Annotated in this window: 51 protein-coding genes, 1 tRNA gene and 1 riboswitch (1 of these 53 cut by a window edge); of the genes, 25 read left to right on the forward strand and 27 right to left on the reverse strand. The window is 76.8% G+C overall.

Annotation, left to right across the window (positions count from 1 at the left end):
- Positions 1-126: 126 nt before the first annotated feature.
- Entirely contained in the window at positions 127-510 is a 384-nt protein-coding gene (locus ACFY07_RS17545; RefSeq protein WP_308189004.1) for a cold-shock protein, read from the reverse strand.
- 264 nt (positions 511-774) lie between these two features.
- On the opposite strand from ACFY07_RS17545, the gene ACFY07_RS17550 reads away from it, so the two are divergent.
- A complete protein-coding gene (locus ACFY07_RS17550; protein WP_390869466.1) occupies positions 775-1,005 on the forward strand; it encodes a hypothetical protein in 231 nt (76 codons plus the stop codon).
- Between the two features lie 40 nt (positions 1,006-1,045).
- Here ACFY07_RS17550 and ACFY07_RS17555 read toward each other — a convergent pair whose 3' ends face one another.
- Complete coding sequence (locus tag ACFY07_RS17555; RefSeq protein ID WP_230747013.1) at positions 1,046-1,690, reverse strand: HAD family hydrolase; 645 nt, start codon at positions 1,688-1,690, stop codon at positions 1,046-1,048.
- A gap of 192 nt (positions 1,691-1,882) precedes the next feature.
- Between ACFY07_RS17555 and ACFY07_RS17560 the strand changes: the two genes are divergently transcribed.
- Positions 1,883-2,728: a class I SAM-dependent methyltransferase gene (locus ACFY07_RS17560; RefSeq protein ID WP_390869467.1), complete on the forward strand. Its 846-nt coding sequence runs from the start codon at positions 1,883-1,885 to the stop codon at positions 2,726-2,728.
- Between the two features lie 22 nt (positions 2,729-2,750).
- Here the strand turns inward: ACFY07_RS17560 and ACFY07_RS17565 are convergent, their stop codons facing one another.
- Positions 2,751-3,986: a hypothetical protein gene (locus ACFY07_RS17565; protein WP_390869468.1), complete on the reverse strand. Its 1,236-nt coding sequence runs from the start codon at positions 3,984-3,986 to the stop codon at positions 2,751-2,753.
- 386 nt (positions 3,987-4,372) lie between these two features.
- On the opposite strand from ACFY07_RS17565, the gene ACFY07_RS17570 reads away from it, so the two are divergent.
- Complete coding sequence (locus tag ACFY07_RS17570; RefSeq protein WP_390869469.1) at positions 4,373-6,898, forward strand: helicase-associated domain-containing protein; 2,526 nt, start codon at positions 4,373-4,375, stop codon at positions 6,896-6,898.
- A 193-nt stretch (positions 6,899-7,091) separates the two neighbouring features.
- On the forward strand, positions 7,092-8,756 hold the full coding sequence (locus ACFY07_RS17575) for a DNA repair helicase XPB (RefSeq protein ID WP_374228249.1): 1,665 nt from the start codon (positions 7,092-7,094) through the stop codon (positions 8,754-8,756).
- A gap of 60 nt (positions 8,757-8,816) precedes the next feature.
- Here ACFY07_RS17575 and ACFY07_RS17580 read toward each other — a convergent pair whose 3' ends face one another.
- The 3 genes from ACFY07_RS17580 to ACFY07_RS17590 all read right to left on the reverse strand — a co-directional run bounded on the left by ACFY07_RS17580 (position 8,817) and on the right by ACFY07_RS17590 (position 10,734).
- Entirely contained in the window at positions 8,817-9,611 is a 795-nt protein-coding gene (locus ACFY07_RS17580; RefSeq protein ID WP_390869470.1) for a DUF4232 domain-containing protein, read from the reverse strand.
- Positions 9,612-9,651: 40 nt separating this feature from the next.
- Complete coding sequence (locus ACFY07_RS17585; protein ID WP_390869471.1) at positions 9,652-10,404, reverse strand: VanZ family protein; 753 nt, start codon at positions 10,402-10,404, stop codon at positions 9,652-9,654.
- A 123-nt stretch (positions 10,405-10,527) separates the two neighbouring features.
- Positions 10,528-10,734 (reverse strand): hypothetical protein, encoded by a 207-nt coding sequence (locus ACFY07_RS17590; RefSeq protein ID WP_230747004.1) that lies wholly within the window; start codon positions 10,732-10,734, stop codon positions 10,528-10,530.
- Between the two features lie 532 nt (positions 10,735-11,266).
- On the opposite strand from ACFY07_RS17590, the gene ACFY07_RS17595 reads away from it, so the two are divergent.
- Complete coding sequence (locus ACFY07_RS17595) at positions 11,267-13,486, forward strand: HelD family protein (protein WP_390869627.1); 2,220 nt, start codon at positions 11,267-11,269, stop codon at positions 13,484-13,486.
- Between the two features lie 124 nt (positions 13,487-13,610).
- Here the strand turns inward: ACFY07_RS17595 and ACFY07_RS17600 are convergent, their stop codons facing one another.
- A complete protein-coding gene (locus ACFY07_RS17600; RefSeq protein WP_390869472.1) occupies positions 13,611-14,303 on the reverse strand; it encodes a copper homeostasis protein CutC in 693 nt (230 codons plus the stop codon).
- A 78-nt stretch (positions 14,304-14,381) separates the two neighbouring features.
- Between ACFY07_RS17600 and ACFY07_RS17605 the strand changes: the two genes are divergently transcribed.
- Positions 14,382-15,023, forward strand: coding sequence for a hypothetical protein (locus tag ACFY07_RS17605; protein ID WP_390869473.1), 642 nt, complete (start codon positions 14,382-14,384; stop codon positions 15,021-15,023).
- Positions 15,024-15,090: 67 nt separating this feature from the next.
- Here the strand turns inward: ACFY07_RS17605 and ACFY07_RS17610 are convergent, their stop codons facing one another.
- A complete protein-coding gene (locus ACFY07_RS17610; protein ID WP_390869474.1) occupies positions 15,091-15,576 on the reverse strand; it encodes a MarR family winged helix-turn-helix transcriptional regulator in 486 nt (161 codons plus the stop codon).
- Between the two features lie 88 nt (positions 15,577-15,664).
- Between ACFY07_RS17610 and ACFY07_RS17615 the strand changes: the two genes are divergently transcribed.
- Positions 15,665-16,504 carry an alpha/beta fold hydrolase gene (locus ACFY07_RS17615; protein ID WP_390869475.1) on the forward strand — a complete coding sequence of 280 codons (840 nt, stop codon included), beginning with the start codon at positions 15,665-15,667 and terminating at the stop codon, positions 16,502-16,504.
- A 7-nt stretch (positions 16,505-16,511) separates the two neighbouring features.
- Here the strand turns inward: ACFY07_RS17615 and ACFY07_RS17620 are convergent, their stop codons facing one another.
- The 7 genes from ACFY07_RS17620 to thrC form a co-directional block, all read right to left on the reverse strand.
- Positions 16,512-16,853 carry a DUF4031 domain-containing protein gene (locus tag ACFY07_RS17620; protein WP_390869476.1) on the reverse strand — a complete coding sequence of 114 codons (342 nt, stop codon included), beginning with the start codon at positions 16,851-16,853 and terminating at the stop codon, positions 16,512-16,514.
- Positions 16,850-17,197 (reverse strand): hypothetical protein, encoded by a 348-nt coding sequence (locus ACFY07_RS17625; protein WP_390869629.1) that lies wholly within the window; start codon positions 17,195-17,197, stop codon positions 16,850-16,852. The genes ACFY07_RS17620 and ACFY07_RS17625 overlap by 4 nt, the downstream gene beginning before the upstream one ends.
- 259 nt (positions 17,198-17,456) lie before the next feature.
- Positions 17,457-18,833, reverse strand: coding sequence for an NADP-dependent succinic semialdehyde dehydrogenase (locus ACFY07_RS17630; protein WP_390869477.1), 1,377 nt, complete (start codon positions 18,831-18,833; stop codon positions 17,457-17,459).
- Between the two features lie 233 nt (positions 18,834-19,066).
- Entirely contained in the window at positions 19,067-20,689 is a 1,623-nt protein-coding gene (gene groL, locus ACFY07_RS17635) for a chaperonin GroEL (RefSeq protein WP_390869478.1), read from the reverse strand.
- A gap of 460 nt (positions 20,690-21,149) precedes the next feature.
- The gene (locus ACFY07_RS17640) at positions 21,150-21,353 is read right to left on the reverse strand and encodes a cold-shock protein (protein WP_009339379.1); all 204 of its coding nucleotides are present in this window, start codon (positions 21,351-21,353) and stop codon (positions 21,150-21,152) included.
- A gap of 721 nt (positions 21,354-22,074) precedes the next feature.
- On the reverse strand, positions 22,075-22,353 hold the full coding sequence (locus ACFY07_RS17645; protein ID WP_390869479.1) for a MoaD/ThiS family protein: 279 nt from the start codon (positions 22,351-22,353) through the stop codon (positions 22,075-22,077).
- Positions 22,350-23,654, reverse strand: coding sequence for a threonine synthase (gene thrC, locus ACFY07_RS17650; protein ID WP_390869480.1), 1,305 nt, complete (start codon positions 23,652-23,654; stop codon positions 22,350-22,352). The genes ACFY07_RS17645 and thrC overlap by 4 nt, the downstream gene beginning before the upstream one ends.
- Before the next feature lie 16 nt (positions 23,655-23,670).
- Positions 23,671-23,808, reverse strand: a riboswitch (SAM riboswitch).
- A 167-nt stretch (positions 23,809-23,975) separates the two neighbouring features.
- Here thrC and ACFY07_RS17655 point away from each other — a divergent pair.
- Complete coding sequence (locus tag ACFY07_RS17655) at positions 23,976-24,989, forward strand: glucosyl-3-phosphoglycerate synthase (protein WP_390869481.1); 1,014 nt, start codon at positions 23,976-23,978, stop codon at positions 24,987-24,989.
- A gap of 41 nt (positions 24,990-25,030) precedes the next feature.
- Positions 25,031-26,524 carry a trehalose-6-phosphate synthase gene (locus ACFY07_RS17660; RefSeq protein ID WP_390869482.1) on the forward strand — a complete coding sequence of 498 codons (1,494 nt, stop codon included), beginning with the start codon at positions 25,031-25,033 and terminating at the stop codon, positions 26,522-26,524.
- Positions 26,525-26,579: 55 nt separating this feature from the next.
- Here ACFY07_RS17660 and otsB read toward each other — a convergent pair whose 3' ends face one another.
- On the reverse strand, positions 26,580-27,434 hold the full coding sequence (gene otsB, locus ACFY07_RS17665) for a trehalose-phosphatase (RefSeq protein ID WP_390869483.1): 855 nt from the start codon (positions 27,432-27,434) through the stop codon (positions 26,580-26,582).
- Positions 27,435-27,577: 143 nt separating this feature from the next.
- Entirely contained in the window at positions 27,578-27,811 is a 234-nt protein-coding gene (locus ACFY07_RS17670; RefSeq protein ID WP_230746981.1) for a DUF3263 domain-containing protein, read from the reverse strand.
- A gap of 117 nt (positions 27,812-27,928) precedes the next feature.
- On the opposite strand from ACFY07_RS17670, the gene ACFY07_RS17675 reads away from it, so the two are divergent.
- The 3 genes from ACFY07_RS17675 to nagA all read left to right on the forward strand — a co-directional run bounded on the left by ACFY07_RS17675 (position 27,929) and on the right by nagA (position 30,817).
- The gene (locus tag ACFY07_RS17675) at positions 27,929-28,288 is read left to right on the forward strand and encodes a cupin domain-containing protein (RefSeq protein ID WP_390869484.1); all 360 of its coding nucleotides are present in this window, start codon (positions 27,929-27,931) and stop codon (positions 28,286-28,288) included.
- A 325-nt stretch (positions 28,289-28,613) separates the two neighbouring features.
- The gene (locus tag ACFY07_RS17680) at positions 28,614-29,621 is read left to right on the forward strand and encodes an ROK family protein (RefSeq protein WP_390869485.1); all 1,008 of its coding nucleotides are present in this window, start codon (positions 28,614-28,616) and stop codon (positions 29,619-29,621) included.
- Positions 29,618-30,817 carry an N-acetylglucosamine-6-phosphate deacetylase gene (nagA, locus tag ACFY07_RS17685; RefSeq protein WP_390869486.1) on the forward strand — a complete coding sequence of 400 codons (1,200 nt, stop codon included), beginning with the start codon at positions 29,618-29,620 and terminating at the stop codon, positions 30,815-30,817. Before ACFY07_RS17680 ends, nagA begins: the two co-directional genes overlap by 4 nt.
- Positions 30,818-30,868: 51 nt before the next feature.
- Here the strand turns inward: nagA and ACFY07_RS17690 are convergent, their stop codons facing one another.
- A complete protein-coding gene (locus ACFY07_RS17690) occupies positions 30,869-31,798 on the reverse strand; it encodes a carbohydrate-binding protein (RefSeq protein ID WP_390869487.1) in 930 nt (309 codons plus the stop codon).
- Between the two features lie 441 nt (positions 31,799-32,239).
- On the reverse strand, positions 32,240-34,033 hold the full coding sequence (locus tag ACFY07_RS17695) for a diguanylate cyclase domain-containing protein (RefSeq protein ID WP_390869488.1): 1,794 nt from the start codon (positions 34,031-34,033) through the stop codon (positions 32,240-32,242).
- A gap of 570 nt (positions 34,034-34,603) precedes the next feature.
- On the opposite strand from ACFY07_RS17695, the gene ACFY07_RS17700 reads away from it, so the two are divergent.
- Positions 34,604-35,152: a flavin reductase family protein gene (locus ACFY07_RS17700; protein ID WP_230747032.1), complete on the forward strand. Its 549-nt coding sequence runs from the start codon at positions 34,604-34,606 to the stop codon at positions 35,150-35,152.
- A gap of 37 nt (positions 35,153-35,189) precedes the next feature.
- Here the strand turns inward: ACFY07_RS17700 and arfB are convergent, their stop codons facing one another.
- On the reverse strand, positions 35,190-35,627 hold the full coding sequence (gene arfB, locus ACFY07_RS17705) for an alternative ribosome rescue aminoacyl-tRNA hydrolase ArfB (protein ID WP_390869489.1): 438 nt from the start codon (positions 35,625-35,627) through the stop codon (positions 35,190-35,192).
- A 219-nt stretch (positions 35,628-35,846) separates the two neighbouring features.
- Here arfB and ACFY07_RS17710 point away from each other — a divergent pair, with 219 nt between their 5' ends.
- The gene (locus ACFY07_RS17710; RefSeq protein WP_230746973.1) at positions 35,847-36,332 is read left to right on the forward strand and encodes a hypothetical protein; all 486 of its coding nucleotides are present in this window, start codon (positions 35,847-35,849) and stop codon (positions 36,330-36,332) included.
- Between the two features lie 149 nt (positions 36,333-36,481).
- Positions 36,482-37,057: a TerD family protein gene (locus tag ACFY07_RS17715; RefSeq protein ID WP_390869490.1), complete on the forward strand. Its 576-nt coding sequence runs from the start codon at positions 36,482-36,484 to the stop codon at positions 37,055-37,057.
- A gap of 353 nt (positions 37,058-37,410) precedes the next feature.
- On the opposite strand, the gene ACFY07_RS17720 is transcribed toward ACFY07_RS17715, so the two are convergent.
- The 3 genes from ACFY07_RS17720 to ACFY07_RS17730 form a co-directional block, all read right to left on the reverse strand.
- The gene (locus ACFY07_RS17720; RefSeq protein ID WP_390869491.1) at positions 37,411-38,094 is read right to left on the reverse strand and encodes a hypothetical protein; all 684 of its coding nucleotides are present in this window, start codon (positions 38,092-38,094) and stop codon (positions 37,411-37,413) included.
- Positions 38,095-38,364: 270 nt separating this feature from the next.
- Positions 38,365-39,405 (reverse strand): family 2 encapsulin nanocompartment cargo protein polyprenyl transferase, encoded by a 1,041-nt coding sequence (locus ACFY07_RS17725; protein ID WP_390869492.1) that lies wholly within the window; start codon positions 39,403-39,405, stop codon positions 38,365-38,367.
- Between the two features lie 137 nt (positions 39,406-39,542).
- Positions 39,543-40,952: a family 2B encapsulin nanocompartment shell protein gene (locus ACFY07_RS17730; protein ID WP_390869493.1), complete on the reverse strand. Its 1,410-nt coding sequence runs from the start codon at positions 40,950-40,952 to the stop codon at positions 39,543-39,545.
- A gap of 247 nt (positions 40,953-41,199) precedes the next feature.
- Between ACFY07_RS17730 and ACFY07_RS17735 the strand changes: the two genes are divergently transcribed.
- From ACFY07_RS17735 to ACFY07_RS17755, 5 genes are all read left to right on the forward strand, one after another.
- Complete coding sequence (locus ACFY07_RS17735) at positions 41,200-41,940, forward strand: RNA polymerase sigma factor (protein WP_390869494.1); 741 nt, start codon at positions 41,200-41,202, stop codon at positions 41,938-41,940.
- Positions 41,937-42,848, forward strand: coding sequence for a hypothetical protein (locus tag ACFY07_RS17740; RefSeq protein ID WP_390869495.1), 912 nt, complete (start codon positions 41,937-41,939; stop codon positions 42,846-42,848). The genes ACFY07_RS17735 and ACFY07_RS17740 overlap by 4 nt, the downstream gene beginning before the upstream one ends.
- A gap of 238 nt (positions 42,849-43,086) precedes the next feature.
- The gene (locus ACFY07_RS17745) at positions 43,087-43,623 is read left to right on the forward strand and encodes a hypothetical protein (RefSeq protein WP_390869496.1); all 537 of its coding nucleotides are present in this window, start codon (positions 43,087-43,089) and stop codon (positions 43,621-43,623) included.
- Positions 43,624-43,749: 126 nt separating this feature from the next.
- Positions 43,750-46,437, forward strand: a complete 2,688-nt coding sequence (locus ACFY07_RS17750; protein WP_390869497.1) for a polysaccharide deacetylase family protein — start codon at positions 43,750-43,752, stop codon at positions 46,435-46,437.
- A gap of 123 nt (positions 46,438-46,560) precedes the next feature.
- Positions 46,561-47,586 carry a GNAT family N-acetyltransferase gene (locus ACFY07_RS17755; RefSeq protein WP_390869498.1) on the forward strand — a complete coding sequence of 342 codons (1,026 nt, stop codon included), beginning with the start codon at positions 46,561-46,563 and terminating at the stop codon, positions 47,584-47,586.
- 18 nt (positions 47,587-47,604) lie between these two features.
- Here ACFY07_RS17755 and ACFY07_RS17760 read toward each other — a convergent pair whose 3' ends face one another.
- Positions 47,605-48,471: an alpha/beta hydrolase gene (locus ACFY07_RS17760; protein WP_390869499.1), complete on the reverse strand. Its 867-nt coding sequence runs from the start codon at positions 48,469-48,471 to the stop codon at positions 47,605-47,607.
- Between ACFY07_RS17760 and ACFY07_RS17765 the strand changes: the two genes are divergently transcribed.
- Positions 48,458-49,156, forward strand: coding sequence for an HTTM domain-containing protein (locus ACFY07_RS17765; protein ID WP_390869500.1), 699 nt, complete (start codon positions 48,458-48,460; stop codon positions 49,154-49,156). The genes ACFY07_RS17760 and ACFY07_RS17765 overlap by 14 nt on opposite strands.
- Positions 49,146-50,159, forward strand: a complete 1,014-nt coding sequence (locus ACFY07_RS17770) for a GNAT family N-acetyltransferase (RefSeq protein ID WP_390869501.1) — start codon at positions 49,146-49,148, stop codon at positions 50,157-50,159. The genes ACFY07_RS17765 and ACFY07_RS17770 overlap by 11 nt, the downstream gene beginning before the upstream one ends.
- 551 nt (positions 50,160-50,710) lie before the next feature.
- Here ACFY07_RS17770 and ACFY07_RS17775 read toward each other — a convergent pair.
- Positions 50,711-50,784 (reverse strand) — tRNA-Thr (locus ACFY07_RS17775).
- 293 nt (positions 50,785-51,077) lie between these two features.
- Here ACFY07_RS17775 and ACFY07_RS17780 point away from each other — a divergent pair.
- From ACFY07_RS17780 to ACFY07_RS17790, 3 genes are all read left to right on the forward strand, one after another.
- Entirely contained in the window at positions 51,078-52,187 is a 1,110-nt protein-coding gene (locus ACFY07_RS17780) for an ABC transporter ATP-binding protein (protein ID WP_390869502.1), read from the forward strand.
- Between the two features lie 258 nt (positions 52,188-52,445).
- Positions 52,446-52,895: a hypothetical protein gene (locus tag ACFY07_RS17785; protein WP_390869504.1), complete on the forward strand. Its 450-nt coding sequence runs from the start codon at positions 52,446-52,448 to the stop codon at positions 52,893-52,895.
- A 285-nt stretch (positions 52,896-53,180) separates the two neighbouring features.
- A complete protein-coding gene (locus ACFY07_RS17790) occupies positions 53,181-53,945 on the forward strand; it encodes an NDP-sugar synthase (protein WP_390869506.1) in 765 nt (254 codons plus the stop codon).
- Positions 53,946-54,118: 173 nt separating this feature from the next.
- On the opposite strand, the gene ACFY07_RS17795 is transcribed toward ACFY07_RS17790, so the two are convergent.
- Positions 54,119-55,888 carry a DoxX family membrane protein gene (locus tag ACFY07_RS17795; RefSeq protein ID WP_390869507.1) on the reverse strand — a complete coding sequence of 590 codons (1,770 nt, stop codon included), beginning with the start codon at positions 55,886-55,888 and terminating at the stop codon, positions 54,119-54,121.
- A gap of 144 nt (positions 55,889-56,032) precedes the next feature.
- Positions 56,033-56,365, reverse strand: the 3' end of a protein-coding gene (rlmB, locus tag ACFY07_RS17800; RefSeq protein WP_390869509.1) for a 23S rRNA (guanosine(2251)-2'-O)-methyltransferase RlmB. It continues 657 nt past the right edge of the window; the window shows 333 of its 990 coding nt (coding positions 658-990); the start codon falls outside the window, past its right edge; it ends in the stop codon at positions 56,033-56,035.

Genomic DNA, 56,365 nt, shown 5'->3' on the forward strand with positions numbered 1-56,365 from the left:
GCGGGGGGGGGGGGGGGGGGGGGGGGGGGGGGGGGGGGGGGGGGGGGGGGGGGGCCCGGGGGGGGGGGGGGGGGGGGGGGGCCGGGGGGGGGGGGCCCGGGCGGGCCCCCCGCGGGCGCACGGGCCTCAGACGTCGAACTGGTCGGCCACCGCCCGCAGCAGGGTCGCCAGCTTCTGCCCCGTCGGCCGGTTCGGGTAGCGGCCGTGCTGCAGGCCGGGGAGCACCGCGTCCAGGGTGGAGATGAGGTCCTGCACGATGGGCGCCATCTCGTCCGGCCTGCGGCGCTGTGCGGCGGCGACCGACGGCGGGGTGTCGAGGAGCGCCACCGACAGCGCCTGGTCTCCGCGGTGCCCGGCGACGACGCCGAACTCGACGCGCTGGCCCGGCGTCAGCGTGGTCACTCCGGCCGGGAGCGCCTTGGAGTGCACGAAGACGTCGCCGCCGTCGTCACGGGAGAGGAAGCCGAAGCCCTTCTCGCTGTTGAACCACTTGACCTTGCCGGTGGGCACGGGAGACCTCGTCCTGGTGTGTGGGAGCGGTGGGTGGGGGTGGTGCGTGAAAGGGGGGCGCGGTGCCGGGGGCGGCGCGCGGCAGGGGCCGGGCCGCCCGGCCGGTCAGCGGGGGCCCGCCGGGGCGGGCGGCGCACCGGGCCGCCGCACGGCTCCCGCGCGGGCGCGTCCCGACGGCGACGGCGTCCTGCTCGTGGGACTCACCCCCCGGTCCTGGTGCGGGGTCCGGATCGACCCCGTGCGCAACCTGCATACCCTGGTGGGGTGAGCACCGAAACCAGCAACCCCGGCGACGCGCTCGTCCGCGCGGGGGCCGTCGTCTTCATCGTCGGCGCCGTGGCCACCGTCGTCACGTTCGTCCCGCTCTTCCTCGACCTCGCCCGGCTGCCGTCGGCCGCCTACTGGCTCAGCATGCTGATGCCCGTCGGCTTCCTGGTGGCCCTGGCGGGGCTGCTGCGGTCCGCGCGCGCCCAGCGGCGGCACACCGCCGGCTGACGGCGCCCCGGATCCCCGGCCGGGCCGGGCCGGGGACCGCTCAGCGCGGCGACGGCGCCCCCGCGAGGTGGCCGTCCAACCAGGCGGGGAAGGCCGTCAGGTCCTCCAGCACCGCGTCCGCGCCCGCCTCGCGCAGCGCCTCCGCGCCGTAGGGGCCGGTGGCGACCGCGACGGCCAGGGCGCCGGCGGCGCGGGCGCCGGTGATGTCGCCGAGGTGGTCGCCCACGTACACGGAGGCGGCCTCGGCGCGCAGCGCCTCGCCCTTCTGCTGCGCCCAGACCGAGCCGGCCAGGGCGTCCACCGCCAGGCCGACGTGGTCGAGGTGGCGCTGCGCGTTGGGCCCGTGCTTGCCGGTGACCACGACGACGCGGCCGCCGTGCGCGCGCACGGCGGCGACGGCCTCGGCGGCGCCGGGCAGCGGGACGCAGGCGGGGACGGCGATGTCGACGTACAGCTCCCGGTAGCGGTCGGCGACCTCGGGGATGCGGTGCTCGGGGAACCAGTGCGCCAGCTCCACCTCCAGCGGCGGCCCGAGCCGGGTGACCGCGAGGGCGCTGTCGATCCGCACCCCGGTCTCGGCCGCGACGGCGTCGTAGGTCGCCCTGATGCCGGGGCGGGTGTCGAGCAGGGTCATGTCGAGGTCGAAGCCCACGGTCAGCGGGGCGCCGGACGTCACAGCAGCCATGGCCGCCACCCTACGGGCCCCGGGTGACGGGCCGGTGACGCGGCCGCGGACGGCGGGGGCGGGAGGCCCGGGGCGGGCCCGCCCGGGCGGACGGCGGGGGCGGGGTGCGCGGACGGCGCGGCGTCCGCGCACCGGCGGTCCGCCGCCGTCCGGACCCTTGTGGGCCGTGGCGGACCGCCCCACCATGGCAGGATGCCGAGCACCCGTGAGCAGTCGCCCGCCGAGCGGCGCAAGGCCTGGATCGCCCGCTCCTTCGACCTCGCCTCGGACAGCTACGACGAGGCCAACGGCCCCTTCTTCAACCCGGTCGGGGAACGCCTGGTGGACCTGGCCGGCCTGCGCCCCGGCGACCGGGTCCTGGACGTGGGCTGCGGCCGCGGCGCCGTCCTCTTCGCCGCCGTCGCGGCCGTCGGCCCGGACGGGTACGTCGCCGGGGTGGACCTGTCGCCCGCCATGGTCCGCCGCACCGCCGCCCAAGCCGCCGGGGCCGGACTGCGGAACGTCTCGGTCCGGGTGGGCGACGCGGAGGACCCGGGCTTCCCCGACGGCTCCTTCGAGGCCGTCCTCTCCTCCTTCTCCCTCGTCCTCACCCCGGACCCGGCCGCAGCGCTGGCCCGCGCCCGGCGCCTGCTGGCACCGGACGGCCGCTTCGGCACGACGTCCTTCGGGCCGGACCCGGAGCCGGCCTGGCGGGAGGCCGTGCGGGTGCTGCGGGGCTTCGCCGACCCGGAGGCCGCCGGGGCGTACGCGCGGCCGTTCAACGCCCTCGCCGACGACCCGGAGGGGATGCTCGCCGCGGCCGGGTTCGCCGGGGTCCGCACCGTGGAGGGCACCACGGCGACGGAGTTCGCCGACCTGGACGCCTGGTGGCGGTCCGCCTGGGCCGACGGCCACCGGGGCGTCCTGGAGACCATCCCGCCGGACCGCCGCGAGGAGGCGCGGCGCGCCGCCTGCGCCGTCGTCGCACCGCTGGCCGGGCCCGACGGTCGCCTCGTGCGGCGCACCGCCGTCCGCTGGACCACCGCCCGGCGCGGCTGACCGGCAGCGGCCGGCTGCCGGCTCACTCCGGCGACCGCGACCCCCCGCGCAGGGCCAGCCAGCCCGTGAAGACGGCCGACCCGGCGGCCGCGCCGCGCAGGACCACCGGGACCAGTGCCCGTGCGGCCTGCCGGAACTCCTCGTCGTCGGCCAACGGACCGCCCCAGCGGCCAGCCGCCCGGCCCCAGAGCCACACCCCGGCGCAGACCACCGCGAGGGCGGGGACGCCGAGGGCGGCGAACCGGCGGGCCGCCCGGCCCGTGCGGCGCGAGGCGTAGGCGGCGAGCCAGCCCAGCAGCATGAGGAGCGGCCGCCCGGCCACCGCCCCCGCGGCCAGCAGCAGCGCCGCCAGCGACTCCAGGAGCGGCGGGCGTCCGGCCAGGGGGCGGGCCGCCGGGGCCCCGCCGCGCCGCAGGCGCACCCGCCGTCTCCCCAGGGGGACCGCCGCGGCAGGCTCCGCAGGATCCGCGGCGGGATGCTCCCCGGCGGGCGGCCCGGCGGGGGCCGCGACGGCGGGCGGCGGCTCGGACTCGAAGCGGATCTCGAAGCCGTCCCAGCCGGGGAAGTCCTCGGCGGTGGGCATGTGCGCGGGCGGGACCGGACCCTGTTCGGCCTGCGGCACCGCGGCCGCCGCCTCCCCCGGGACCCGCCACCACTCCGGGTCCCGGGCGGCGGGCACCCCCGGGGTCCGCCCGTCCTGCGGCGGTGCGCCCGGCGGCGGTCCGGCGGCGTCGGCGGAGCCGCCCTTCCCGGAGCCGCCCCTTCCCCGGCCGGTCTTCCCGGCGCCCCACGGCCCGGCGCCCCACGGCCCCGCACCCCGCAGCCCCGCACCCCGTGAACCCGCACCCCGCGACCGGGCATCCTGCGACCCGGCATCCTGCGGTCCCGCGCTCCGGGGCACCGCCGGACCCCCGCCGGACCCAGCCGACGGCCCGTCGGGGGCCGCGGGTCCGGCCGGGGCGGCGCGCGGCGCGGGGACCGGCCGCACCCCGGAGGCCGCTCCCGCGTCCGGGCCGCCGGTCCCGGTGCCGCCCCGGCCCGCGGCGGCCCGGCGGACCACCTCGTCGGGCGGCCCGATCCGCTCCAGCAGCCGCCGGACGGCGGCCGGGGTGTCCCGGGCCGCCGCCCGGCGCCCGTCGATGTCGGCGCGCAGTCCGGCCACCAGCCGGGCGCGCTCGGCGGCCGGCAGGGAGGACCGGGCGAGGTCGGAGACCCGGCCCAGATAGTCGTAGACCAGCTTGTCGCTCTCGACGCCCATCCGCGCCCTCCCGCCCCTCGCCGACCCCTGCGAGGGGACCGTACCCGCGCACGTCCGCCCCGACGACGCCGCCGCGCCCCGGAACCGGCCGCCGCACCCGACCGGGCGGCCTCCGGGCGCGGACCGGCCGCCGCCCGCCCGTCGGCGGCCGCCGCGCCGTCCGCACCCCGCCCCGCGCCGTCCCCGGCCCGCCCCGTCACCGCCCCGTCACCGCCCCGGTCCCCGTCCCGCCCCCTCCCCGGCCCGCCGGACGAAGCCGCGGCCGACGGCTCGGGGGCCGACCCGTCGGGGCCGACCGGCAGGGGCGGACCGGCACCCGGCGGCGGGACGGCCCGGAGCCGCCGCCGGGCTCCTGCCGTGCACCGGGCCCGACTAACCTGGGTCGGATGACCGAGCAGACCGCAGGGCGGACCGCCGCCGCGCCCCGCACCCTCGCCGAGGAACTCCGCGCCCGCGGGGACGACGCCCTGGCCGCCCTGCTGCGCGCCCGCCCCGACCTGCTCAACCCGGTGCCGAGCGACCTGGCGCAGCTCGCCGGCCGCATCTCCACCCGCGCCTCCTCCCTCCGCGCCCTCGAACGCCTCGACCGCTTCACCCTCCAGACCGCCGAGGCCCTGGCCGCCGCCCCCGACGGCTGCGACCGCCGCACCCTGCGCGCCCTGCTCACCGGCACACCCGGTGTGCCGCCGCCCCCGGGCGCCGACCCGGTGGACACCGCCGCGGTGGACGCCGCCCTGCCCGGCGCCCTCGCCCTGCTGCGGGACCGGGCCCTGCTGTGGGGCCCCGACACCTCCCTGCACCTGGTCCGCACCGTCCGGGAGATCCTCGCGCCGACCGCCGCGCGGCCCGGGCCGACCGGCCTGGGCCCCACCCTCGCCGAGGCCACGGCGGGCATGTCCCCCGGCCGCCTCCAGGAGCTCCTGGCCGACGCCGGGCTGCCCGCCACCCACGACCCGGTCTCCGCCGTCGCCGCCCTCACCGACCTGCTGACGGACCGGGAGCGGGCCGGCGCCCTGGTCGGCGGCGCGCCCGAGGCCGCCCGCGCGGTGCTGGACCGCCTGGCCTGGGGCCCGCCGACGGGCACCGTCCCCGACGCCGGGCGGCCCGTCCGCGCCGAGGAGGCCCGCAGTCCCGTCGAGTGGCTGCTCGCCCGCGGCCTGCTGCTGCCCGCGGGCCCCCGCACGGTCGTCCTCCCCCGCGAGGCGGCCCTGCACCTGCGGGCGGGCCGCAGCCACCGCACCGTGGAGGCCGCCCCGCCCGGGGTCGGGCCGACCCGCGTCCACGAGCCGCAGGGCGTCGACGCGGCCGCGGCGGGACAGGCGTTCACCGCCGTCCGCACCGCCGAGGAACTGCTCGACCTGTGGGCGCTCACCCCGCCGCCCGTGCTGCGGGCGGGCGGCCTCGGCGTCCGGGACCTGCGGCGGGCCGCGGCCGCCCTCGACGTCCCGGAGGCCACGGCGGCCTTCTGGATCGAACTCTGCTTCGGCGCGGGCCTGCTGGCGTCCGACGGGGAGGCCGACGAGGTGTGGGCGCCCACGCCCGCGTACGACACCTGGCTGCAGCAGCCCGTGGCCAGGCGCTGGGCGCTGCTCGCCCGGACCTGGCTGGCCGCCACCCGCGTGCCCGGCCTGGTCGGCACGCGCGACGCCAAGGGCAGGGCCCTCGTCGCGCTCGGCCCCGACCTCGACCGCACCCTCGCCCCCGGCACCCGCCGGGCCGTGCTGGAGCAGCTCGCCGCCCTCGCCCCGGGGACGGCGGCCGGGGCGGACGCCCTGCTGCCCGCCCTGCGCTGGCACCGCCCGCTGCGCGGCGGCCCCGCCACCGGCGAGGGCCGCGACCTGCGCGACGACCTCACCGCCCGGACCCTCGCCGAGGCCGAACTGCTGGGCGTCACCGGCCGCGGCGCCCTCGCCTCCCCCGGCCGCGCCCTGCTCGCCGGGGCCGACCCGGTGCCGCTGCTGGAGCCGCTGCTGCCCCGGCCGCTGGACCACGTCATCCTGCAGCCCGACCTCACCGCGATCGCCCCGGGCCCGCTGCTCACCCCGCTCTCCCAGGAGCTGGCGCTCGCCGCCGACGTCGAGTCCAAGGGCGGCGCCACCGTCTACCGGTTCACCCCGGACTCCGTGCGCCGCGCCCTGGACGCCGGGCGCACCGCCGCCGACCTGCACGACTTCCTCGCCCGGCACTCCCGCACCCCGGTGCCGCAGCCGCTCTCCTACCTCGTCGACGACGTGGCCCGCCGCCACGGCCGGCTCCGGGTCGGCGCCGCCTCCGCCTACCTGCGGTGCGACGACGACTCCCTGCTCGCCGAGATCCTGGCCGACCGCCGCTCCGAGCGGCTGCGGCTGCGCCGCCTGGCCCCCACGGTGCTCGCCGCCCAGGCGGGTCCGGAGGCCGTGCTGGAGCGGCTGCGGGCGATGGGGTACGCCCCGGCGGCGGAGTCGCCCGACGGCGACATCGTCGTCGTCCGCCCCGACGCCCGCCGCACGCCGCCGCGCAGCGCCCCGGCGCCCGTCCCGGACGGGCCCCCGGCGCCGGACGACGTGCTGCTGGACGCGGCGGTGCGGGCCGTCCGCGCGGGCGACCGGGCCTCCACCGCGGCCCGCCGCGCCGTGGTCGCCGGACCGGCCGCCGCCGCGGACGGCACCCGGCTCCCCCGGACCGCGGCCGCCGAGACCCTGGCCGCGCTGCAGACCGCCGTGCTGCTGGGCGAGCGGGTCTGGATCGGGTACGTCAACGCCGAGGGCTCGGCCGGGCAGTACGTCGTCGCCCCGGTGAAGGTCGAGGGCGGCCGGGTGACCGCCTACGACCACGCCCGCGACGAGCTGCGGACCTTCTCCCTGCACCGCATCACCGGCGTCGCCGACCTGGACGAGGCCGGCGGGGACGGGCCGGACGGGGACGGCGCCTGAGCCGGTCCGGGGCCGCCCCCGCGGCCGGACGGGCTCCCGCGGGCCGGCCGCGGCCGGGGACGGCCCCTCGGCCGGCGTGGCCTCCCCCGGGTGCCCTGCCGGGACCGCCCGGTCCGGCGGCCGGTCCCGGCAGGGCACCCGGATGCGCGACACTGGAGGGTCCGCCCCGCCGCTCCCCCGGAAAGGACCCCGCGTGAACGACGGACCGCTGATCGTCCAGAGCGACAAGACCCTGCTCCTGGAGGTCGAGCACCCGAAGGCCGACGACTGCCGACGGGCCATCGCGCCCTTCGCCGAGCTGGAGCGGGCGCCGGAGCACGTCCACACCTACCGGGTGACGCCCCTCGGCCTGTGGAACGCGCGCGCCGCCGGGCACGACGCCGAGCAGGTCGTGGACGCCCTGGTGACGTACTCCCGGTACCCGGTGCCGCACGCCCTGCTGGTGGACGTGGCCGAGACCATGGCGCGGTACGGGCGCCTCCAGCTGCAGAAGCACCCCTCCCACGGGCTGGTGCTCTCCACCACCGACCGGCCGGTGCTGGAGGAGGTGCTGCGGTCGAAGAAGGTCGCGCCGCTGGTGGGCGTCCGGGTCGACCCGGACACGGTGGCGGTCCACCCGTCCGAGCGCGGCCAGATCAAGCAGGTGCTGCTCAAGCTCGGCTGGCCCGCCGAGGACCTGGCCGGGTACGTGGACGGCGAGGCGCACCCGATCGCGCTGGAGCAGGACGGCTGGCACCTGCGCCCCTACCAGCGGCAGGCGGTGGAGGGCTTCTGGCACGGCGGATCGGGCGTCGTGGTGCTGCCCTGCGGCGCCGGCAAGACCCTGGTCGGGGCGGCGGCGATGGCCGAGGCGAAGGCGACGACGCTGATCCTGGTCACCAACACGGTCTCCGCCCGGCAGTGGAAGCACGAGCTGGTGCGGCGGACGACCCTCACCGAGGACGAGATCGGCGAGTACAGCGGCGCCCGCAAGGAGATCCGCCCGGTCACCATCGCGACCTACCAGGTGATGACCACGCGGCGGAAGGGCGTCTACCCGCACCTGGAGGTCTTCGACTCCCGCGACTGGGGCCTGATCGTCTACGACGAGGTGCACCTGCTGCCCGCGCCGATCTTCCGCTTCACCGCCGACCTGCAGGCCCGCCGCCGGCTCGGCCTGACGGCGACGCTGGTGCGGGAGGACGGCCGGGAGGGCGACGTGTTCTCGCTGATCGGCCCGAAGCGCTTCGACGCGCCGTGGAAGGAGATCGAGGCGCAGGGCTACATCGCGCCCGCCGACTGCTGCGAGGTCCGGGTCACCCTCACCGAGTCCGAGCGGCTGGCGTACGCGACGGCCGAGCCGGACGAGCGCTACCGGTTCTGCGCCACCACCGCGACCAAGCGGCGGGTGGTGGAGGCGCTGGTGGAGCAGCACCGGGGCGACCAGACGCTGGTCATCGGCCAGTACATCGACCAGCTGGACGAGCTGGGCGAGGCGCTGGGCGCCCCGGTGATCAAGGGCGAGACGACCAACCTCCAGCGGGAGAAGCTCTTCGACGCCTTCCGCGAGGGCGAGATCTCGGTGCTGGTGGTGTCCAAGGTCGCCAACTTCTCCATCGACCTGCCGGAGGCCGCGGTCGCCATCCAGGTGTCGGGGACCTTCGGCTCCCGGCAGGAGGAGGCGCAGCGGCTGGGGCGGGTGCTGCGGCCGAAGGCGGACGGCCGGGCGGCGCACTTCTACTCGGTGGTGGCGCGGGACACCGTGGACCAGGACTTCGCCGCGCACCGGCAGCGGTTCCTGGCCGAGCAGGGCTACGCCTACCGGATCACCGACGCCGACGACGTGCTGCGCGGCGCGGGGGACGACCCGGTGCGCTGACCGGCGGACGGCGCCGCCCCGGCCCCGGGTCCTCCGGGGCCGGGGCGGCGGCGGTGCGGGTCAGCCGGCGAGCGGCTCGAAGGGGCTGACGGCGATCTCGGGGCCGCAGACGTCGAGCGTGCCGTTGTCGACGCCGCCGCGCACCCGGACCTTCAGCACCGCGGTCTCGTCGGGGAGGATCACGGAGGCGTAGGCGGACTGCACGCCGCAGACCTTGCGGGCGGACGCGCTGCCCTCGCCGTTGACGTTGCCGTAGGCGAGCCGGGCCACGGCCTTCGCGCCGGGGGCGAGCCGGACGGCGGTGGCGGGGCTGTCCTGGCGGCGGGCGGTCAGGGGGGAGCTCTTGCCCTGGTCGTCGCGGACCTCCACGCCGGGGAAGCCTTTGAGGGTGCAGGTGCGGCCGGAGGTGTTGACCACCTGGACGGCGGCCGTGGCGGGCTCCTGCTCGCTCGCGTCGCTCGCGGGACCGGTCACGGAGACGGCGAGGTCGGCCGTGCGGCAGCGGGTGCCGGCGGCGGTCCCCGAGCCGGTGCCGCCGGTGGACGCGGCCCCCGTGCCCTCGCCCTGGCCGGGGGCGCCGGCCGGGGTGGCCGCGGCGGCGCCGCCGCCCGTGCCGCTGCCCGTGCCGCCGGCCGGGGCGGCGGCCGTGGTGGAGCCCCCGGCGGAGGCGGCGGAGCCGGAGGCGGTGTCGTTGCAGGCGGTCAGGCCGAGGCCCGCGACGAGGGCTGCGGCGGCGAAGGCGGTGGTGCGGACGAGTCGCACAGGATCCCCCCGGGGGATGGTGGTGGTGAGGTCGACGTGCCTCACCACGCAGCCCCGGGGGGCCTGGTTGCGGACCGGGCGCAGGTCCTTCACATGGCCCTTCTCACAGGACCGGTCCGCAACCGGGGCCTGCTCAGACGGCGTCCGGTTCCGCCTTGCGGCGCTGCCACCAGTGGCGGCGCGGCGGGTGGACGACGCGGGAGATGCGGCGTCCCAGCAGCAGGTACCCGATCAGGGAGCCGGCCGTGTTGAGGATGACGTCGTCGATGTCGAACGACCGGCCCTGGACGACGGCGCCCTGGACGAGCTCGACCAGCAGCATGACCGCAGCGGTGGCCAGCAGGATCCGCAGCAGGCCCCGGGTCCTCGGCACCAGCACCGGCATCAGCACGCCGAAGGGGACGCCCAGGACGATGTTGCCGCCGATCTGCTTGACGGCGTCGCGCACCGAGGGCTGGTGCAGGTAGAGCCGGAGCGACTCGCCGGGGTGGAGGTTGCTGTGGGAGATCGGCACCGAGGCGGGCGACGGGGTGAGGGTGAGCCGGGCCAGGACGGCGGCGAAGGCCACCATCGCGGCGAAGGCCACCAGCATGATCAGGGCCTGCAGCAGGGAGGCGACGGGCGAGCGGGGGGCGGTCCGGCGCGCGGCCGGGTCCGCGGCGGACGCCGGGGGGACGGTCCTCTGCGGCGCGGTCCTCCGCCACAGGGTCCTGCGGGCCGGGGCCTGCGGGGCCGGGGCCGGGGTCCCGGGCGGGGCGGCCTTCGGCGGGACCGCCGCGGCGGCCGGGCGCAGCCTCCCCCGCAGCGCTCCGGCGGCCCGGGCGAACCGGCCCCCGGCGGCGCCGCCGCTGCTCCCCGCGGTGGCGGTGTCCCTGATCGTCGACACGGTCGTCTCCCCCTCCTGGTTCGGCGCAGTGCGCTCCTGCGGGACGCGTATACCCCCTGCGGTGGCGGCTACGCGGCCGAGCTGGGGTGATGCACCGTCAGGACGGGGTGCGGCGGAACGGTTTCAGCGGTCGACGCCGTCCCTCCCGAGGACGGCCACCCGGACCGCGGTGCCGACGAGGATGCCCGCCCGGCGGACCGCGGTCATCAGCGGGTGGCCGTGGTGCCCGGGGGCGGGGCTGCTGCCGTGGGGGTGCGGCGGCTCCTGCTGCGGGGGGACCCGCGGCGGCGGGCCTGTCGGAGGACGTGGGGTGAGGTCTGCGGAGCTCATGCCTCCACGGTAGGTCGCGCCTCCCGCCCGCGGTATCGGCCGCGGGTCGGCTCCCGGCGGGCGCGGGCCCGCCCGCGGGCGTACGGCGTGTCCTCCTCAGGGGGGGGCGTCCGACCCCGGGACGACCCCGAGGGGGCGCGCCACCCGCCTGGACGCGGGTGTTCGCCGGGCGGACGCGGAGGGTCTACGATGGCGCGCCTGCCCGCCTCCCGAACCGTGGTGCCCGCTCGCCGGGCAGCCGTGGGAGGAAGCCCTCCGGTCGGCAACCGGTCGGCATCCTTCACAGTGTTCCGTTACGAGACCGCCGCGGCGCCGGGCCGGCCCCCTTTCCCGGCCCCGGGTCCGCCGCGGCCGGGAAGGCCTCGCCGTGCCCTCGCACGCCTCCACCACGTCCGGCGCGTCCCCGGACGCCTCCTCCGCCGCACCCGTCATCGCAGCCCCGGGGGCGCCCGCACCGGCCGCCGCGCCGCCGGGCCCGCCCGCCGCCGACGCCGCCGACGCCGGCGGCTCCCCCGGCGGGCCGGACGACCCGCTGGAGCGCGAACGCGCCCACCTGCACGCCTCCCGCGCCGCGCTGCGCGCCATGCGGGAGGACGTCGAGTCGCTGGACCTCGCCGACGTCGCCGGCACCTGGGTCTCCGCCGAGGTGCTGCGCACCCAGATCCGCAACCGCGTCGCCGCGCTCGCCGACCTCGCCCACACCCCGCTCTTCTTCGGCCGCCTCGACTACCTGCACCGGATCGGCGGCGAGGAGGCCGAGGGCGCGGGCGGGGACCGCTTCTACATCGGCCGCCGCCACGTCCACGACGGCAGCGGCGACCCCATGGTGATCGACTGGCGCGCGCCCGTCTCGCAGCCGTTCTACCGGGCCAGCCGCACCGAGCCGATGGACGTCGGGCGGCGCCGCCGCTTCGGCTGCACCGGCGGCGAGCTCACCGCCTACGAGGACGAGCACCTGAGCGACCCCGCCGAGGCGGAGACCGCGAGCGCGCTGCTGGCCGCCGAGATCGAACGGCCCCGCGTCGGCCCGATGCGGGACATCGTCGCCACCATCCAGCCGGAGCAGGACGAGATCGTCCGTGCCGGGGTCTCCGGCTCGGTCTGCGTGCAGGGCGCGCCCGGCACCGGGAAGACCGCGGTCGGCCTGCACCGGGTGGCGTACCTGCTGTACGCGCACCGCGACCGGCTGGCCCGCACCGGTGCGCTGGTGATCGGCCCCAACCGGTCGTTCCTGCAGTACATCGAGCAGGTGCTGCCGGCGCTCGGCGAGGTCGGCGTGGCACAGGCGACGGTGGAGGAGCTGGTGGCGCACGTCCCGGTGCGGGGCACCGAGCCGGCGGAGTCGGCGCGGGTGAAGGGCGACGCGCGCATGGCGGAGGTGCTGCGGCGCGCCGTGCGCTCCGGCGTGCGGACGCCCGACGAGCCGTGCGTGGTGGTGCGCGGCTCGCGGCGGTGGCGCGTGCCCGCGTACGAGCTGCAGGAGATCGTGGAGGAGCTGCTCTCCCGCGACATCCGCCACGGCGCGGCGCGCGAGGCGCTGCCGCAGCGGATCGCCCACGCCGTGCTGGTGAAGATGGAGAACGGCGGGGAGGCCCCCGACGACCGGGTGCAGGACGCGGTGGCCCGCTCCCAGGCGGTGAAGGCGACCGTGAAGGCCGTCTGGCCGCCGGTGGACCCGGTGCGGCTGGTGCACCGGCTGCTGAGCGACGCGGGCTTCCTGGCGGCGTGCGCGGACGGCGTGCTCACGGCGGAGGAGCAGCGGGCGGTGCTGTGGGCGAGGCCGGGCCGGTCGGTGCGGACGGCGCCGTGGACGGCGGCCGACGCGGTGCTCGTCGACGAGGCGGCCGACCTGGTGCAGCGCACCCCGTCGCTGGGGCACGTGGTGCTCGACGAGGCGCAGGACCTCTCCCCCATGCAGTACCGGGCGGTCGGGCGGCGCTGCACCACCGGTTCGGCGACGGTGCTGGGCGACATCGCGCAGGGCACCACCCCGTGGGCCACGGCGTCGTGGGCGGAGGCGCTGCGCCACCTGGGCAAGCCGGAGGCCCGGGTGGAGGAGCTGACGCGGGGCTTCCGCGTGCCGCGCGAGGTGATCGCGTACGCGTCGCGGCTGCTGCCGTCGATCGCGCCGGGGCTGGCGCCGGCGTCGTCGGTCCGCGAGGCGGCGGGGGCGCTGGAGGTGCGGCGGGTGCCGCCGCCGGAGGCGGCGGGGGCGGCGCAGGAGGCAGCCGGGGCGGCGCAGGAGGCAGCCGGGGCGGCGGGGGCGGGGGACGCGGCGGCCCTGGACCGGGCGGCAGGGCTGGACGGGACGGCAGGGCTGGACGGGGCGGCAGGGCTGGACGGGGCGGCAGGGCTGGACGGGCCGGACGGCGGCCCCGGACCGGACGGCCACCCGGCCTTGGACGGGGCGGTGCTGGCGGCCTGCAGGGAGGCGCTGGAGCGGGAGGGCTCGGTCGGCCTGATCGCCGCCGACGCCCGCGTCCCGGTGCTGGCGGAGGCGCTGCGCGCGGCGGGGACGCCGTTCCTGGAACCGGGCGAGGAGACCAGTGCGGAGGTGCGGCTCACGCTCGTCCCGGCGTCGCTGGCCAAGGGCCTGGAGTACGACCACGTGGTGCTGGACGAGCCCGCGGCGGTGGTGGCGGGCGAGCCGGACGGGCGCACCGGCCTGCGGCGGCTGTACGTGCTGCTCACCCGGGCCGTGTCGGGGCTGACGGTGGTGCACTCCCGGCCGCTGCCGGAGCAGTTGGGCTGAGGAGGCCGCCCGCCGGGTCCGGCCGGGGCTCTCCCGGCCGGACCCGGTCCGGGCCGGGGGCCCGGTCCGGACCGGGTGCGGTTCGGACGGGGCCCGGGGCGGACGGGCCCCGGGGCGGGCCGGGTCAGACGGGGGCCGGTACGGGTGCGTCGACGAGGTCGCGCCAGGCCCGCACCAGGCCGGTGTCGACCGGGGAGTCCCAGCCGGCCGTGCGGACGGCGCCGCCGACGTGGAAGGCGTCCAGCCCGGCCGCGCGCAGGGCGGGGACGTGCCCGGTCCGCAGTCCGCCGCCGACGAGGAGCTGCTGCCGCCCGGCGGTGCCGGCCTCGGCGGCCAGCACGTCGAGGCCTGCGGCCACCCCGTCCGGGGAGCCCGCGGTGAGGAGGGTGTCCAGGCCGGGCAGCGCGGCGACGGCCGCCCGGGCGGCCTCGCGGTCGGCGGCGTGGTCCAGGGCGCGGTGGAAGGTCCAGCGGCAGCCGGGGACGGCGTCGAGCACCGCCCGCACGGCCGGGAGGTCGACCTCGCCGGCGGGGGTGAGGAAGCCGAGGACGAACTCCTCGGCGCCCTCGGACCGCAGCCGTGCGGCGCGGTCCCGCAGCCCGTCCAGGTCGCCCGGCGCGAAGCCGTCCCGCAGGCGCAGCATGACCCGCAGCGGCACGGCGACGGCCTCCCGGATCCGGCAGAAGTCCTCCACCGGCAGGGTCAGCCCGTCGGCGTGCATATCGGTGACCAGCTCAAGGCGGTCGGCGCCGCCGGCCGCGGCTGCGGCGGCGTCCGCCGGCGAGGTGGCGATCACCTCGAATATTGGTCTAGACATGTGGGCACCCTCCCACACCGGCGCCCTCCACCGCGAGCCCCGCGCCGGGCACCGCCGCGGCCGCACCACAATGGGTCCATGCCGACCGGACCCCACGCCTCCCTGCTGGCCCGCTGGAACGCCCTCCTCACTCGCTGCGGCTCCGCCGCCGACCCGGCCCCGTACGGGGAGGAGCTGCTGCGGCGCTGGTCCGAACCGCAGCGCCGCTACCACACCACCGCCCACCTGGCGGCGGTCCTGGAGCAGGTGGACGCCCTCGCGGAGCACGCCGCCGACGCGGACACGGTGCGGCTCGCGGCCTGGTTCCACGACGCGGTGCACCGGCCCGACCGCTCGGAGAACGAGGAGCGCAGCGCCGCCCTCGCGGAGCGGGCGCTGACCGAGGCGGGACTGGACCGCCGCCAGGTCTCGGAGACCGCGCGGCTGGTGCGGCTCACCGCCGGCCACGACCCCGCCCCCGGCGACCGCGACGGCGAGGTGCTCTGCGACGCCGACCTCGCGGTGCTGGCCGGCGGCCCGGAGGCGTACGCGGCCTACGCCGCCGCCGTCCGCGAGGAGTACGGCTTCGTGCCCGAGGACGCCTTCCGGGCGGGCCGGGCGGCGGTGCTGCGGCAGCTGCTGGGGCTCCCAGCGCTGTACCGGACGGCGGCCGCCCGCGACCGCTGGGAGGAGCGGGCCCGGCACAACCTGGCGACCGAGCTGGAGCTGCTGGGGGACTGAGCCGGCGGGGACCGGGCGGGCGGGGGACCGGGCCGGCGGGGCGGACGGAGGGCGGGGGCGGCGAACCTCAGCAGTCCGGGTGGGCGTCGACGTCGACGTCGTCGAAGAGGTCGAGCAGGCGGGAGAGGACCTTCACGCAGGCCGCGACCTCGGCGTCGGTGAGGCCGGCCGCCCGGCGCAGCAGGGCGTGCTCGTGGTCGACCACGGCGGTGATGGCCGCCCGTCCGGCGTCGGTGAGCCGGATGAGCGGGGACCGCCGGTGGGCGGGGTTCGGCACGGCCTCGACGAGGCCGTGCGCCGCGGCGTCGTTCACCATGCGCTGCACGAACTGGCGGCTGATGGACTGGGCGCGGCCCATCTGCGGGACGGTCAGGGGCCCGTGCTCGCGGAGCAGGTCCAGGACGGCGCGGACGCCCACGGAGACCCCGGGGGCCGTCGCGTCCTGCTCGATCCTGCGCTGCACCCTGCGGTACAGCGGTCCCACCAGCGCGAACACGTCCATGAGCCGGGGCGCCAAGTCGTCGGGGGCGAGGGGCGGGTCGGTGTCGGTCACCCGCCCATCATGACACCTGGGTTGCCAATATCCGGGAAAGATGACACCTGGGTTGTCATCATCCGCCATTCATGACACCTTGGTTGTCATGACTGACGCTTCCGACGTGTTCTCGTTCGACTCCGGGGACGGCCCCCTCGCCTACCGCGACACCGGCACCGGCACCGGCGGGCCGGTGGTGGTCCTGCTGCACAGCGGCTTCGTGGACGGCACCACCTGGGACGACGTGGTGCCCCTCCTCGCCCGGGACCACCGGGTGGTGGTGCCGGACGCCCGCGGGCACGGCGCGTCCGCCAACGCGAGCGGACCGTTCCGCCAGACCGACGACCTCGCCGCACTGCTGCGGCACCTCGGCACCGGGCCCGCCGTCCTCGTCGGCGTGTCGATGGGGGCGATGATCGCGGTGGAGACCGTCCTGGAGCACCCGGAGCTGGTGCGGGCGCTCGTCGTCAGCGGCGCCGGCACCGGGGCCGAACCCGAGCAGCGCGACCCCTGGGGCGAGGACCTCCGGAACGAGCAGTTCCGCGCGCTGGCGGAGGGCGACGCGGCCGGCTGGCTCGACGGGTTCGTCCGCTGGGCGGCCGGCCCGCACCGGGCGGTCGGCGAGGTCGACCCCGACGTGCTGCGGCGGATCCGGGAGTCGGCCGTGCGGACCCTCTCCAAGCACACCCCCGACGAGCCGAACCACACGGTCGCCGTCGACGGCACCGTGACGCGCGTCAAGGGGATCGCCGTGCCCGTCCTGGCCGTCCACGGCGGCCTCGACGTCCCCGACTACATCCGCCAGGCCGACGACCTCGTCCACGCGGTGGCCGACGGCCGCGCCGTGACCTTCGAGGACGCCGGGCACTACGTCCACATGGAGCGGCCGGACGCCTTCGCCCGGACCGTCGCGGAGTTCGTGGCCGGCCTGCCGGAGACGGGCTGACCCTCCGTCACCCCGCCGGGCCCGACGAGGGGACGGGCACGGGCGCCGGGGTGGGGGCCGGCACGGGCGTCGGGGCGGCCCCTTCGGCCGCTCCGCCGCCCTTGCGGCGGCGGAGCCCGGCCGCGGTGAGGCGGGCCACCAGCTCCCTGCTGCCGACCGGCACCGCGCCCAGCCGCACCGCGTCGGCGTAGAGGTGCTCGGGGACGTCGTAGTGGTCGCGCTCGAAACCGCGCCGGGGGACGCCGAGCCGCGCGGCGAAGGCGTGCAGCTCGGCGTACGAGACGTCGCTGACCAGGTGCGACCAGAGGCGCCCGTGGCCGGGCCAGGCAGGGGGGTCGACCAGGATCACGCGGCGCCCAGCCCGCCGACGGGGGCGACCACGGCGCCCTCCTTGCCGCACACCCAGTGCGGGTCGGGGCCGAGCTCGGGCTCGACGGCCAGGGCGTGCGGGTCGCCCTCGGCGGCGTGGACCGTGCAGAGCGGCCACCGGCCGTACGCCTCCAGCAGGGCGTCCTGGACGTCCTGGGCGACGAGGCCGAGGAGGAAGGCGGCGCCGTCCGGCCACTGCTCGGCCCACCAGCGGCGGTGGGCCACCGCGTCCTCGACCAGCGAGACCACGGTGGCGTCGCAGACGTCGCGGGCGGTGAGGTCGGCGAGGATGGAGGCGCGCGCGGCGTGCAGCGCCGCCTCCAGGTCGGGGCCGGCGGGGTTCTCGGACGGCTGGGGGTTCTCGGACGGCTGGGGGTTCTCGGACGGCTGGGGGTTCTCGGACGGCTGGGGGCTCTCGGGGCCGGGCTCGGCGGACATGCGTCCCATTGTCCCCCGCCGCACCGACAGCCGGGCCGCACCGCCGGCGGCCCGCACCGCCGGCGGGGCGGGCGGGGCGGGCGGGGGGAAGCCGGAGGGCCGGGCCGCGCACGGGGGTGGCGGCCCGGCCCTCCGGCCCCCGCCCTCAGCCCGCCCAGACCGTCTTGGCGTTGCAGAACTCCCGGATGCCGAGCGCCGCCAGCTCCCGGCCGTAGCCCGAGCGCCGGATCCCGCCGAACGGCAGCTGCGGGTACGAGGCCACCATGCCGTTGACGAAGACGGCGCCCGCCTCCAGCTCGGCGGTGAACAGCTCCTGCTCGGCCGGGTCCTGCGTCCAGGCCGCGGACCCCAGGCCGAAGGAGGTGGCGTTGGCCACCGCCACCGCCTCCTCGGCGGAGCCGACCCGGTAGAGCGAGGCGACCGGGCCGAAGACCTCCTCCTGGGCGATGCGCATCTCGGGCGTGATGTCGGCGAGGACGGTCGGCGGGTAGAACCAGCCCGGCCCGTCGGGCCGCTCCCCGCCGCAGAGCACGGTGGCGCCCGCCTCGACGGCGTCGGCGACCAGCTCCTCCACGTCGGCGCGGCCCTGCTCGGTGGCGAGCGGCCCCACCTCGGTCTTCTCGTCCATGGGGTCGCCGACCCGCAGGTCCCGCATCCGCGCGGTGAAGCGCTCGGCGAAGGCGTCGTAGACGTCCCGGTGGACGATGAAGCGCTTGGCGGCGATGCAGGACTGGCCGTTGTTCTGGGTGCGGCCGGTGACCGCGGCGGCGACGGCGGCGTCGAGGTCGGCGGAGGGCATCACGACGAAGGGGTCGCTGCCGCCGAGCTCCAGCACGGTCTTCTTGATCTCGTCGCCCGCGACGGCGGCGACCGCCCGCCCGGCGGGCTCGCTGCCGGTGAGGGTGGCGGCGGCGACCCGGGGGTCGCGCAGCACCGCCTCGACCTCCTTCGACCCGATCAGCAGGGTCTGGAAGCAGCCCTCGGCGAAGCCGGCCCGCAGGAAGAGGTCCTCCAGGTAGAGGGCGGTCTGCGGCACGTTGGAGGCGTGCTTGAGCAGGCCGGTGTTGCCCGCCATGAGGGCGGGGGCGGCGAACCGGACCACCTGCCAGAGCGGGAAGTTCCACGGCATCACGGCGAGGACGACGCCGAGCGGCTGCCAGCGGGTCTCCGCCCGCGAGGCCTTGACGGCGGACGGGTCCGCCAGCGGCTCCGGCGCGAGGAAGCCCTCGGCGTGGTCGGCGTAGAAGCGCATGGCGGTGGCGCACTTGGCGGCCTCCGCGCGGGCCTGTGCGAGCGGCTTGCCCATCTCGGCGGTCATGGTGCGGGCGATCGCGTCCTGCTCGGCCTCCAGCAGGTCGGCGGCCCGGCGCATCCGCTCGGCGCGGTCGGCGAAGGAGGTGCGCCGGTGGGCGAGGAAGGCGTGGTGGGCGCGGGCGATCCGCTCCTCGACGCCCGGACCGCCCAGCGGCTCGAAGGTCCTGAGGGTCTCCCCCGTCGCGGGGTTCACCGATGCGATGGCCATGGCGGTCCGTCCTCCTCGGGAGGTGCGTGCGCAGTGCGGGGCGCCCGGCGGGCGCCCCGGGCGGCGCGCGGGCGCCGCCCGGGGCCTCCTTCCCGCTGTGTGCGGGGTGAAGCGCGGGCGTCGCCCGGCCGGCGGCCCCGGGGCGGCCCGGGCCGGGGAACGCCGGAGGGCGGCTCCCCGGTGTCGGGGAGCCGCCCTCCGGTACGGCTCTGGAGCCTCTGGTCCGCGGGGGATCAGAAGTCCATGTCACCGCCCGGCATGCCGCCGCCGGCCGGCGCGGCGGCCTTCTCCGGCTTGTCGGCGATGACGGCCTCGGTGGTGAGGAAGAGCGCGGCGATGGAGGCCGCGTTCTGCAGGGCGGAGCGGGTGACCTTGGCCGGGTCGATGATGCCCTCGGCGACCAGGTCGACGTACTCGCCCGTGGCGGCGTTCAGGCCGTGGCCGGCGGGGAGGTTGCGCACCTTCTCCACCACGACGCCGCCCTCGAGGCCGGCGTTGACCGAGATCTGCTTGATCGGGGCCTCGAGCGCGACCTTGACGATGTTGGCGCCGGTGGCCTCGTCGCCCTCCAGCTCGAGCTTCTCGAACGCCACACCGGCCTGGAGCAGGGCCACGCCACCGCCGGCGACGATGCCCTCCTCGACGGCGGCCTTGGCGTTGCGCACCGCGTCCTCGATGCGGTGCTTGCGCTCCTTGAGCTCCACCTCGGTGGCCGCGCCGGCCTTGATGACGGCGACGCCGCCGGCCAGCTTGGCGAGGCGCTCCTGGAGCTTCTCGCGGTCGTAGTCCGAGTCGGAGTTCTCGATCTCGGCGCGGATCTGGTTCACGCGGCCCTGGATCTGGTCCGCGTCGCCGGCACCGTCGACGATGGTGGTCTCGTCCTTGGTGATGACGACCTTGCGGGCGCGGCCGAGGAGCTCCAGACCGGCGTTCTCCAGCTTGAGGCCGACCTCCTCGGAGATGACCTGGCCGCCGGTGAGGATGGCGATGTCGCCCAGCATGGCCTTGCGGCGGTCGCCGAAGCCCGGGGCCTTGACGGCGACGGACTTGAAGGTGCCGCGGATCTTGTTGACGACCAGGGTCGACAGGGCCTCGCCCTCGACGTCCTCGGCGATGATCAGCAGCGGCTTGCCGCTCTGCATGACCTTCTCGAGGATGGGGAGGAGGTCCTTGACCGAGCCGATCTTGGAGTTGGCGATCAGGATGTAGGGGTCGTCGAAGGACGCCTCCATCCGCTCCAGGTCGGTGGCGAAGTAGGCGGAGATGTAGCCCTTGTCGAAGCGCATGCCCTCGGTGAGCTCGAGCTCCAGGCCGAAGGTGTTGCTCTCCTCGACGGTGATGACGCCTTCCTTGCCGACCTTGTCCATCGCCTCGGCGATGAGCTCGCCGATCTGGGTGTCGGCGGCGGAGATCGACGCGGTGGAGGCGATCTGCTCGCGGGTCTCCACGTCCTTGGCCTGCTCGAGCAGCTGGGCGGAGACGGCCTCGACGGCCTTCTCGATGCCGCGCTTGAGGGCCATCGGGTTGGCGCCGGCGGCGACGTTGCGCAGGCCCTCGCGGACGAGCGCCTGGGCGAGCACGGTGGCGGTGGTGGTGCCGTCGCCCGCGACGTCGTCGGTCTTCTTGGCGACCTCCTTGACGAGCTCCGCGCCGATCTTCTCGTAGGGGTCCTCGAGCTCGATCTCCTTGGCGATGGAGACACCGTCGTTGGTGATCGTGGGGGCGCCCCACTTCTTCTCAAGAACGACGTTGCGGCCCTTGGGGCCCAGCGTGACCTTGACGGCGTCGGCGAGCTGGTTCATGCCGCGCTCGAGGCCGCGGCGCGCTTCCTCGTCGAACGCGATGATCTTGGCCATGTGGGATGGTCCTCCATGGGGATCCCCCCGGCCTGGGTCGGGGGAAGGGGTGGCATGCTCCGGACCGCGCAGGCGCCCGCGACGGACGGTCCCCTGGCCGCGTGGGTCCTTTCCCCACCGCCCCGGAGGCCTCACCGACCCGGTCCGCTGTCACTCTCAACCTCAGAGTGCTAACGCAATGATTAGCACTCACCCGCCCCGAGTGCAAGCGACTGGCGGCACTCCGCGGACACGCCCCGGACGGCGGCGGGGCGGCGGCGGGGCGGCGGCGGCGGGAGCGGGGCGGGACGCACCGGGAGCGGGCGCGGAGGCCGGGCCGCGTCCGGGCACGGCTGCGGGCCCGCACCCGAGGCGATCGGGTGCGGGCCCGCAGAGGACCGTGTGGAGCACTCGCCGGGCACGTCGGTCCGGGCGCTTCTCCGGTCGGTGGCCGTGGTCGGCGGCGAGACCGTCCGGCTGGTCAGCCGGCCAGGCGGACCATGTCCGCCTGCGGGCCCTTCTGGCCCTGAGAGATCTCGAACTCGACCCGCTGGCCCTCCTCGAGGGTGCGGTAGCCGTCCATCTGGATCGCGCTGTAGTGGACGAACACGTCCGCACCACCGTCGACCGCGATGAAGCCGTACCCCTTCTCCGCGTTGAACCACTTGACGGTGCCCTGAGCCATTCCAAACTCCCCTAGTACTGGCCCTTTCACGGACCCGCACTCCGCGGACCCGGGACGACCGACCACCGCAGCCCCCCGAAGCAGAGCCTGAGCGGGTGAACGTGTCGACCGCGGCTGAATGTATCCGCATCGACGCCCTGTGCAACAGGTCAAATGGACGAGAAATCGGAAGGGGCGGTGTCGGATATTCCCGTCCAAATACCGCAGCGCATGGCAATACGGGCCGGACATGGCGGACCTTCGCGACATTTCGCACCGCAAAAACAGACGCGTCCATGACGCACGGGCATCACGCGGCGCCTCACCGTCTCAGGAGACGGACATACGGGGGGCGTTGCGCGGTGCGGCGGTGAAGGTTTGGAACGCGGGACGGCGGTACAGAAAGGGGTGGGGCCGTTCTCCTGTGCCGTGGAACGGACCGCCGTCGACCGGAGCAACTGTACCGCGCTTCCGGCATTCAAACCTGCGCGCCGCACATCATCCTCACAGCCCTTTTTCCGCTTGCGACGACGTCGAATACGGAGTTGTCCGGTGCGCGGCCGACCGATGCGGCGCCGCCCGGTGCGGAAACCGCGGCCGTCCGGCCCGGGGGCGCGCGGGCCCGGGGGCGCGCGGGCACGGGGGCGCGCGGGCACGGGGGCGCGCGGGCACGGAGAAGGCCGGGGGCCGGGCGGACCACCCGTGGTGGTCCGCCCGGCCCCCGGCCCCGCGCCGCGCCGGCTCAGCAGCCGCCGGCGACGGCCGGGATGATGGAGACCCCGGCGCCGTCCGGCGTGGCGGTGCCCAGCCCGTCGGCGAACCGCACGTCGTCGTCGTTGACGTAGACGTTCACGAAGCGGCGCAGCTTCCCGGCGTCGTCCAGCAGGCGGGCCCGGATGCCGGTGTGGCTGGCCTCCAGGTCCTCGACGACCTCGGCGAGGGTCGCGCCCTCGGCCGTGACCTCGGCGGCGCCGCCGGTGTAGGTGCGCAGGATGGTCGGGATGCGGACGTTGACGCTCATGCGAGGCCGGCCTCTCGGAAGGAAGCAAGGGTGGGTCGGATGGTCGCGGTCGGGCCGCTGCCGGCGACCGCGTCGAGGGTCTTGAGGCCGTCGCCGGTGTTGAGCACCACGGTCTCGGCGGCGGGGTCGAGGACGCCCTGCTCCAGCAGCTTGCGCAGCACGCCGACGGTGACGCCGCCGGCGGTCTCGGCGAAGACGCCCTCGGTGCGGGCGAGCAGGCGGATGGCGTCGACCACCTCGGCGTCGGAGACGTCCTCGACGGCTCCGCCGGTGCGGCGGGCGATGTCCAGCACGTAGGGGCCGTCCGCGGGGTTGCCGATCGCCAGCGACTTGGCGATGGTGTCGGGCCGCACGGGGCGGACCACGTCGTGCCCGGCCTTGTACGCGGCGGCGACGGGCGAGCAGCCGGTGGCCTGGGCGGCGAAGATCCGGTACGGCCGGTCCTCGACGAGGCCGAGGGCGATCAGCTCCCTCAGCCCCTTGTCGATCTTGGTGAGCTGGGAGCCGGACGCCACCGGGACGACGAGCTGGTCCGGGATCCGCCAGCCGAGCTGCTCGCAGATCTCGTACGCCAGGGTCTTGGAGCCCTCGGCGTAGTACGGGCGCAGGTTGACGTTGACGAAGCCCCAGCCCTCGCCGGCCGGGTCGCCGATCAGCTCCGAGCAGAAGCGGTTGACGTCGTCGTACGAGCCCTCGATGGCCACCAGCTCGCCGCCGTAGACGGCGGCCATCACGACCTTGCCCGCCTCCAGGTCGTGCGGGATGAAGACGCAGGACCGCAGGCCCGCCCGGGCCGCGGCGGCGCCCACCGCGCCGGCGAGGTTGCCGGTGGAGGAGCAGGAGAGGGTGGTGAAGCCGAAGGCGCGGGCCGCCTCGACGGCGATCGCGACCACCCGGTCCTTGAAGGAGTGGGTGGGGTTGCCGGAGTCGTCCTTGACGTGGAGGCCGCCGGTGATCCCCAGCTCGGCGGCCAGGTTGTCGGCCCGGACGAGCCGGGTCCAGCCCGGGTGCAGGCCCGGGTGGGAGGCGGCGTCGGCGGGGACGGGCAGCAGCGGGGCGTAGCGCCAGATGCTGGTGGGGCCGGACTCGATCCGCCGGCGCAGTTCCTCGGGATCGCCGCCGGGCAGGTCGTAGGCGACCTCCAGCGGCCCGAAACACTCGGGGCAGGCGAAGCTCGGGCCGAGCGGCGCGCGGGCGCCGCACTCGCGGCAGGACAGCGCGACGGCGGGGCCGAGGTCGACGGCGGGGCCGGGACCGGCGGTGGGGGCGGGTGCCGCGGATGCGGCGGTCTGCACAGCCATGGTGGCGAGGCCTCTCTCCTCATCTTCCCCGCGGCGCGTCTCGCCGCGGGACGGAATTGGCACCCTGTCCACCGGGGCCCCGCGCATGGTGCGAAGCCGGTGGAGGGTTGCCGGGACTTCACCGGGCCGTTCCCTCAGTCCCTCTGGATGAGCTGTGTGGCACCCGTGGCGGGCGCGTTTGTCCGCGGCCGACCCCGGCGTGCGAGGGTCGTACCGCTTGTTCAAGACTGTAACGGACGGTCCCGCCGTGGACAGGGGGCGTCCGCCACGCGAGACGGACCGCCGGGCCGTCACCGGACCGGAGCGACGAGAGGGACACGAGTGCTCGACGAGGTGGAGGACTGGCTTCGCCGCCGGTCCTGGTCCGCCGCCGACCGGCCGCTGGGCACGCTGCTGGCGGCCAAGGAGGCGGCCGGCCCCGCGGGCACCGTCAGCGTGGTCCTCCCCGCGCTGGACGAGGAGTCGACGGTCGGGGAGATCGTCTCGGTGATCCGCCGGGAGCTGGTGGAGCGGGCGCCGCTGGTGGACGACCTGGTGGTGCTGGACTCCGGCTCCACCGACCGCACCGCGGCGGTCGCGGAGGCGGCCGGCGCCCGGGTGGTGCACCGCGACACGGTGCTGCCGCGGGTCCCGGCGGTGCCCGGCAAGGGCGAGGTGCTGTGGCGGTCGCTGCTGGCGACCTCCGGCGAGATCGTCTGCTTCGTCGACGCCGACCTGCGGGAGTTCTCCGCCGACCTCGTCTCCGGCACGGTCGGCCCGCTGCTGACCGACCCCGGGATCCAGCTGGTGAAGGCCATGTACGACCGGCCGCTGGAGGCCGGCGGCGCGGTGGTGCCGGCCGGCGGCGGCCGGGTGACCGAGCTGGTGGCGCGACCGCTGCTGAACCTGCACTGGCCGCAGCTGGCCGGCTTCGTCCAGCCGCTCGGCGGCGAGTACGCGGCCCGCCGGTCGCTGCTGGAGCGGCTGCACTTCCCCACCGGGTACGGCGTGGAGCTGGGCCTGCTGGTGGACGCGCTGGACGAGGCGGGCCTGGACGCGCTCGCCCAGGTCGACGTCGGCGTGCGCCACCACCGCCACCAGGACGGCCAGGCCCTCGGCCGGATGGCGGCCACCATCTACCGCACCGCGCTGGAGCGGCTGGTGCGCACGGGCCGGCTCAAGGGCGACGAGGAGGGGCTGGTGCGGCCGCTGCTCACCCAGTTCTCCCGCGCGGCCGACGGGGCGCCGGAGGGGGGCGGGGGCGGCGGGTTCGTCCCCCACACGCACCCCGTCCCGGTGCTGGAGCGGCCGCCGATGGCCGGTGTCCCGGAGTACCGGGCCCGGCGCGCGGCGTAGCGACGGGTTTGCAGGTCACCCCGCACGGCAAGGTACGGGGCATGGCCGAGACCGCAGCACGTCCCGATCTCCCCGCCCCCGCCCGCGGCGGCGCGCCCGTCCTGGTGGCCTCGAACAGAGGGCCGGTGTCCTTCACCGTCGGGGACGACGGGGGGCTGTCGCTGAAGCGGGGCGGCGGGGGGCTCGTCTCCGGGCTGTCCGCGATCGGGGACACGGACGCCGTCTGGGTCTGCGCGGCCCTCACCGAGGGCGACCGCACTGCGGCCCGCCAGGCCCCCTCGGGCCGCCTGGACCGGGCCGGGCACGACACCGGCGGCCAGTCCGTCCGCATGCTGGACATCGACCCCGGCACCTTCGCCCGCGCCTACAACGGCATCGCCAACTCCACGCTCTGGTTCGTCCACCACCTGCTGTACAACACCCCCGTCGCGCCCGACTTCGACGAGCGGTTCCGCAAGGAGTGGGCGTCGTACGAGACGTACAACGCCGCCTTCGCCGACGCCCTCGCCGAGGAGGCCGCCGAGGGGGCGGCGGTCCTGGTGCAGGACTACCACCTCACGCTGGTGCCCGGCCTGCTCCGCGAACGCCGCCCGGACCTGCGGATCGGGCACTTCTCGCACACGCCGTGGGCGCCGCCGGACTACTACCGGATGCTGCCCGACGACGTGGCGCGCGAGGTGCTCACCGGCATCCTGGGCGCCGACCGGGCGGCCTTCCTCACCCGCCGCTGGGCGGACGCCTTCGCCGACTGCTGCGAGGACGTCCTGGGGGCCCGGGTGGAGCGGCCCGCCGACGGCGGCGACCTGCGGATCGTCCACGGGGGCCGGACCACCCGCATCGGTGTGCACGGACTGGGCGCCGACGCGGACTTCCTGCGGGAGCGGGCGCACCGGCCCGACGTCGACTCCCGGCTGGCGACGCTGCGTGAGGCCGTGGGCGACCGCAGGGTGGTGGTCCGGGTGGACCGCACCGAGCTGTCGAAGAACATCGTGCGCGGCCTGCTCGCCTACCGGCACCTGCTGCGCACCCGCCCCGAGTGGCACGACCGGGTGGTGCACGTCGCGTTCGCCTACCCCTCGCGGCACGACCTGCCGGAGTACCGCGAGTACACGGCCGCCGTGCAGCGGATCGCGCGGGAGGTCAACGACGAGTTCGGCACCGAGGGCTGGCAGCCGCTGATCCTGCACGTCGAGGACGACTTCCCGCGGTCGCTGGCCGCCTACCGGCTGGCCGACGTGGCGCTGGTCAACCCGATCCGGGACGGCATGAACCTCGTCGCCAAGGAGATCCCGGTGGTCTCCGACCAGGGCTGCGCCCTGGTGCTCTCCCGGGAGGCGGGCGCCCACGCCGAGCTGGGCGAGGACGCGGTCACCGTCAACCCCTACGACGTGGTCGCCACGGCGGAGGCGCTGCACCGGGCGCTGTCCATGCCCGCCTCCGAGCGGACCGACCGCAGCAAGCGGCTCGCCGCCGCGGCGACGGCGCTGCCGCCCCAGCAGTGGTTCCTGGACCAGCTGGCGGCGCTGCGCGGCTGAGCGGGGCCGGACGGCCGGCGTGCCCGGGGCGGCCCGGGCACGTCGGCCGTGCGGACTACGCGCGGGGCGCCCCCAGGACGTCCGCGAGGGCGTCGAGCAGGGCGACCACGCCCGCCGGGCCGGGGACGACAAGGTCGGCGCGCTCCTGGAGCTCCCGGACGGGCGCCTCGCCGTCGGCGGTGGCGCTGCAGACCAGCAGTCCGGGGACGCCCTCGCCGCGCAGCTGCTCGACGGCGGCGTAGGCCGCCAGGTCGCCCAGGTCGTCGCCCGCGTAGAGCACCGACCGGGCCTTGCGCTCGTGCAGGAAGTCGCCGAGCGCCACGCCCTTGTCGACCCCGGGCGGGCGCAGCTCCAGCACCATGCGGCCGGGCTCGCCCACCAGGCCGTGCTCCCCGGCCAGGCGCAGCAGGGGTTCGCGCAGCTGCGCCAGGGCGGTGTCGGGGTCCTCGGTGCGGCGGGTGTGGACGGCGACCGCGCGGCCCTTGTCCTCCACCCAGGTGCCCTCCCAGGCGCCGATCCGGTCGAGGAACCCGGGCAGCTCGGCGCGGACGGCGGCGACGCCCGGGTGGACGCCGGGGGCCCGGACCTCGCCGGTGACGGCGTCCCACCGCTCGGCGCCGTAGTGGCCGAGGACGACCAGGTGCTCCAGGCCGGGCACGCCGGCGAAGCCCCCGTACCGCACGGCGACGCCGGCCGGGCGGCCGGTGACGACGGCGACGGCGCCCACCAGCGGGGCCAGCCGGGCCAGCGCGGGCACGGCGCCGGGGTGGGCGCGCGCGCTGTCGGGGTCGGGGACGATGGGGGCCAGGGTGCCGTCGAAGTCGAGGGCGACGACGGCGTGCGACGGGTCCGCGGCCAGCACGGCGAGACCCTCCGCCCCTGCGGCGGTGGTCGGCTCGGGGATGCCCATGTCGGCGACACTACCCACGCGGGGGGCGGTCAAGCCCGGGCGCGGCGGATGCCGGGCGTGCCGCCCGGGCCCGGGGCGGCACGGCCGCCGCAGCGGACCGGCCGCCGCCGCGGCCCCCGGGGCCGCGGCGGCCGGGCGGCCGCTCAGCGGTGGCCGCGGCGCGACTCGCGGATCCGGCGGAGGCGGTTGACGAGCACCGGCGCGTGGGCGAGCGCCTCGGGGCGGTCCAGCAGGCCGCCCAGCAGCTGGTAGTAGCGGGCCGGGGAGATGCCGAGCTCCTCCCGGATGGCCTGCTCCTTGGCGCCCGGCGTGCGCCACTGGCGCGCCTCGAGGGCGAGGACCGCGCGGTCGCGGTCACTGAGGGGCGAGGCGTCCATCAGGGCCTCCTCCCGGTCCGACGGCACGAACTGCGGTACGACCTGTCATTCTGCCCGCCGCCTCTGACGCACTCTGCTCCTGCCCGGGGCGTCCGGCGGCGGCTGGCCTCCCTGCCCATGAGCATCGCACCCGCGCCGGGTTTCGCCGTGCACGTCCCCGACCTGGAGCTGGATCCCGAGCCCCTGGACCCGGGGCAGGTCGTCTCCGGCAGCCCCGAGGTGTCCGGACGGGTGCTGGGGGAGTCCCCGGACGGGAGGGTGGTCCGGGGCGTGTGGCAGATCACGCCGGGCATGGTGACGGACACCGAGGCGGACGAGCTGTTCGTGGTGCTGGAGGGACGCGCCGCGGTGGAGGTGGAGGGCGGCCCGGTGCTGGAGCTGGGGCCGGGCGACGCGGCGGTGCTGCGGGCCGGGGACCGCACGGTGCGGACCGTCCACGAGACGCTGCGCGAGGTGTACCAGGTCACCCTGCCCTGACCGGCGGGGCGGCCCCGCCCGGGGCCGCAGGGGCACGGGGGCACGGACGGACGAGGGCCGGGAGGGCCCGGGAGGCCCCGCGGACGGACAGGGACCGGCCCGCTCCGGCCCGGGGGGAGCGCACCTTCGGCCCGGCCCGGCGCGGCCCGCGACGGCCCGGGGGCGGCACACGCACGGTGTGCCGCCCCCGGGCCGTTCCCGTACGGTCCGGGCCGCGCGCCGGTCCGCACACCCGTCCGGGCGGGGTGCGGCCGGCCGGGTGTGGACCAGACCAATCACCGAACTGGACTAGACCTCTGCCCGGCAACCGGGACAGACTGTCCCCGTGACCCACGTCCTCGCACTCGATGTGGGCGGCACCGGCATGAAGGCGGCCCTGGTCGCCGCCGACGGCACGCCGCTCCACCAGGCCCGCCGCCCCACCGGCCGGGAGCACGGGCCCGACGCCGTGGTCGCCGCCGTCCTCGACTTCGCCGCCGACCTCGCCGAGGAGGCCCGCACCCGCCACGGCGGCCCGCCCGCCGCGGCCGGCGTCGCGGTCCCCGGCACGCTGGACGAGCGGAGCGGCACCGCCGTCTTCTCCGCCAACCTCGGCTGGCGCGACGTCCCGCTGCGCCGCCTGCTGTCCGAACGGCTCGGCGGCGTTCCGGTCGCCCTCGGCCACGACGTCCGCTCCGGCGGCGTCGCCGAGGGCCGGATCGGGGCGGGCCGCGGCGTCGACCGCTTCCTCTTCGTCGCGCTGGGCACCGGCATCGCCGGGGCCATCGGCATCGGCGGCCGCATCGAGGCGGGGGCCCACGGGTACGGGGGCGAGGTCGGGCACGTGGTGGTGCGCCCCGGCGGACCGCCGTGCGGCTGCGGCGCGCGCGGCTGCCTGGAGACCCTGGCGTCGGCCTCCGCCGTCGGCCGGGCCTGGGCGGCCGCGAGCGGCGACCCGGCGGCCGACGCCGCCGCCTGCGCCCGCGCCGTCGAGGCCGGCGACCCGGCGGCGGCGGAGGTCTGGCGGACCGCCGTCGACGCCCTCGCCGACGGCCTCGTCCTCTGCCAGAGCCTGCTCGACCCGTCCACGGTGATCGTCGGCGGCGGGCTGGCCGGGGCCGGGGAGACGCTGCTGGGGCCGCTGCGCGCCGCCGTGGCGGAACGGCTCACGTTCCAGGTGCCGCCGGTGATCGTGGCGGCGGCGCTCGGGGACGGCGCCGCGTGCCTGGGCGCGGGCCTGCTCGCCCGCGACCTGCTCGACCGCGGCCTGCCCGCCGACGGCCTGCCCGGCCCCGACCCGTCCGCGCCCGCCCCGCACGGCCGCGACCCGCTCACCCCGGAGGTGACCGCATGACCGCCCCCATCCGCCCCGGCGCCGACCGCACCGTGCTGGCCGGCGCCCGGCTGGTCCTCCCGTCCGGCGTCGTCGAGGACGGGGTGCTGGCCGTCGAGGGCGGCCGCATCACCGCCTCCGGCCCGGCGGGCCCCGACCCCCTGCCGGGCGCGCTGGACCTGGCCGGCCGCACGGTGGTCCCCGGCTTCGTGGACCTGCACGTCCACGGCGGCGGCGGCGCCTCCTACGCCTCCGGGGACGCCGAGGAGGCGCTGCGCGCCGCCCGCACCCACCTGGAGCACGGCACCACCACGACCATGGCGAGCACCGTCACCGGGGAGCTCGACGAGCTCTGCCGCCAGGCGGCGGTCCTCTCCGAACTGGTCGAGGACGGCGTCCTGGCGGGCGTCCACTTCGAGGGGCCGTTCATCGCCCGCGGCCGGTGCGGCGCCCACCGGCCGGACCTGCTGCGCGACCCGGACCCGGCGGTGGTCCGCCGCCTGGTGGAGGCCGCCCGGGGCACCGCCCGCATGGTCACCCTCGCACCGGAGCTGCCCGGCGGCCTGGAGTCGGTGCGGCTGCTCGCCGACCTCGGCGTGGCCGCCGCCGTCGGCCACACCGACGCCGACCACGCCACCACCCTGCGGGCGGTCGACGCGGGCGCCACCGTCGCCACGCACCTCTTCAACGCGATGCCCGCGGTCCACCACCGCGAGCCGGGCCCGGTGGTGGCGCTGCTGGAGGACGAGCGGGTGACGGTGGAGCTGGTGAACGACGGCGTCCACCTGCACCCCGCCGTCCTGCGGCTCGCCGCCGGTGCGGCGGGCGCCTCACGGGTCGCCCTCGTCACCGACGCCATGGGTGCGGCGGGCATGGGCGACGGGCGCTACCCGCTGGGGCCGCTGGAGGTCGAGGTGTCGGGCGGCGTGGCCCGCCTCGTCGGGGGCGGCGCCATCGCGGGATCGACCCTCACCCTGGACACCGCCTTCCGACGGGCCGTCACCGTCGCCGGGTTCTCCCTCACCGACGCGGTGCGGATGCTGTCGGCCAACCCGGCCGCGCTGCTGGGCCTCTCCGCCGACGTCGGCTCGCTGGAGGCCGGCCGGTACGCGGACCTGGTGGTCCTGGACTCCGCGTCCTACGACCTGGTCGCGGTGATGCGCCGCGGGCGCTGGGTCACCGGCGCCGGCCGCCTCGCACCGGTCCGCGCGGCCTGACGCACCGGCGCCCCCGGACCGTGCGGTCCGGGGGCGCCCTGTGACGTCGCGTCAGCCCGGGAACTTCTGGACGGACCGGGGGGTGAGCGCCACACGGTCCACCAGGATCCCGGCGCAGGCCGGGTTGTCGCAGGTGATGACCACGGTGTTCGCCCCCGGCTGGAGGTCCGGGTAGACGTAGGACGAGACCCAGGAGTGGGCCGCGTCCTTCTGGTGCGCGTAGTTCCTGAGGCCGATGCCGCCGGTGTGCGGCCTGCCGTTCACGGTCACGGCGGCCTGGGCGTCGCCGGCCGCGTTGCTGTAGTGCACCCAGAGGGACTGCGGGCCGTCCGCTGGCGCCTGGAGGGTCCAGGTGAGGGTGGTCCCCTGCTGGAGCACCACGTACGCCCCGTCGGAGGACTTCGCCCCCTTGACGTCGGACGCCTGCCCGCCGTTCTGCACCTGGAGCGCGGAGGCGTCCACCACCGGGTCGGTGGAGGCGGCCGGCGACGCCGGCGCGCTCGGCGAGGCCGGGGCGGAGGACGCGGTGGACGGGGAGGCCTGGGTCGCCGGGCCCGCCTTGGCGTTCTTGTCGTCGTCGCCGTCCATGAAGGCGACGGTCACGCCGACCGCGACGGCGGCCGCCACCGCGACCGCGCCGAGGAGCACCGCCCGGCTGCGCCCGCCCGCACCGCCCCGCGCCGCCGCACGGCCGCCGTGGCCGTCGCCGCCCGGCTGCGGCCGGGAGTGCTGGGCGTAGGGGGTGTGCTGGGGGGGCACGGTCTGGCCGTAGGCGGGCTGCTGCGGCGGCCGCTGGCCGTACTGGGTACGGCCCACCTGGGTCGGGTGGGCGTAGGACGTGCGGGGGACGCCTGGCTGCTGGACGGCGGTCGCCGCGTTGGCGGCCACGCCCTCCTGGCCCGCACCGCCGCCGCCCGCCGGGCGGTAGAGGTAGGCGAACGGGTCGTCGTCCTCGGGCACTCCATTGCTGCCGGCCGTCATGCGGTCGTCAACTCCCCACTGCGGTAGGCCTGGCCACCATGAGGACGCGCGCCGGGGCCGCACGGTTCACCCGGAAGCGGGGACGTGTGCGGCCGGAGGGCGGACGGTCGAGGCGGCAGGTCTGAGCACATGATCGATTCGTGTCCGCGGCGCACGGCCGCGAGTCGAGACATAGGACACCCGTACCCGTGGCACCTTACCCCGGACGGGTGACGAGCACGAACGGTGCCGCGGCGCCCGTCCGGCGCCCGTCCGGCGCCCGTCCGGCGCCGGGACCGCGGCCGGGTGCACCGCCGCCCGGGGCCGCGCGCGGGGCGCGCGCGGGGCGCGCGCGGGGCGCGCGCGGCCCTCCGCCGCGCCCGGCGGCGGGGCCCGCGGCGGACGCGTCGGCCCCGGGCGGCCCGGGGAGGACCGGCGGCCCCGGGGCCCGGTGGCGGACCGTCAGCCCGCGCGCCGGTGGGAGCGCGGGCCGCCGCCGTGCTGCGGTCCGCGGGCGCCCCGCGAGGAGCCGCCGCGGGAGCGCTTCTCCACGTACATCAGCTCGTCGGCGGTGTGCAGGACCTCCTCGATGGACATCCCGCAGCCCGCCCAGCCGATACCGAGGCTCACGCCGACCCGCATGGCCCGCCCGTCGATCCGCATCGGCGGGATGACGGCCGTGCGCAGCCGGCCGGCGAGGTCCTTCGCCTCGTCGCGCCCGATGTTGTCGGCGAGCACCACGAACTCGTCGCCGCCGAGCCGGGCCACCGTGTCGCCCTCCCGGACCACGTGCTGCAGCCTCCGGGCGACCTCCACCAGCACCGCGTCGCCGGCGTTGTGGCCGAACCGGTCGTTGATGGACTTGAAGCCGTCCAGGTCGCAGAAGATGACCGCCAGGCCCTTGGCGGGGGCGCCGGGCTGCGGCGCGTCCGGGGCGGCGGCGTCCGGGACGACCGCGTGGACGTGGTCGTAGCCGTAGGGGGAGCCCAGGACCTGCGGGCCGTAGCCGTCGGGCACGCCGTAGCCGTGCACGGCCAGGTCGGCGCCGAGGGCGGCCTCCAGGTCGGGCCCCGGCGCCAGGCCGAGGGCGGCGCCCAGGCTGTCGCCGAGGGGGACGTTCGCACCGCCGAGGGCGGCCGTCCCGGACGCCGCCGCGCCGCCGGGGCCCTGCGGGAGGGTGCAGAGCCGGAGGCTGAGGCGGGTGCGCAGCTCGGCGCCGTTGGGCAGGCCGGTGAGGGCGTCGTGGCTGGCCCGGTGGGCGAGCTGGAGCTCGTGGCGCTTGCGGTCCTCGATGTCCTCGACGTGGGTGAGGAGGAAGCGGGGCCCCTCGGAGGCGTCGGCGACGACGGAGTTGCGCAGGCAGACCCAGAGGTAGCTGCCGTCGCGCCGGGAGAGCCGCAGCTCGGCGCGGCCGCCCTCGGCGCTGGTCCGGTCCAGCAGGGCGCGGTCCTCGGGGTGGACGAGGTCGGCGAAGCTCTGCCGCCGCAGGACGGCGCGCGGGCGGCCGAGGAGGCGGCACAGGGCGTCGTTGACGCGGGAGAGCTTGCCGCGCTGCAGGCCGTGGAGCTCGGTGATGGCCATGCCGCTGGGGGCGTACTCGAAGGCCTGGCGGAAGCTCTCCTCGCTGGCCCGCAGGGCCTGCTGCTCCTTCTCCAGGCGGGCGAGCGCCCGCTGCATCTCCGCGCGTAGACGAGCGTTGCCGATGGCGATGGACGCCTGGAGGGAGAACATCTCCAGGGCCTCGCGGGTCCACGCGCCCGGCCGCTTGCCGTTGCGCGGCCGGTCCACCGAGAGCACGCCGAGCAGCTCCCCGCCCGGGCTGTACATGGGGGCGAGCAGCACGTCGGCGGGGTGCCAGTCGGTCTCGTCGCGCGGCATCGGGCCGTCGCCGGTCCAGCTGGGGATGTCGGGGGCGATGGCCCAGCCGCGGTCGTACGGGACGAAGCGGAGCGTGCCCCAGTGCTCGCCGACGTTGAGCAGCCGCTCCCAGGACTCGCGGGAGCCGACCTGGCCGAGGAGCACCCCGGGACCGCCGCACCCGGTCTCCTGCAGCTCCCACACCGCCGCGATGACGAGGTCGCCGTCGGGGCGCACCAGGCTGACGGCCGCCGCGTCGAACCCCATGCCGCTGACCGCGCCCTCGACGACGGCCTGCAGGGTCCCGGCCAGGCTCCGGGCAGCGTTGAGGTCCGCCACGACCCTGTGCAAGGTGCGAAGGGTCGCCAAGCGGACATAGGGCTCCGACTCGGCTTCCATGCGGGGTCTCCCCGAGTCCTCGACTGCTAGCGCGTTGGTTGCTTCTTGAATGGTTATCGTCCAATTGCCAGAAGAACTGAATCACAGGGAGCACATCGACCGGCACGCTCGGTCAGCGATAGACGGTCACTTGTGACCCAAATCACATCACCGGCGGGCATCCGCAACGTCCCGCCCCGGCAGGGCGCCCCCGGAACCCCGATGCCGCACCTCCCCTCCGCCGGCGCCCGGCTCCAGGAACTGAACGCGCGGGCCGCCCCGCGGGCCGCCCGCGTTCACCCCCGGAAGCGAGGAACGGGCGCTCGGACCCGTACCCTCCCCGATTTCCCCGAGTCTCCCCCGGCCCTTCACGGGATCTTCCCGGCCCCCTTCGACACCCTCCTCCGGCGGTCCCGGCCCGGCGGTCCCGTCCGGCGGTCCCGCGCCCCGGGCCGGGGTCCTACGACCGGGGCCCGATGCGGCAGGCGAGCGCCGCCGACTACCGTGCCAGAGGTGTACAACGCCCCGCAGAGCACCCAGGACGCCACCGCCCCCGACCCCGCGGCCCCCCAGGCCCGCCATCCTGGAGGGGTGACGCAGCAGCCGGGAGACCCCCGCCCCCGCACCGGCGCGCGGGAGGCCACGCCCGACGAGTTCCGGGCCGCGCTCTCCCGGCTGGCGGCCGGCGTGGTGCTGCTGACCGCCCACGACCCCGAGGACGGCCCCCGCGGGGAGGACGTGGGCATGACCGCCACCGCGTTCCTGTCGGTCTCCCTGGAGCCGCCGCTGGTGCTGGTGTCGGTCCGCGAGGACTCCCGGATGGACGAACTGCTCTCCCGGGTCGACCGCTGGGCCGTGTCGGTGCTGGACGACGGGCACCGGAAGGTCGCCTCCCGGTTCGCCATGAAGGGCCGGATCAGCGACCGGCTGCTGTTCGCCGACACCGGCCACCGGCGCGGCGAGGCCAGCGGCGCACCCCTGGTCGACGGGGCGCTCGCCACGGTCGAGTGCGCCACCGAGCAGCGGGTGGCCGCCGGCGACCACACCCTGCTGATCGGGCGCGTGCTGACCGCGCAGGTCCCCGCGCCGGACGCCCGGCCGCTGCTGTACTTCCGCGGCGACTACCGCACCCTGGGCTGACCCGGGGCCTCCCTCCGGGGCGCCGGCCCCGGCCCGTCTACTCGCTCCAGCCGCTGCGGCCGCGCTTGACCTCCGAGCGGCGGCGCTTGTTCTCCAGCCTGCGCTCCACCATGCCCCGGCTGGGCCGGGTGGCCCGCCGCGCCTTCGGCGGCGGCGCGGTCGCCTCCGCGAGCAGCGCCCCCAGCCGGGCGGCGGCCGCCTCGCGGTTGCGCCACTGCGAGCGGTGCTCGGAGGCCCGCACGACGACGTACCGGCCCTCCACCAGCCGTCCGGCCAGCCGCTCCAGGGCGCGCTCCCTGAGCACCGGCGGCAGGGCGGCCGAGGCGGCGAGGTCCCAGCGCAGCTCCACCTGGCTGTCGGAGGTGTTGACGTGCTGCCCGCCGGGACCGGACGAGCGTGAGAAGCGCCACTGGAGCTCGGCGTCGGGGACGACCACCGAACCCCGCACGCGGATGGGCTCAGGCATGCCCCCCATGATCCCGCGGCGGCCGCGCCCGGTCACGCGGTTATCGCGCGGCGGCCGCCCGGTGCGCGCGGCTCCCCGGTCCACTCGGCGCCCGGACGTGCGGGCGTGCGGGCGTGCGGGCGTGCGGGCGTGCGGCCGGCCGCCGGAGCGGCCGGGCAGCCGGGCGGCGGGGCGCCCCGCCCGTCCACCCGTGCCACGGCCCGTGCCGCCGCCCGCGAGAATGGACGGGTGATCGACCTCGGCTACTCGCTGTCCCCCCGCTTCCCCGACCCGCCCCAGACCGACTACCGCAGCGCCGACGTCCGCACGCTGCGGCGCGACCTGTTCTGCGGCGACGTCCACCTGGAGGCCGACGGCCTGGACCTCTCCACCGCCTGGGGCTGGGTCCCGGTGCTCGACTTCGCCTGGGCTCTCTGCGACATCGCCGACCTGCTCGACCGGGACCCCGCGGGCAGCCGCAGCGCCACCGTCCGCACCGCGGAGCTGGACTTCACCGAGTCCGCCGAGCTGCTGCGCTTCGCCCGCCGCTTCGGCTGGGTCGAGATCCGGGCGGACTGGGTAGACGGCCCTCCCGCCGCCGTGCGCCACGCGGACCTGCGCCGGGAGGCGCGCGACTTCCTCCAGGACGTGCTGGCCGACCTGGTCGACATGCACCCCGGCCTCGCGGACAACCCCGCCGTGTGGTCCCTGCAGTCCCGCTTCCCCCGGGTCTGAGAGGACACCCAGGAACCGGTCCCGCCCCCCGCCGCGTTACACCCCTCGACACCGCACGACCGCAGTAGCGTGTCCGGCGGCAGCGCCGCACACGCCACGGCCCGGACGCCGCGCGACCGGGGAACGACGAGGAAGGGACACCACCCACCATGCCTGTGAGCCTGTCCAAGGGCGGCAACGTCTCGCTGACCAAGGAGGCCCCGGGTCTGACCGCGGTCACCGTCGGCCTGGGCTGGGACATCCGCACCACCACCGGGACCGACTTCGACCTCGACGCCAGCGCCATCGTGCTCAACGGCTCCGGCAAGGTCGTCTCCGACGGCCACTTCGTCTTCTTCAACAACCGCCAGACGCCGGACGGCACCGTCGTCCACACCGGCGACAACCGCACCGGCGAGGGCGCGGGCGACGACGAGCAGATCAACGTCAACCTGTCCGCACTGCCGCCCGAGGTCGAGCGGATCACCTTCCCCGTCTCCATCTACGACGCGGTCAACCGCGGGCAGAGCTTCGGCCAGGTCCGCAACGCCTACATCCGCGTGCTGAACGCCGCGGGCGGGGCCGAGATCGCCCGCTACGACCTCTCCGAGGACGCCGCCACCGAGACCGCCATGATCTTCGGCGAGCTCTACCGCAACGGCGCCGAGTGGAAGTTCCGCGCCATCGGCCAGGGCTACGCCTCCGGCCTGAGCGGCATCGCCCAGGACTTCGGCGTCAACGTCTGATCCGGGATCCGGGCGGGCCCACGCCCGCCCGTCCGCCGGTGGGAGGCCGCGTGCGGCCTCCCACCGGCGGTACGGTCGGCGGTACGGCCGGCGTCCTCGCTCCCGGCACGCCCCGGCCCGCTGCGCCCCGGGCAGCCGTGCCCGGTCCGGCCACGCCGGACCTGCCGGCACCGGCGGACCCGCCCGTACCGGCGGACCCCGTCCGGGTCGCGCTCACCCCGCTGCGGGACGCCGACCTCACGGCCGGCTCCCCCGTACTCGCGGACTCCCCCCGTGCTCGCGGGGCTGACCGCCCTGTCCAGGGGCAGCCCCGCGTACCCCCCGGGCCGCTCCGGCCGGGGGCCTCCGCCGTCTCAGCCCAGGAAGCGGTGCAGCGGCACCGACTCGGTGAGCACCATGGTCACCCGGTGGGCGAGACGCTGCCACGCCTCCTCCTCGTCCGCGGTGAGCCGCACGTCCCCGCGGTCCGCCGCCCGCAGGGCGCGGGCCAGCAGCGCGGTGTCGGCGTCCGGCACCAGGTCGACGGCGGCCAGCACCCTGGCCAGGGCGCCGACCAGCGCCGCGGGGGTCTCCCCCGCGGCGGCCGCCAGCTCGTCCAGCAGCGGGCCCGGACCGCCGTGCCCGGTCCCGCCGCCGGCGCTGCCCCGGGGACGCCCGGCGCCCGGGCCGCCCTCCGCGTCCGGGGCGGCGAGGGCCGCGGACAGCTCCCGCAGGACCGCGTACAGCAGGTCCACGTCGTCCACCGGGAGCCGCACCAGGCGCAGGCCGGCGTGCTCCCAGCGACCGTTGGGCGCCCACACCCGGGGGCCGCGGTCCACCGCCTCGGACACGACCCCGCGCAGCCGCCGCAGCGCCCCCAGCGCGGCGGCCGGTGCGGCCGCCGGGCACGCCGCGGCCGGACCGGGCCGGCCGCCGGGCACCGCCCCCGACTCGGCCAGGGGCGCCAGCAGACGTCCCTCCACCAGGTCGAACTGGCCCGCCAGCTCGACGTCCACCAGGACCAGGCGCTCCACCGCGCCGCGCTCTTCCTCCGGCATGGCTCCACTGTGCCAGCCGCCTCGGACACCCGCTCGGACAGCGGCCCCGGCCGCCGCCCGGGCACCTCCGCCCGCCGTGCCGCCCCGCGGCGCGGCGGCCTCGGCCCCGCGACGCGGCGCGGCGGTCGTACGGCGGGGCCCGGGCGACGCGGCGGCCGCGGCGGTCCGTGGATCCCCGCTGCCGGTCGGCGGCCCCGACCGGTCGGCGGCCCCGACCGGTCAGCGGTTCCGACCGGTCAGCGGTTCCGACCGGTCAGCGGTTGCGACCGGTCAGCGGTTCCGGCGGGTGACCAGTTCGGCGAGGACGAGCAGGTCGCCCGCGTCCGCCGGGTCGGGGACGGCCCGGGCCAGGTGGTCCACCGCAGCGGCCATCCGGTCGCACGCCTGGGCCTGGGCCCAGTCGCGGCCCCCGGCCCGGTCGACGGCGGCGGCGGCCCGGCGCAGCTCGGCCTCGCCCAGCGGCCGTCCGGCGGCGTAGAGGGCGGCCAGCTCGTCCGCCGCGGGGGTGCCGGACCGCAGGGCGGCGACGACCGGCAGCGACTTCTTGCGTGCGGCGAGGTCGGCGCCGACCGGCTTGCCGGTGGTCTCCGGGTCGCCCCAGATCCCGATGAGGTCGTCGATGAGCTGGAAGGCGAGGCCGGTACGGCGGCCGAAGGCGTCGAGGGCGTCCGCGGCGTCGGGACCGGCCCCGGCGTACAGGGCGCCGACGGCGCAGGCGCAGCCGAGGAGCGCGCCGGTCTTGGCCTCGGCCATGGCCAGGCACTCCTCCAGGGTGACGTCGGAGCGCTGCTCGAAGGCGCAGTCCGCGTGCTGGCCCTCGCAGAGCTCGACGACGCAGTCGGCGAGCCGGGCGGCGGCCTCGGCGGCGGCGGGGTGGGGGTCGCGGGCCAGCAGGCGCAGCGCCAGGGCGTGCAGGGCGTCGCCGGTGAGGACGGCGTCGGCGGAGCCGAACACCGACCAGGCGGTGGGCCGGTGGCGGCGGGTGGGGTCGCGGTCGATGACGTCGTCGTGGAGCAGCGTGAAGTTGTGGACCAGTTCGACGGCGGCGGCCGCGGTGACCGCGGCCCCCGGCGGCCCGCCGAGGGCCCTGGCGGCGGCCAGGACCAGGGCGGGCCGGACGGCCTTGCCGGCGTCGCCGGAGGCGGGCGTGCCGTCGGCCTCCTGCCAGCCGAAGTGGTAGGCGGCGATCCGCCGCATGGCGGCGGGCAGGGAGTCCACCGCGGCGCGCAGCGCCGGGTCCACCGCCCGCCGGGTGCGGGCGAGCACCTCCGAGGCCTCGTCGCTCTCACGGTCCAGCACGGGGCTTGCCATGTCCGTCCCTCTCTCCGCGCTGCGGCGCGGCGGTGGGTCTCCGCGCGCGGGCGCGGCGTTGGGGTGGCGGGTGCGCTGCGGTCGGCGGAGGGGGCCGGGGCCGCGGCGGGGGTGCCGCCGCGGCTCCGGCGGACGCCTCAGTCGCGGTGGGCGACCTGGACGTTCTCCAGGACGCCGAGCGCGTCCGGGACGAGGACGGCGGCCGAGTAGTAGGCGCTGACCAGGTAGGAGATGACGGCCTGGTCGTTGATCCCCATGAAGCGCACCGAGAGGCCCGGCTCGTACTCGTCGGGGATGCCGGTCTGGTGGAGGCCGATCACGCCCTGGTCGTCCTCGCCGGTGCGGAGCACCAGGACGGAGCTGGTCCGGGCCTCGCTGACCGGGATCTTGTTGCAGGGCAGGATGGGCACGCCGCGCCAGGAGGGCACCATCTGGCCCTGCACCTCGACGTTGCCGGGGTAGAGGCCGCGGCGGCTGCACTCCCGGCCGAAGGCGGCGATGGCGCGCGGGTGGGCGAGGAAGAAGCGGGAGCCGCGGCGGCGGGAGAGCAGCTCGTCCATGTCGTCCGGCGTGGGCGGCCCCGCGTGCGGCTGGATCCGCTGCCCGTAGTCGGCGTTGTGGAGGAGGCCGAACTCCGGGTTGTTGACCAGCTCGTGCTCCTGCCGCTCGCGCAGCGCCTCGACGGTCAGCCGCAGCTGCTGCCCGACCTGGTCGTGGGGGTGGTTGTAGAGGTCGGCGACGCGGGTGTGCACGCGCAGCACGGTCTGGGCCACGCTCAGCTCGTACTCGCGGGGCGACGGCTCGTAGTCGACGAAGGTGCCGGGCAGCTGCACCTCGCCGTGGTGGCCGGCGGCCATGGCGATGGCCGACTCGCCGTAGGTGTTGCGGGCGGGCCGGTCGGCGGCCGCCTCCGCGAGGTGGGCCCGCAGCTCCGGCGAGCGCTCGGCCAGCGCGGCGAGCTCGGCCCGCGGGAGCGTCAGCACGGTGCAGGGGGTGGCGGCGGTGGCGGTGTACGCCCAGCGCTCGTCGGCGCCGTCCAGCACGTGGCCGCCGAAGTGGTCGCCGTCGGCGAGCACCCCGAGGGCGGTCTCCTCGCCGTAGGCGCCGACGCCGGACTTGGCGACCTTGCCGTGCGCGATGAGGACGACCCGGTCCACCAGGCGGCCGGCCTCCGCCAGCACCTCGCCCGGCTGGACCTCGTGCTGCTCGAACCGCCCGGCCAGCTCGCGGAGCACCCCGGCGTCCCCGAAGCCGCGCAGGACGGGCAGCTCGCCGAGTTCGGCGGGCACCACCTGGACCTGGGCGCCGGTCTGCACGAACGTCATCCGGCCGTCGCCCACGGTGTAGCTCAGCCGGCGGTTCACCCGGTAGGTGCCGCCGGACACCTGCGTCCACGGCAGCATCCGCAGCAGCCAGCGGGAGCTGATCTCCTGCATCTGCGGAACGGACTTGGTGGTCGACGCCAGGTTCCTGGCCGCCGCCGTACTCAGGCTCAGCTGCGGCTGCTCGTCGTGAACCGCCGCACCCGAAGCCGTCTCGACCGACATGCAATGCCCTCCCCGGAACGAATGATGTTGGCCTGCGCGTCCATCGTGACCGCTCGATCGGCCACAAACCATCACACGTACGGGTGCATCATGCGAAAGATCACCATACTGTCGTCAAAGGTGACGGAGGCCTCTTCACGGACTCGGCGGGGCACTCCGGTCGCCGCCGCCCGCCGACCGGCCCCGGGCGGCCCGGAGGACGGCCGCCCGCCCGGATCCCGTCACCCCGATGGCGCATCATGTGGCGGTGCTGAGAGCAGAGGACAACGGCGGAGGCGAGCCCGGCGCCGCCGCGGGGGAGAGACACCCGACCGGGGCCAGGCGGCCGGAGCCGGCGGATCTCACGGCCGCGGTGGAGGCGGCCCGGGAGGGCGACGAGGAGGCGTTCCGGACGCTGTTCCGGGCCCTGCAGCCCGGGCTGCTGCGCTACCTGCGGACGCTGGTCGGCGAGGACGCCGAGGACGTCGCGTCCGAGGCGTGGCTGCAGGTGGCGCGCGACCTGGGGAGGTTCCGCGGCGACTCCGACGGCTTCCGCGGCTGGGTCGCGACCGTCGCCCGCAACCGGGCGCTGGACCACCTCCGCAGCCGGCAGCGGCGCCCCCGCACCGGCCTGCCCGTCGAGTACCTGGACGGCCTCCCCGCGCGGGACGACACCGCGGGGGCGGTCCTCGACTCGGCGGCCGCCTCGGAGGCGGTCGCCCTCATCGCGCGGCTGCCGCGCGACCAGGCCGAGGCCGTCCTGCTCCGCGTGGTGGTGGACCTGGACGCGGAGACCGCCGCCCGGGTGCTCGGCAAGCGCCCCGGGGCCGTGCGGACGGCCGCCCACCGGGGGCTGCGCAGGCTCGCCGCCCTGCTGGGGACGCCCGGGGACGGCGCCGGTGACCGGGCGGAACCCCCCGCCCCGGAGGAGGCGGCGAAAAAAGTCCGAAGAAAATCCCGCGCGGGTGTGACACGGAAGCAGGCGCCGACGCTGAAGGACATGAGATGAGGAGCCACCGACCCCGCAGGATGGACCGGAGGACCGCCGAGGACCTGCTCGACGGCCGTCCCACCGGTCCCGACGCCGGCCACGACGCCCTCGCCCGGCTGCTCGCCGCCGCTGCCGCCCCCGCGGCCGACGGCGAACTGCCCGGCGAGCGGGCCGCCATGGCCGCGTTCCGGGAGGCCCGCCGCAACCCCGCCCCGCAGGAGTCCCCGCAGGAGTCCCGGCAGCGGTCCCCGCGCAGCACCGCGGCGCTCCCGCGGCCGGTGCGGCGGTTCGGGGCGAGGGCCCTCGCGGCGGCACTCGCCGCCACCGCCCTCGGCGGCGTCGCCGTGGCGGCGGGGACCGGCCACCTCCCCGGCCTGCGGCACGACGGGCACGCGGACGGGCCCCGCCCCGCCGCGTCCGCGTCCGGCAGCGCCGGCACGGCCGCCCCCGGCGGCGGGCAGGCCGGGCCCTCCGGCGGCGCACCGGCGTCCGGCGGCACCGCCGGGCAGCCGCGGCGCACCGCGGGCGCGGAGGGCGACGACCCCGTGCGCAGGGGCCAGTGCCGCAGGTGGACCGCGGCGGCCGCCGGTGCCGGCGGCGCGACGCCGGGCGGTCCGGCGTTCGCCGGCCTGGTCCGGGCGGCGGGCGGCACCGGGAACGTCGCCGCCTACTGCGCGGCCGTCCTGTCCGGCGGCCCCTCGGCGCCGCCGGAGGCACGGCCGGGGAACCACCCGTCCAAAACCCCGAACCGCAGCGGGCACACCCCGGGCGCGGCCGCACCCTCCCAGGGAGGGGCCGGCGGCGGCCAGGGGACCCACGGCCCCGGCGGCAGGCCCGCGGACACCGCCCGGCCGTCCCGCACGGCCGGTACCGCGACCGGTGCCGCCGACCACGGCACGGCCGGCCCGGGAGGTCCCCCGGGCTGAACACCCCCCCAGGACCCGGGCGGCGCGGGCACTCCCCCTTGCCGCGACCGCCCGGAGGCGGACCGCACCACGGTGCGGCGGCCGCCAGGCCCTCCGGGGCCGGGGACGGGCGGCGGACTCCCCCCGTACGCCGCCCGTCCCGCCTCAGCACCCGCACCGCCCCGGCCGACCGGCACCAGCCCGACCCGCACCACCGCCCGACCCGGGCGTCCCCGATCCGCCGAGCAGCAGGATTCCGATGGTGAACGACGAAACGGCGCCCCTCCCCCACGGCGCCGGCCCCGCGTACGGCGCGCCCCCGGCAGCGCCGGTCTTCGTCGACGCCTCCGGCCGCCGCAGACGCCGCGTCAGCCGCCTGGGCCGCCTCCTGGCGGTCCCCGCCGCCGCCTACGTCGCCCTGCTGGCGAGCACCGTGCTCGGCGGCCCCACCGTCGACACCCCGCTGCTGCCCGCACCGCCCCGGCAGCCGGTCCGGCACGCCACCGTGGACTCGGCCCCGTCCGCGGAACCCACACGCACCCAGGGTCCCCGCCGGTCCGCCACCGTGCGCCCGGCCGCGCCCGCCGGGACCGGTGCCACCGGTGCGGGCGCCGCCGCGTCCGCGCGGCCCGCCCCCGTGACGACGACGCGCACCGGTGCGGCCTCCCCCCGGCCCGCGCCGGCCACCGCCACCTCCACCGCCGCCCCGGCGCCGTCACCGGCGGCACCGAGCCCGACCTCCCACGGCCGCTCCAGCACGGCACCCGGCGCGACCCGCAAGCCCGCCCACCCCTGAGCACCCGCACCCGAGCACCCGCACCCGAGCACCCGAGCACCCGAGCACCCGAGCACCCGAGCCCGCAGCGCCGCCCCGAAGCCCGCATCCCGCATCCCGCACCAGAAGCCCGTGGAGGGCCTGCCCGTGACCGACTCCAGGCGCAGCCGCCGCCGCAGCACCCTGCGCGACGTCCCGCTGCGCACGCACTGGCTGCTGCTCGGCGTCCTGCTGGTGACCCTCACGGCGGCCCTGCTGCTCCAGGGCTACACCCAGCACATGTTCGACGGCAGGGCCGACGGGGCCCCCCGCGCCCAGGGCCCCGCCGGGCAGGTCCCCCCGCAGGTCCTGCACGGCGGCCCGGTCGTCGCGGCGGACGGCTCCCGCACCGTCCGGCCGCGGCCCCGCACGATCGCGCTGACCTTCGACGACGGGCCGGACCCGACGTGGACGCCGCGCGTCCTCGACGTGCTGCGCCGCCACCACGTCCACGCCACCTTCTTCGTGGTCGGCACCGAGGCCGCCGCCCACCCCGACCTGGTGCGCCGGATCACCGCGGAGGGCCACCAGCTCGGCGTGCACACCTTCACCCACCCCGACCTGGGCGGGGCCTCCCCGTGGCGCCGCTCGCTGGAGCTGCGCGAGGCCCAGCTGACCGTCGCCGGGGCCGCGGGCGTCACCACCCCGCTGCTGCGCCCGCCGTACTCCTCCACCAACGAGGCGCTCGACGACGACGCGTGGCAGGCCGTCCGCCAGGCGGGCCGCGAGGGCTACCTCACGGTCCTCACCACCCTGGACAGCGAGGACTGGCGGCGGCCCGGCACGGCCCGCATCATCGCGAACTCCACCCCCCGGGGCGCCGCCGGCCAGGTCCTGCTCATGCACGACGCGGGCGGCGACCGCTCGCAGACGGTGGCCGCCCTGGACACCCTGCTCCCCCGCCTGCAGCACCGCGGCTTCCGCGTCACCACCGTCAGCGACGCGGCCGGCCTCACCGACCCGGTGCGGACCGCCGGCGCCCGCGACCACTGGCAGGGGCTGGCCCTGATCCGCGCCCTGCAGCTCAGCGACTGGATGCTCACCGCCGTCTCCTGGCTGCTCTGGGCCGCGGGGGCGCTCAGCGTGCTCCGGGCCGTCGCCGTGGTGGCGGCCGCCCGCCGGCACGCCCGCCTGCGCGACGAGCCCTGGGGGCCGCCGGTCACCGAGCCGGTCAGCGTCATCGTCCCCGCCTACAACGAGAGCGCGGGCATCGAGGCCGCCGTGCGCTCCCTGCTCGCCTCCGACCACCCCGTGGAGGTGATCGTCGTCGACGACGGCTCCACGGACGGCACGGCGGACCTGGTGGAGTCGCTCGGCCTGCCGGGCGTGCGCGTCATCCGGCAGGAGAACGCGGGGAAGCCCGCCGCCCTCAACACCGGCATCGCCGAGGCCTCCTGCGAACTCCTCGTCATGGTCGACGGCGACACCGTCTTCGAGCCGGACGCCGTCCGGATGCTGGTGCAGCCGTTCGCCGACCCCGGCGTCGGCGCCGTCTCCGGAAACGCCAAGGTCGCCAACCGCGGCGGGCTGCTGGGCCGCTGGCAGCACATCGAGTACGTCGTCGGCTTCAACCTCGACCGGCGGCTCTTCGACCTCGCCGAGTGCATGCCGACCGTGCCCGGCGCCGTCGGCGGCTTCCGCCGGGAGGCGCTGCTGGGCGTCGGCGGCGTCAGCGACACCACCCTCGCCGAGGACACCGACCTCACCATGGCCCTGTGCCGCGACGGCTGGCGGGTCGTCTACGAGGAGCGGGCCAAGGCCTGGACCGAGGCCCCCGCCTCGCTCGGCGCCCTGTGGAAGCAGCGCTACCGCTGGTGCTACGGCACCCTCCAGGCCATGTGGAAGCACCGCCGGGCGCTGGTCCAGCGCGGCCCCGCGGGCCGTCTCGGGCGGCGCGGGCTCGGCTACCTGATGCTCTTCCAGGTGCTGCTGCCCCTGCTCGCCCCGGTCGTCGACGTCTTCGCCGTCTACGGGCTGGTCTTCCTCGACCCGCTGCACATCGCCGGGCTGTGGCTGGCGTTCCTGGCCCTGCAGCTGGTGATGGGCCGGTACGCCTTCCACCTGGACCACGAGCGGCCGGGCGCGCTGTGGAGCCTGCCGCTGCAGCAGTTCGTCTACCGGCAGCTGATGTACCTGGTGGTCATCCAGTCGGTCTTCACCGCCGTCGCCGGCACCCGGCTGCGCTGGCAGCGCATGGAGCGGTACGGCAGCCTCCAGGTCCCGGCCCCCGGGACACCGCAGGACGGCCCCGCGGACGCCCCGGCCCTGCCGGCCCTGCCGGCCCTGCCCGGGCTCCCGGCTCCTGCGGCCCCGGAGTACGCCGGGTACGCCGGGTACGCCGCGCCCCACCTGCCCGCCCCTCACGCGCCCGCCCCTCACGCGCCCGCCCCCCACCTGCCCGCACCGTACGTGCCGCAGCAGCACGTGCCGCAGGGGTACCCGTCGCAGCACCACGCGGTGCAGCACCACCCGGCGCCGCAGGACGCGGACCCGCGGTACGCACCGGCGCAGTACGCCGAGCCCCGGTACGCACCGCCGCAGTACGCCGAGCCCGGGCACGCACCGCAGCAGTACGCGGAGCCGCACCCGCCGGCACTGCAGTACGCCCCGGCGCAGTACGCGCCGGGGCAGCCGGGCGGACCGCAGCCCGGCGCGCCCACCGCGCTCGCCGACGCCTGGTACGAGGAGGCCAGGTCCGCCCGGGAGGCCGAGGCCGGCCACTTCGTCGCGGCCCCCGTCGACCGGGCACGGGACCGGCAGCCGAACCCGCCGCAGTCCTGGGGCGGCGGCCACTGAGACCCCTGTCCGCTCCCCGGCTCGGCGGATCCGGGGAGCGGGCAGGCACACCCGCCGGGCGCGCCGGCCCCGCGCGGGGAAATGCGTTGCGCCCCTCCGGAGGACGGGCGCAGACTCCGGTCCATGAGTGCTGAGGCGGCAAATCCCACCTGGCGGCCGATCGGCCGCTCCGACGTGCCCGCGTGGCTGGAGCTGCTGGAGGCGGTGGAGGCGGCGGACCGGGAGAACGAGCACCCCGACGCACAGGAACTGGCCGAGCGCTTCGACGACCCGTACGTCGACCCCGCCCGCGGCAGCCTCGCCGCCTTCGACGGCGGGCGCATGGTCGCCTACCACTGGATGAAGGCCCGCACGGCCGCCGAGCCCGTGCACGAGTTCTGGCAGATGGGGGGCGTGCACCCCGGGTACCGGGGGCGCGGCCTCGGCACACGGCTGCTGCGCTGGGCCGAGTCGGCCGCCGTCCCCCTGCACGAGGAGCGGTTCCCCGGGCAGCCCCTGACGCTCACCGGCAGCTGCCTGGACGGCCACGAGGCGTCCAACGCCCTGTTCGCGGCGCTCGGCTACCGCCGGACGCGCTGGTTCCACGACATGTGCCTGGCCGACCTCTCCGCCCCGCTGCCGGAGGCGTCCGTGCCGGAGGGGGTCGTGTTCCTGCCGTTCACGCCGGAGCGCTCGGAGGACGCGCGCCTCGTGCGCAACGAGTCCTTCCGGGACCACTGGGGCTCCACCGAGACCACCCCCGAGTCCTGGGCCCACTTCACCGGCGGCTCCGCCTTCCGGCCCTCCGTCAGCCTGATCGCCTACGAGGGCGGCGAGCCGCTCGCCATCGTGCTGGCGGAAGAGCACGCCGGGCACCGGCTGGCCACCGGGAAGCGCGACCTGTACGTCGCCCTGGTCGGCACCCGCCGGACCGCCCGCAGGCGCGGGCTGGCCGGCGCCCTGCTGGTCCACGTGCTCAGGAAGGCGGCGGCCGAGGGGTTCCGGACCGCCTCCCTCGGTGTGGACGCCGACTCGCCGACCGGCGCCCTCGGCCTCTACGAGCGGATCGGCTTCCGGGCGGCGCTCACCTTCGTCTCCCAGCAGAAGGAGCTCCTCCCCGCCGGGGACGGCCGCCCGCCCGGCACCGGGCAGGCCCTGCCGCAGGCCTGAGCGGGGACGCGCCCCGGGTCAGCCGGCGGTGGGGTGCGGCTGCCGGACGGGGCGCAGGGTGCTCCGGAGGCTGTCGACGGCCAGGTGGCGGGCGAGGTCGGCGGCCCGGCAGTCGCGGAGGCTGTCGAGCATGAGGAAGTCGTGGACCATGCCCAGGACGCGGAGCGCGGTGACGTTCACGCCGGCCTCCCGAAGCGTGGCGGCGTACGCCTCGCCCTCGTCGCGGAGCACGTCGGCCTCGTCGGTGATGACCACGGTGGTGGGCAGGCCGCGGAGCTGCTCGGCCGTGGCCCGCAGCGGTGAGGCGTACGCCTCACGGCGCTCGGCGGGGTCGGTGGTGTGCTGGTCCCGGAACCAGCGCATGGCGTCGCGGGTGAGGTGGTGCCCCTCGGCGAACTGCCGGTAGGACGCGGTGTCGAAGTCCGCGTCGGTCACCGGGTGGAGCAGGACCTGCGCGGACAGGTCGATCCCGTCCCGCTCCTCGGGCATGAGGGCGAACACCGCGGCCATGGTGCCGCCGACCGAGTCGCCGCAGACCGCGATGCGGGAGGGGTCCAGGCCGTGCCGGGAGCCCTCCGAGGTGATCCACCGGCCCACCGCCCGGTTCTGCTCGATCCGGGTGGGGGACTTCGCCTCGGGGGCCCGGTCGTAGACGGGGAGGACCACGGCGGCCTCGGCACCGGTGGCGATCTCGCGCACCAGGTGGTCGTGGGTGTCCTCGTCGCCGAAGACCCAGCCGGCGCCGTGGATGTAGAGGACCACCGGGAGCGGGCCGGTGGTCCCGCGGGGGCGGACGATGCGGGTGCGGACCCGTCCGTACCCTCCGGCATCGACCTCCACCCACGGCACGCAGACCCAGCCGTTCGGCCGGGTGATTGCAGTCACGGTACTGACGACAGTCGTCGTGGGGTTCAAGCCTCGCTGGTTCTGCGTCCCGCACTGTTACATCGCATTCAGTCCGGCCTCCCGTATGTCGCCCGCCGACGGCGGCGAGCAGGTCGCTCAGATCGCCACGCTGTTGTTCATTCCGCTCTGTTTGGGAGACGCACGGACGTGGCACTGGCAGGAGCCCTCCGGTCCGATTGCGCCCTCCCATCGGGGCAGCGCCTACGCGGCGCTGCTGGTGCTCCGGTGCCAGGTCGCCGTTGTCTATCTCGAAGCCGCGCTCTCGAAGCTGGCGTACCCGAGCTGGCGGAACGGCACCGCCGTCCCGATCCTGCTGGATGACCCCGAGTTCGGTCTCCCGAGCGCCCTGAGGCCGGGCGTCGTCCGTCTTCTGGCACGGGGATGGCCGAGCACAGTGGTCACCTGGGGGACCATGGTCGTGGAACTCGCCATATGCATCTGCGTACTGCCAGGGCCCAGGGCCCGCCGTTGCGCCCTGATGCTCACCGTCCTCCTGCACTCCGCGATCGCCGTGGCTATGGGACTGATGAGTTTCGGGCTGACGATGATCGCGACCGTGCTCGCCGCAACCGCTCGACCGCCCAGGGCCGAGCCCACGGCCCCGGAACCTGCCACGATCCACGGCCACCGTCCCGAACAGGAGAGGGCGCTCCATGTCTCTTGAAATCGCACCGTTCGCCCCTGTCGCTGCCGACGCGCAGCTGATCGCCGAGTGCTACCAGGTGTCCTCCGCGGCCTTCCGCACGGCCTTTCCCGATCGCCCCTTCTCCTCCTACGAGGCATTCAGCGACCGACTGCTCTCCCCCTCATGCCTCATGGGACCACAGCGCTTCTGGGCGGCCCGTTCCGACGGGCACGTTGTCGGGATCGCCACGGTGACCCTGCCGGAGCACGAGAACCGGGATTTCGCGCTTGTCGATGTGCGGGTCGATCCCGTACAGCACCGGCAGGGCATCGGCCGCGCGCTCCTGAGAGGGGTCCTGCCTCTCTGCCGGGCAGAGCAGCGGACGGCACTGGCCGCCCAGGGGGTCATGGCCGGCAGTGCCGGGGAGCGGTGGGCCCTCGCACTGGGCTTCGTCAAGGTGCAGGAATTTGTCCTGCAGAGCCTCACCGTGCCGGATGTCGACCCGCGGCTGTGGCAGGTTGCGGCGCCCGCTGGTTTCCGGGTCGAGCAGTGGACGGGTTCTGCACCCGGGTCGCTCGTCGCCCCCTACGCCAGAGCCCGAACAGCCATCGTTGACGCTCCGACAGGCGCGTCGGAATTTCACTTCCCGGAATGGACGGTCGAGCGAGTGCGCCGCCACGAGGCAGAGCTGCGGGAACGGGGCGACGAACAGCACGTCGTCGTAGCAGTCCATGAGGAGACCGGGACCGTGGCGGGGCTGACGGAGCTGATGGTCTCGGCAGCCCGGCCGACCGTCGGATACCAGCTGGACACAGCGGTGCTCCCGGCCTTTCGCGGCCGCGGCCTCGGGCGTTTCGTGAAAGCCCGAATGATGCTGGTCCTGACAGCCGACCGCCCCGAGCTGACCCGTGTGGCGATCAACACCGCTTCGGACAACGGCCACATGATCCGGGTCAACCACCAGGTGGGATACCGCACCGACGAGACCGTCGCCGACCTCGAAGCATGCCTCGACACACTGGAGGCAGCCCTTTCTTCCTGACGACGCGGCCCGGCGGGCAGCCATCGACGCGCTCGCCCGCATCCCCTGGAAGGGACGGGAGGACCGGGCGAACCGGAAGGCGCTCAAGGAGTCCGTCGCACGGGTGGAGCCCTTCCGGCGGACCGTCGGCCCGGCATCGATCCAGCGCATCAGGGAGACCCTGCGAAGCGCCCTCAACGACGCGATCAAACAGCAGGTGACCACCTTCAACCCGGCCGCGCACGTGGACCTGGAGTCGGGTCGGCGCCCGAAGGCGCTCGTCTGGACCGACGAGCGGGTGGAACGCCGGCGCCGCACCGTCGCTCTCGACACCGCGACCACCGACGTCCTCAAGGCCCACCGGGCCCGGCAGGACGAGGTCGACCGGTCCATCGCGAAGGCCGCCTCCCGCCTGGTGCCCCGCGCGAACAGGCCGCGGGATGCCGTCGGGTCCGGCTCGGGACAGACGGCCGGTGCAGCGTCCGCTCACGCAGACGGCCCCGGACGGGGGGTCCGGGGCCGTCGATGGCGCCTCCGGATCCTGAAATCGCAGGTCAAAGGCTTGATCGCCGAGCCGCGTGTCGGATTCGAACCGACGACCCTCGCTTTACAAGAGCGACGCTCTGGCCAGCTGAGCTAACGCGGCGCGGTTGCCGTCCGCAGCGGACCACGGCGGCACCGTGGGGCAGTCTACCGGGGTGTCGGCCGGGCTCGGCGGTGATCGGACGGGACGGCACAGGGATCGGGCCGATAGGCGGGAAGTGTCCTGAATGTGACCGGATAGACGCCGGATCTGACCCCCGGGGTACTGACAAGGGCGGGGACGCCAGGTAGGTTCGGGTGAACCGGTTGAGTAGCGGTCTGGACCACTACCGCTTCCGGCCACCCACCTTTACTCGGATCGTCCGGCACGTTCCTGCCGGTGAAGGGGAGTCCACCATGGCTTCTGTCACGTTCGACAAGGCGACGCGCATCTACCCGGGCGGCAAGCGCCCGGCCGTCGACCAGCTGGACCTCGAGGTCGCCGACGGCGAGTTCCTCGTCCTGGTCGGCCCGTCCGGCTGCGGCAAGTCGACCTCGCTGCGCATGCTCGCCGGCCTGGAGGACGTCAACGGCGGCGCCATCCGCATCGGCGACCGCGACGTCACCCACCTGCCGCCGAAGGACCGGGACATCGCCATGGTGTTCCAGAACTACGCGCTCTACCCGCACATGACCGTCGCGGACAACATGGGCTTCGCCCTGAAGATCGCCGGCGTGAACAAGGCGGACATCCGCAGGAAGGTCGAGGAGGCCGCGAAGATCCTCGACCTCACCGAGTACCTGGACCGCAAGCCGAAGGCGCTCTCCGGCGGCCAGCGGCAGCGTGTCGCGATGGGCCGGGCGATCGTCCGCGAGCCCCAGGTCTTCCTCATGGACGAGCCGCTGTCCAACCTGGACGCCAAGCTCCGCGTCTCCACCCGCACCCAGATCGCCTCGCTCCAGCGCCGCCTCGGCATCACCACCGTGTACGTCACCCACGACCAGGTCGAGGCCATGACCATGGGCGACCGGGTCGCGGTGCTCAAGGACGGCCTGCTGCAGCAGGTGGACAGCCCGCGCAACATGTACGACCGCCCGGCCAACCTCTTCGTCGCGGGCTTCATCGGCTCCCCGGCGATGAACCTGGTCGAGGTGCCGATCGTGGACGGCGGCGTGAAGTTCGGCGACGCGATCGTCAACGTCTCCCGCGAGGCCGTCACCGAGGCCGCCAACGCCGGCGACCGCACGGTCACCGTCGGCGTCCGGCCGGAGCACCTCACCGTCGTGTCGCCGGAGGGCCCGTCCAAGGACGGCAAGGGCCTCGCGGTCACGGTCAACGTGGTCGAGGAGCTCGGCGCGGACGGCTTCGTGTACGGCTCGGCGCAGATCGGCGGCGAGGAGAAGGACCTGGTGGTCCGCGTACACGGGCGCCAGATCCCGATGAAGGGCGAGACGGTCCACGTCGTCCCCGTCGCCGGCGAGACCCACGTGTTCTCCACCAGCAGCGGCAAGCGCCTCAGCGACTGACGTCGCGCCAAAGGCCCCGCAGAGCGGCGGGGAGGGCCCCGGCGGAGCGAGTCTCCGCCGGGGCCCTCCCTGTGGGCGGCCCAGGGCCGGCGGCGGGCGCCCGGCGCCCCGCGGGGCACCGCGGGAGCCCCACGGAACCCGCGCACCGGCCCCGGGCCGCCCCGGACGTCAACTCCCCGCAGCGGAAGCCCCGTTCACGGTCACTCATCCGTGTTACTCAGCGTCTTCCAAACGTCACCGGTCGCTACGATCCTGGACGTGAAGCAGCTCGTACGCCGCATCGGCAAGACCATCGCCTTCGTGCTGCCGGTCGTCCTGGTGACGACCGGCACCCTGGCTGTCACCCGCGTCCCGTGGGCTCCGCCGTCGTCCGGTCAGCAGCAGGTCCTCGCCGCCGCGGCCGCCGACGGGAGCATCGGCATCTCCGCCGCCCCCGAGCACCGGCCCGCAGAGAGGCTCGCCCCGCAGGAGGCCCTGCTGCGCAGCCTGCTGCACGAGCTCCAGGCGCACGACCCGGGGACCGCCCTGGCGATGCTGGACCGCTCCATGCGGCGGCACCCCTCGCTCACCCCGCACTGCACCGCGCTCTCCGAGGCGCTCGGCCGGGCCGCGGTCCGCAAGTACCACGGCAACGTGCGGAAGGCCCGCTCGTTCGCCCGCCCGGTCTGCGACGGCTCCTTCGCCGCCGGCGTGGCCGGCGGCCACTGAGGCGCCGGTCCGGCCGCCCGTCCGCCCGCAGGTGCCGGTGCCACGCCGTGACGGCGTGGCACCGGCACCTGCGCATCCGGGAGTTGCACCCCGCGCACCCGCCTCGTCGCCCCGCGTCCCGTCGCGTCCCGTCGCGTCCCGTCGTACCGCGCCGCAGCCCGCAGCGGGCCGTCCTCCGGGCCCCGGCGGGCGGCCGGTCCGGACCTCCGCAGGGCTCGGGACCGGCGCCGGACCGCGGGCCGGGTCGGCGCACGGACGGCGCGCGGCGGCGTCTAGGGTTGGCCCATGACTGCTGACCTCACGCAGCCCCCCGCGGCGAACCCCGGCTCGCCGACCGTCACCCAGGCCGTGATCCTGGCCGGCGGCCAGGGGTCCCGGCTGCGCCCGTACACCGACGACCGGCCCAAGCCGCTGGTCGAGATCCCGGGCACGGGCACCCCGATCATCGGCCACCAGATCGCGTGGCTCGCGGAGGAGGGCGTCACCGACGTCGCCGTCTCCTGCGGCCACCTCGCCGAGGTGCTCCAGGACTGGCTGGAGCAGGCCGAACTGCCCGTCAACGTCACCACGGTGGTGGAGACGGAGCCGCTGGGGCGCGGCGGCGGCCTGAAGTACGCGGCGAAGGCGCTGCCGCGGCCCGACGAGCCCTGGTACGCGACCAACGGCGACATCTGGACCCGGTTCTCCCTGCGCGACATGGCGGCCTTCCACCACGAGCGGGCCGCCCTCGCGACGCTCGCGCTGGCCCGCCCCCGCATCCCGTGGGGCGCCGTGGAGACGGACCGCTTCGGCAACATCCTGGACTTCGTCGAGGCCCCGCCGTCGCCCTTCCTGATCAACGCGGGCCTGTACGTCTTCTCGCCGGGGTTCACCGCCCTGCTGCCGGACGTCGGCGACCACGAGCGGACCACCTTCCCGCAGCTCGCCCGCGAGCGGCGGCTGGCGGGCTACCAGCTCCCGCAGGGCTGCTACTGGCGGGCCATCGACACGGCGAAGGACCTCACCGAGGCCGCCAGGGAGCTGGCCTCCGTCCGGTCCCGCACCTCCTGAGGCGGTAGGCGCCCGGCAGCCGGAACCGGCCGCCGGACGGTGCTCGTGCGGCGGCGGCCGCGCCCCCGGTCCCGGGTGGCGCGGCCGCCGCCGCACGAGCACCGCGTCCTGCGTCCTGCTTGCCGCGTCCCGCGGACCGCAGACCGGGGGCCGCCGGACCGGGGACGCCGGCGTCAGGCGACGCCGGACGGCGCCGGGGCGCCCTCGCCGGGCATGCCCAGGACCGGCACGCCGCCGATGGCGTCGCTGCCGAGGAGGCCGCCGATCACCGCGCCGCCGGTGCGGGACGGACGGGGCGGGGGCGGGCTCTGGACGCCGGGGACGGAGACGGTGCCGCCGGCCGGGTTCGGCGGGTTCGGGGTGCCGCCGCCCTGGCCCCTCGTCCTCCCGGTGCCGGGTGCGGTGCGCGGCGTCCGGACGCCGGTGCCCGCGGTGCGGCGCGGCGCGGAGGGCCGGGACGCGGGGGTGCGGGCGGACGGCCGGGCCGCAGGGCGGTCCGCCGGGTGCGCCCTGCGCGGGCGCACCTGCGGGGCGGTCTGCCCCGGGGTCGGCCGGGCGGGCCAGGTCGGCGTGCCGTAGTCGGTGGGCGGGGCCGGCTGCTGCGGCACGACGGTGGTGGACACGCCGCCGGTGCGCACGGCGGCGCCGAGCACCGAGCCCAGGACGAGGGAGGCGCCGACGACCACCGTGGCGAGGACCGCGCCGCGGCGGAGCACCCGCTGCCGGATCCGGCGCGCGGGGGCGCCGGGGCCGAGCCGCCGCCACGCGTCCAGCGCCAGCCTGCCGTCGACCGAGCCGAACGGCGCCCCGGCGATGAGCAGGGGGCTCCAGGCGGCCAGGTAGACGATGTGGGGGGCGTCGTACACGGGGACGGTGCGCCAGCTGACGGTGAGCAGCAGCGTCGCCGAGAGCAGCGTGGCGGCGGCGGCCGCGGCCCGCTGCCACAGGCCCAGCACGGACAGCACGCCGACGACGATCTGGACGAACGCCACCGCGAGCCCGGCACCGACCGGGTGGGCCATGGCGAGGTCCAGCAGGGGCCGGGCGAAGCTCCACGGGTGCAGCGAGGAGAGCCAGCGCATCATCGAGCCGCGGTCGCCGCCGTCGAAGTAGACGGGGTCGCACAGCTTGCTGAAGCCGGCGTACACGGAGATGCAGCCGAGGAAGACGCGCAGCGGCAGCAGCACCAGGCCCAGGTCGACCTTGCGTCCCGGGTACCGGCCGGGCTGGGCCCCGTCGCCGGAGGCGTGCGCCCAGGCCTCCTCCGCGGGCGGCCGGTACGCGTCGCCGCCGGGGGCCCAGCCCGCCGCGGGGACGGCCCCGGGCCGGGAGGGGCCGCCGGGCCGGGTCCGGTGGCCGCCCTGCGCGGGGACGCTGGGGCCGTACGGGCCGCCCGCGGCCGGGATGCGGGGCAGCACCCGGGTGGCGGCCTCCTCGCCGTCCTCGGCCGACGCGGGCTGGGGGACCAGCCGCGCGGTGTCGAGCAGGCGGATGGCGCCCGTGTCCTCGGGGCCGGCCTGACCGGACCAGGTGACGGCGGTGACCCTCCCCTTGCGGCGCGGGACGGCGCCGGCTCCGGTGAGGGAGACCGCCGGGTCACCCGTGAGCGACCGGCCGTCGAAGGGCCGGCCCTCGTAGGACCGGCCCTCGTGGGACGGGGCCCCGTGGTACGGGCCGGCCAGGGACCTGCCCGCCGGGGCGGGGGCCGCGAACGGGTCGGCGGCGAAGGACGGGGGCGCGTAGGGCCGGTCGTACGAGGGCGTGTACGCGGGCGCGTCGATGAGCAGCGGGGCGACCGGCGTCCCGAGCCGCACCCGGAAGCTGACGTGCGAGCCGCCGATCCGCACCGGGTCGCTGGGGACCTTGATCGTGCTCAGCTCGGGCGGTTCGCCTATACCGGCGGAGCGTCCCCCCTGGGAGCGGGGAGGTGTTCTGGTGTCCACACCCCACTAACCGAGCGACACGGGATTAGGACACCCCCGGGAGCGCATCCGGCGCGGATCCGGCCGGAACACGCCCGGCGGACCGGGCACGGGCGCGCCCCCCGCCGCGCGCCGGGGCGCGGCGGGGGGCGCGGGGGTGTGCCGTCAGCGGGCGGCGCGCAGGCGGGCCGCCTCGTAGAGCACGATGCCGGCGGCCACGCCGGCGTTGAGCGACTCGGTCGCGCCCGGCATGGGGATGCGCACGGTGAGGTCGCAGGTCTCGGAGACCAGCCGGGACAGGCCCTTGCCCTCGGAGCCGACCACGACCACGACCGGGCCGGACAGCGCGTCGAGGTCGGCGACCTCGGCCTCCCCGTCGGCGGCCAGGCCCACCACCGTCACGCCGGCCTTCTGGTAGGCCTCCAGGGCGCGGGTGAGGTTGGTGGCACGGGCGACCTGGAGGCGGGCGGCGGCGCCGGCCGAGGTCTTCCAGGCGCC

The organism is Streptomyces sp. NPDC001380, from assembly GCF_042895785.1.
GTDB lineage: Bacteria > Actinomycetota > Actinomycetes > Streptomycetales > Streptomycetaceae > Peterkaempfera.

Bases quoted from the DNA above. Each gene is read 5' to 3' on its own strand.
- ACFY07_RS17555 (WP_230747013.1), bottom strand. From the start codon at position 1,690: ATGGCTGCTGTGACGTCCGGCGCCCCGCTGACCGTGGGCTTCGACCTC.
- ACFY07_RS17560 (WP_390869467.1), top strand. From the start codon at position 1,883: ATGCCGAGCACCCGTGAGCAGTCGCCCGCCGAGCGGCGCAAGGCCTGG.
- ACFY07_RS17565 (WP_390869468.1), bottom strand. From the start codon at position 3,986: ATGGGCGTCGAGAGCGACAAGCTGGTCTACGACTATCTGGGCCGGGTC.
- ACFY07_RS17570 (WP_390869469.1), top strand. From the start codon at position 4,373: ATGACCGAGCAGACCGCAGGGCGGACCGCCGCCGCGCCCCGCACCCTC.
- ACFY07_RS17590 (WP_230747004.1), bottom strand. From the start codon at position 10,734: ATGAGCTCCGCAGACCTCACCCCACGTCCTCCGACAGGCCCGCCGCCG.
- ACFY07_RS17600 (WP_390869472.1), bottom strand. From the start codon at position 14,303: ATGTCTAGACCAATATTCGAGGTGATCGCCACCTCGCCGGCGGACGCC.
- ACFY07_RS17605 (WP_390869473.1), top strand. From the start codon at position 14,382: ATGCCGACCGGACCCCACGCCTCCCTGCTGGCCCGCTGGAACGCCCTC.
- ACFY07_RS17615 (WP_390869475.1), top strand. From the start codon at position 15,665: ATGACTGACGCTTCCGACGTGTTCTCGTTCGACTCCGGGGACGGCCCC.
- ACFY07_RS17630 (WP_390869477.1), bottom strand. From the start codon at position 18,833: ATGGCCATCGCATCGGTGAACCCCGCGACGGGGGAGACCCTCAGGACC.
- groL (WP_390869478.1), bottom strand. From the start codon at position 20,689: ATGGCCAAGATCATCGCGTTCGACGAGGAAGCGCGCCGCGGCCTCGAG.
- ACFY07_RS17640 (WP_009339379.1), bottom strand. From the start codon at position 21,353: ATGGCTCAGGGCACCGTCAAGTGGTTCAACGCGGAGAAGGGGTACGGC.
- ACFY07_RS17645 (WP_390869479.1), bottom strand. From the start codon at position 22,353: ATGAGCGTCAACGTCCGCATCCCGACCATCCTGCGCACCTACACCGGC.
- thrC (WP_390869480.1), bottom strand. From the start codon at position 23,654: ATGGCTGTGCAGACCGCCGCATCCGCGGCACCCGCCCCCACCGCCGGT.
- ACFY07_RS17660 (WP_390869482.1), top strand. From the start codon at position 25,031: ATGGCCGAGACCGCAGCACGTCCCGATCTCCCCGCCCCCGCCCGCGGC.
- otsB (WP_390869483.1), bottom strand. From the start codon at position 27,434: ATGGGCATCCCCGAGCCGACCACCGCCGCAGGGGCGGAGGGTCTCGCC.
- ACFY07_RS17670 (WP_230746981.1), bottom strand. From the start codon at position 27,811: ATGGACGCCTCGCCCCTCAGTGACCGCGACCGCGCGGTCCTCGCCCTC.
- ACFY07_RS17675 (WP_390869484.1), top strand. From the start codon at position 27,929: ATGAGCATCGCACCCGCGCCGGGTTTCGCCGTGCACGTCCCCGACCTG.
- nagA (WP_390869486.1), top strand. From the start codon at position 29,618: ATGACCGCCCCCATCCGCCCCGGCGCCGACCGCACCGTGCTGGCCGGC.
- ACFY07_RS17690 (WP_390869487.1), bottom strand. From the start codon at position 31,798: ATGACGGCCGGCAGCAATGGAGTGCCCGAGGACGACGACCCGTTCGCC.
- ACFY07_RS17695 (WP_390869488.1), bottom strand. From the start codon at position 34,033: ATGGAAGCCGAGTCGGAGCCCTATGTCCGCTTGGCGACCCTTCGCACC.
- arfB (WP_390869489.1), bottom strand. From the start codon at position 35,627: ATGGGGGGCATGCCTGAGCCCATCCGCGTGCGGGGTTCGGTGGTCGTC.
- ACFY07_RS17715 (WP_390869490.1), top strand. From the start codon at position 36,482: ATGCCTGTGAGCCTGTCCAAGGGCGGCAACGTCTCGCTGACCAAGGAG.
- ACFY07_RS17720 (WP_390869491.1), bottom strand. From the start codon at position 38,094: ATGCCGGAGGAAGAGCGCGGCGCGGTGGAGCGCCTGGTCCTGGTGGAC.
- ACFY07_RS17725 (WP_390869492.1), bottom strand. From the start codon at position 39,405: ATGGCAAGCCCCGTGCTGGACCGTGAGAGCGACGAGGCCTCGGAGGTG.
- ACFY07_RS17730 (WP_390869493.1), bottom strand. From the start codon at position 40,952: ATGTCGGTCGAGACGGCTTCGGGTGCGGCGGTTCACGACGAGCAGCCG.
- ACFY07_RS17740 (WP_390869495.1), top strand. From the start codon at position 41,937: ATGAGGAGCCACCGACCCCGCAGGATGGACCGGAGGACCGCCGAGGAC.
- ACFY07_RS17745 (WP_390869496.1), top strand. From the start codon at position 43,087: ATGGTGAACGACGAAACGGCGCCCCTCCCCCACGGCGCCGGCCCCGCG.
- ACFY07_RS17755 (WP_390869498.1), top strand. From the start codon at position 46,561: ATGAGTGCTGAGGCGGCAAATCCCACCTGGCGGCCGATCGGCCGCTCC.
- ACFY07_RS17770 (WP_390869501.1), top strand. From the start codon at position 49,146: ATGTCTCTTGAAATCGCACCGTTCGCCCCTGTCGCTGCCGACGCGCAG.
- ACFY07_RS17780 (WP_390869502.1), top strand. From the start codon at position 51,078: ATGGCTTCTGTCACGTTCGACAAGGCGACGCGCATCTACCCGGGCGGC.
- ACFY07_RS17790 (WP_390869506.1), top strand. From the start codon at position 53,181: ATGACTGCTGACCTCACGCAGCCCCCCGCGGCGAACCCCGGCTCGCCG.